Genomic DNA, 57,671 nt, shown 5'->3' on the forward strand with positions numbered 1-57,671 from the left:
GGGTCTGCGCCCGGTGCGGCGAGAGTGCGTGCATGGCGTCGCACGGCAGGCGGGAATTTGACGACAGGGCCTAGGCCGCTGGTTTCGATCCCCAGACGGTGAGCATGCCGGCTGACAGTGCGGCGCACTCCTCGGAGTCCAGGTACGCGACGGCTCCGTCGACGGCCGTGTCGTCGACCAGGCCGGTGGCGAGCATCGCCGCTCTGCTGCGCTGCCAGGTGTCCGCCCAGAAGCGGCTGATGGGGCTGCCCGGCAGCAGCGGCGGCACATGGATCTCGGCGGCGACTCGCGTCAGGCCCGCCGCGCGCAGCAAGTGCGGATAGGACGGGACCCAGGAGACATCCGTGCCGATCGTGTTCCGCAGGCCCTGCCACATCGCCGTCATCACGGTGGTGTACGGCGTGCCGGGCGCGCTGTCGCTCGTGAGATCGACCGCGTCGCTGAGTACCAGCACACCGCCGGGCGCCAGGTGTTCGGCCAGGGCCGCGATCAAGCGCTCGGGCTCGGGCAGGTGCATGAGTACGAAGCGGGCGTGGACGAGCTGGAACTGGCCGGTGGTGAAGTGCGGGTCGGTGATGTCGGCCTGCAGCACCGTGAGTCCGGATGTGGCCCGCTCCCTGAGGAAACGCACGTCGCGGTCCACGGCCAGCACGCTCTCCGCCCCCGCCTGCTCCAGCAGCTTGCGGGACACCGTGCCCGTGCCGGCCCCCACGTCCAGGCAGTGCCACCCCGGGCCGGCGCCGAGGGCGTGCAGCCGCGCCATGGTGATGTCGTCGTAGGTGAGGGCACCGAAGTCGATGCGCTCGGCCTCCCCCGCCTGCTCGGGCCGGAAGACGGCCTCGCCGTAGCCGCCACCGTCGGACGCGCCGCCGCGCGAAGGGGCGGTCATGTCGCCGCGGCTCGAGCGTCGATCTCCCGCCAGAAGGCGTCGACGCGTGAGTTGAAGGTGTCCGGGGACTCCTGGAACGGCTGGTGGGCCTCGCCTGCCATGACCTCGAAGCGGGCGCCGGGGACGGCGTCGGCCACCTCCTGGCCGAAGCGCGGCGGCGTGGTGATGTCCCGTTCACCGGCCAGCACGAGGGTAGGCGCGGTGATGGTGTGCAGCCGGTCGAGGGTGTCGTGCCCCATGAACGCCTCCAGTTGACGCTGGAACGCCTCGACGGACTGCGGGTGCGGGAAGGCCAGTGTCTCGTCGATGATCCGCTGTACCGTGCCCTCGTTGTGGGCCCGCGGGGTGTAGATCCACAGAAAGAACGCCTCCAGCATGGCGCGCTCGTCGGGTGCCCGGGTCGCCATCCAGTTCCAGGCGCGGGCCATGGTCGTGAAGTAGGCGTCCGGTCGGGCCCAGGTGCTGACGAGGACGAGGCTGCGCAGGACGTCCGGGTGACGCAGCGCCAGTTCCTGCGCGATCGCGCTGCCTCCCGAGAATCCGGCGACATGCGCTCTGCCGATGTCCAGTGCCCGGAGCAGGTCTGCCACGTCTTCGGCCATCATGGGCACGGTCAAGGGGTCGTCGGGCAAGCGCGTGCGTCCTGAGCCGCGGTTGTCGAAGGCAGTGATGCGGTACCGGTCCGACAGGCCGTCCAGCTGCGCCTGCCACGCCTCGACGGGGTCGCTCAGCCCGGCGATCAGCACGACGTCGGGGCCTTGACCGCGGCGTTCGGTCCAGATCGTGGTTCCGCCGGCTTCAACGTATTCACCCACGGCTACACCTCCTGGCCCATCGTCCCCCCTCCGCGCTTGTGATCGAAGGCAGCCGCGCCGAACGCACCTCGCGACGCTCTACGCCACCGGCCCGCCCCCGCCCCCGGGTGAGCCGTGTCTCACCACGGCATGGTTGCTATGCAACGAGGTGCATAGCAGGATCGTGTGCATGGCGCTCGAGCACGCGATCATCGTCTCCCTGCTGGAGAAGCCGGGCTCCGGCTATGAGCTGGCCCGGCGGTTCGAGCGGTCCATCGGGTACTTCTGGACGGCCACCCATCAGCAGATCTACCGCGTACTCAAGCGCATGGAGAGCGACGGCTGGGTCGACGTCCGGGACGTCCCGCAGTACGGGCGGCCGGACAAGAAGGAGTACTCCGTCGCCGGGCCCGGGCGGGACGCGCTCTCCGCGTGGCTGCACGAACCGACCGAACCCGAGAGTGTGCGCCACGACCTGGCGGTAAAGGTCCGCGGCGCGGCCTTCGACGACCCGGCCGCCCTGATCAGCGAGGTCGAGCGACACCGGCAGGCGCACGAAAATCGCCTGGCCCACTACCTCGCGGGCGAGACCCGAGACTTCGGGGAACTCCCGGCAAACGCCGCGCTCGACGCCGAACGGGAGCTCCAGCACGTCGTGCTGCGCGGTGGCATCGCCTACGAGCGGATGATGATCGCCTGGCTCGACGACGTCCTCGCCACCCTCGCCGGCTTCGACGCCGATGGCTCGACGGAACCGAACTGACCGGCCGAGCAGGCCCTCCGGGACGACCGTACCCGGACCCACCCTCACCCCTCCCAGCCGAAAGGCGGCACTCATGGCCGACGCGTTGCTCTTCAACCCGCGGACGTACGACCCCGCGCACTTCGACCCGGAGACCCGCAGGCTGCTGCGCGCCACCGTCGACTGGTTCGAGGAGCGGGGCAAGCGCCGGCTGATCGAGGACTACCGGACCCGCGCCTGGCTCGGCGACTTCCTCGCCTTCGCCGCCAAGGAGGGGCTCTTCGCGACCTTCCTCACCCCCGGCTCCGCCGCCGGAGAGGGCGAGGGCGACAAGCGCTGGGACACCGCCCGCATAGCCGCCCTCAACGAGATCCTCGGCTTCTACGGCCTCGACTACTGGTACGCCTGGCAGGTCACCATCCTCGGCCTCGGCCCCGTCTGGCAGAGCGACAACCCCGCCGCCCGGGCCCGCGCGGCCGAACTGCTGTCCCAGGGCGAGGTGTTCGCCTTCGGACTCTCCGAGAAGGCCCACGGCGCAGACATCTACTCCACCGACATGCTCCTGGAGCCCGACGGCAAGGGCGGCTTCCGGGCCACCGGCTCCAAGTACTACATCGGCAACGGCAACGCCGCCGGGCTCGTCTCCGTCTTCGGCCGCCGTACCGACGTCGAGGGCCCCGACGGCTACGTCTTCTTCGCCGCCGACAGCCGCCACCAGGCGTACCACCTGGTCAAGAACGTCGTCGACTCTTCGAAGTACGTCAGCGAGTTCCGCCTCGAGCACTACCCCGTGGCCGCCGAAGACGTCCTGCACACCGGCCGCGCCGCCTTCGACGCCGCCCTCAACACGGTCAACGTCGGCAAGTTCAACCTGTGCACCGCCTCGATCGGCATCTGCGAGCACGCGATGTACGAGGCCGTCACCCACGCGCAGAACCGCATCCTGTACGGCCGCCCGGTCACCGCCTTCCCGCACGTCCGGCGCGAGTTGACCGACGCCTACGTCCGGCTCGTCGGCATGAAGCTGTTCAGCGACCGCGCCGTCGACTACTTCCGCACCGCGGGCCCCGACGACCGCCGCTACCTCCTCTTCAACCCGATGACGAAGATGAAGGTGACCACCGAGGGCGAGAAGGTCATCGACCTGATGTGGGACGTCATCGCCGCGAAGGGCTTCGAGAAGGACAACTACTTCGCCCAGGCCGCCGTCGAGATCCGCGGCCTGCCGAAGCTGGAGGGCACCGTCCATGTCAACCTGGCGCTGATCCTCAAGTTCATGCGCAATCACCTCCTCGACCCGGCCGCGTACGAGCCCGTCCCGACCCGCCTGGACGCCGCCGACGACGACTTCCTCTTCCGGCAGGGGCCGGCCCGTGGCCTCGGCTCGGTGCGCTTCCACGACTGGCGGCCGGCCTTCGAGGCGTACGGCCACCTGTCCAACGTCGCCCGCTTCCGCGAACAGGCCGACGCGCTCTGCGAGTTCGTGCGTACGGCGGCTCCCGGCGAGGAGCAGAGCCGGGATCTCGACCTGCTCCTCGCCGTCGGTCAGCTCTTCGCGCTGGTCGTCCACGGCCAACTGGTCCTGGAGCAGGCAGCCCTGACGGGTCTCGACGAGGACGTGCTGGACGAGTTGTTCGCCATCCTCGTGCGGGACTTCTCCGCGCACGCCGTCGAGTTGCACGGCAAGGATTCCGCGACCGAGGAGCAGCAGCTCTGGGCGCTCGGCGCGGTCCGGCGCCCGGTGGTCGACGGAGGGCGTTCGCAGCGCGTCTGGCAGCGCGTCGAGGCCCTGTCGGGGGCGTACGAGATGATGCCCTGAGGCTCGACGCGACCTCGGACCGCCTCGGGTGACTGGGCGCGCCGGCACGACACTGCCGGCGCGCCCGCGCGCTCGGCGCCCACCCGGCCCCGCCACCGCGGGCACCTGTGCTGGTCCAGGCAATCGGAGCGGTACTCCCGGCGGCGCCGGCGGTCGCACTCAGCCCGTTTCCGCTGATCGGCTGCGTCCTCATCCTCGCGGGCCGGCACAGGCACCGCAACGGCCCGCTCTTCGCCGCCGGGTGGGTCGCCGGGCTCGCCCTCGTGGCCACCCTGATCGTGGTTCTCTTCGGCGGAGCCGACGACCCCCACAGCCCGTCGTCCGCGACGGCCGACTGGGGAGGGGTCTTCGCCGGCGCGGCCCTCATCGTGCTCGGCGTGCGCAAGTGGTACCGGCGCCCGCGCGACGCCGATTCGGACGGCATGACGGACACAACGCCCCGTTGGATGGCGCATCATCGCCGTCGCCGCATTCGTAGTCGTCGGCTCCTGCACCGTCCTCGGCGCCGTCGTCCTGCACCTCACCGGCGGACAGCGCGCAGTGTCGTTCCTGGACAGCACCAGGCGATTCATGGTCTCCAACAGCACCGTCAGCGCGACGAAACGTATCGTCTTGCCAAAGCCTCCGTCATGCCGTACCGTCCTCCGCATGGGTTCCCTGTGAAAAGACCGGCGCCGACGGCGTAGAGCACCGCTCCGCCATCGCCGCGCCCCGCCGTGCCCTCTCATCCACCCGATCCGGCCCGGGCCGAAGCCCGCGGTCAGGAGGGACCCACTCTTGCACTGCTCACAAGTCGCCCTTCACCACGTCACCAAGTGCTATCCCGGCCACACCGTCCTCGACCAGGTCTCGTTCGCCCTCAAGCCGGGCGAGAAGGCCGGGCTCATAGGTGACAACGGCTCCGGCAAGTCCACCCTGCTGCGGCTCATCGCGGGCCAGGAACGCCCGGACTGCGGCGAGTTGACCGTGACCGCGGCCGACGGCATCGGCTACCTGCCGCAGACGATCCCCCTGCCCCCGACCGCCACCGTCCAGGAGGCCGTGGACCTTGCCCTCGCGGATCTGCGCACTCTGGAGGCGGAGCTGCGCCGGGCCGAGCAGGCACTCGGGGACGGCGCGGACGCGTCGGCACTCGCCGCATACGCCGCCCTCCTCGAACGCTACGAAGCGCGCGAGGGCTACGACGCCGATCATCGCGTCGGCCTCGCCCTGCACCATCTCGGCCTGCCCGCACTTGCCCGCGACCGACGACTCGGCACCCTCTCCGGCGGCGAACGCTCCCGGCTGGCCCTGGCCGCCGTCCTCGCCGGCCGCCCTCAGCTGCTGCTCCTGGACGAGCCGACGAACGACCTGGACGACCAGGCAGTTCAGTGGCTGGAGGAGCAGCTGCGGGCCCACCGCGGCACAGTGCTCGCCGTCACCCACGACCGCGTCTTCCTGGAGCGCCTGACCTCCACAGTCCTGGAGGTCGAGGCGGGCAAGGTCACGCGGTACGGAGACGGCTACGCCGGCTATCGCACCGCCAAGGCCGCGGAACGCCGCAACCGGCTCCAGGAGTACCAGGAATGGCGCGCTGAACTCGCCCGCAACGAGCGGCTGGCGGCCGGTCACGCGGCCCGCCTCGACGGCATCCCGCGCAAGACCCCGCTGGCCAACTTCGGTCACGGCGGCTTCCGGGCCCGCGGCAGGGCGCACGGCGCGATGGCCCGTATCCGCAACGCGCGTGAGCGGGTCGGCCGGCTCACCGCGAACCCGGTGACGCCGCCACCGGAGCCGCTGACCTTCACCGCCCGCGTCGGCACGGCGGCGGACGGCACAGAGGTGTCGACGGCGCGGGTTCCCGCCGTACAGCTGTCGGATGTACGCGTAGGACACCGCCTTCACCTGGACTCCCTCACCCTGGGCGCTTCCGGCCGGCTGCTGGTCACCGGCCCCAACGGTGCGGGCAAGACCACGCTGCTGAAGCTGCTCGCGGGTGAGTTGCGGCCCGACGAGGGCTCGGTGCGGGTGCCGGGCCGCGTGGGCCATCTGCGCCAGGACGAGACGCCATGGCCGCCGGGCCTGACGGTGGCGGAGGCGTTCACGCTGGGCCGCGTGGGCTCCGCCGACGAACACGCCGACGCCCTGCTGGCCCTCGGCCTCTTCCGGCCGGCGGAACTCCGGCTCCGCATCGGGGAGCTGTCGTACGGTCAGCTCCGTCGCGTGGACCTGGCGCGGCTGGTCTGTGAACCCGCCGACCTCCTGCTGCTCGACGAGCCGACGAACCACCTCTCCCCCGCGCTGGTCGAAGAACTCCAGGCCGCGCTGGCCCACTACCCGGGCGCGATCGTCCTGGTCACGCATGATCGCGCATTGCGGACACAGTTCCGGGGCGAGCACCTGCACCTGCACCTGAACCCGCACCCGCACCCGCACCCGCACCTGTCGGACACGGCCCCGGCCGATCACCGTTGAGCGCCGTCGGTCACATCCGGTCCGCTGGGCACCGTTGATCCGCGTTCCGCACTGTCGAGCGATGTGATCACCCGATCGTGAGTTCCTCTGCTGTCGCGCCCGCTCTGCCCCGATGCTCGAGGCACGGCGCGTGACCGGCGCCGCTGGATGTCTGTGGGGTGGGGAGGACCATGACACGAGAATCGGGACGGCCGGCCGGCCTGGACCAGCAGGCGGTACTGCTCGTGGCCGGGCTGGCCGATGTGGCGGTGAGCACGCTGGGCTCGGCCGTGGGGACGCTGCGGGGGCTGCTGCGCCGCTCGGACTCCGCGGAGCTGGCAGCGCAGGCCGAGAGCGAGCTGCTGGCGCGTGGGCGCCTGGTGCTGGACCGGTACGCTGCCGTACCCCCGGCCCACCTGGAGATCCTCGCCCGGCACGCACTGGCGCGGAAGGGCGCCGATGACGTCTGACCGGTGGGAGCCTGCCGCGTTCAAGTCCCGCATCGACGAGGTGCTGCGGCAGTTCGTCGCCCAGGAGGCCGATCGGTTCGCCGAGATCGACCCGCTCCTGACGCCGGTGGCCGAGCAGGTGGAGGCGGCGGTCGCGGACGGCAAGCGGCTGCGGGCGGCCTTCTGTTACTGGGGCTGGCGTGCGGTGGGGCAGCCGGACAGTGACGCGTTGGTGCGGGCCGCGGCCTCGATGGAGCTGGTGCACGCCGCCGCCGTCGTGCACGACGATCTCATCGACGACAGCCCGCTGCGGCACGGGCGCCCCACAGCGCACATCGCGCTGCGGGGTGCCCTGCGGCGCCGTCCGCGCGCCGACGCCACTGCCAGGTCACTGGCGATGCTGGTCGGGGACCTGCTCATGGCACTGGCCGGGGAGTTGTTCGCCACCAGCGGTCTGCCCGCCGCATACCTCGCCCGGGCTCGCCCCCTGTGGTCGGTGATGGCCCGCGAGCTGATCGCGGGCGAGTGTCTGGAGATCCTGCGCACCGGGGCCGGTCCGGACACCGCCGCGTCCTTGAAGGTGATCCGCTACAAGACCGCCAAGTACACCGTCGAGCAACCGCTGCTGATCGGTGGCGCCCTGGCCGGGGCAGGCGCGCGGCTGCGCGAGGGCTACTGCGCCTACGGGCTGCCGCTGGGCGAGGCCTTTCAGCTGCGGGACGACCTGCTCGGGCTGTTCGGAGAGCCGGCACACACCGGCAAGGCCAACTCCGACGACGTGCGAGGTCACCGGCCCACGGCCCTGCTGGCGGAGACCTGGCGTCTCGCCGATGACGCAGACCGCGAACGCCTGCGCGCCCTGCTGGGCCGGCGCCGCCCCGACGCGCACGCGCTGGAAGCCGTACGCGATGTGATGCGCCGGCTGAAGGCACCCGATCGCATCGAGCACATGATCAGCGCACGCGTCCATGAGGCACTCGGCGCTCTGCACGAGCTGGCCGTGCCGGCGCATGCCGCGAGCGCCTTGACCGCGCTGGCGCAGTCCGCGGCGGACCGCAGGTCCTGAACCGGCGCCCCCCGTCGGCGCGAGCGCGCCGGCCCCGCCGTCGGCCCCCGCGCCGGTGGGCGACAGTCCCGAAGAAGCAAGGAGCCCCGCCATGACCTGCACCGAGGCGTCCATGGGCGCCCTACGGTCCGTCGGCGACGAACTGGCCGACGCCACCGTCGCCGCCCTTTTCGACAGCGGCCAGGTAGGCACGTTCAACACCCTGATGCGCTACGTCTCCACCGCCGGAGCCCCGCTGCCGGACGGGCTGCCCGATGTCGCCCGGGAGTATCTGGAGGCCACCCGCGTCCCGCCGTCCTGGGTGGACTGGGCGGAGATGGAGAAGGCCCGGCTGTTCTTCATCGACAACAACGTGCACATCTCCACCGCGCTCTCCTTCGCCTCCATGCCCGCCTGCTACCTCGTCCCCCACGTGGCGCAGCTGCTGTCGGCCACCCACGGACTGAAGTACCCCTCCAAACGCATGGCGGAGACGGGCCAGTTCACGGTCTACCTGATGCAGCCCGACGCCTTCGAGGCCGGCAGCCGCTTCATCCCGGCAGCCCAGAAGGTACGGCTCCTGCACGCCTCCATCCGCCATCACCTCGAGCGGGAGAACCGGTGGGACACCGCCGCGCTGGGCACGCCGATCTGCCAGGAGGACATGATCGGCGGGCAGATGTTCTTCTCCATGCTCGTCCTGGACAGCCTGCACCGTCTCGGCATCCACATGTCACAGGAAGGCGCCGAAGCGTACTACTACGCGTGGCGCGTCGTCGGCGCCATGCTCGGCGTCGACCAGGACGCCGTTCCCAAAACCCTGGAGGAGGCGCGCGCCTTCCTGGATCTGTACATGATTCGGCACATGGGGCCCTCCGAGGAGGGCACGCACCTCACCCGTCAGCTCATCGACCTCTACGAGGAGGTGGTGCCCGGCACCTTCTTCGATCCGATCGTCTCCGCCCTCATCCGCCACCTCATCGGCGACACCAGCGCCGACTGGCTCGGCGTGCCGCAGACCCGATGGGACACCGTCGTCAAGACCGTGCCCCATCTCCTCGGCATCCTCGAAACCATCGAAGACCGTTCCCCGTTCGGCGCCTGGGCCCTGGACCGCCTCGGCCACCTCACCACCGTCCTCGAACTGTCCTCCCTCACTCGCGGACGCGTCATGCACTACGCCATCCCCGAACAGCTCAAGCGGGAATACGGCGTCTCCGGTGACGTGCCGCGCAACCACCGATGGAATCCCCCGGCCGCCACGGTCTCCTGACACATCGCCTTTTGTCATACGGGGCGGTGGAGCCCTGCGTGTTTCGTAGCCATGCGGCATGCGGTGCGCGACCATACGGACGCCGACCGTGATGATTTCGAGCAGGTCGGCGCCATGGCCAGAAAGCAGAAGGATTCACGGCGACAGGAAGAAGGTCGGGCATGTCCGGCAGCGAAAGCGAGAACCCAGCAATCCCCTCCCCGACTCCCGCGGCAACTCGGCCCAGGACGAACCGGGACTGGTGGCCGAATCAGCTTGACCTTCAGATTCTCCATCAGCACTCGTCCCGTTCCAATCCGATGGACGAGGACTTCGACTATGCGAAGGAGTTCGCGACCCTCGACGTCGACGCGCTGAAGCAGGACGTCTTCGAGGTCATGACGACCTCCCAGGACTGGTGGCCTGCCGACTACGGTCACTACGGGCCGCTCTTCATCCGGATGAGCTGGCATGCCGCGGGCACGTACCGCATCGCGGACGGCCGCGGCGGGGGCGGCAGCGGGGCACAGCGCTTCGCCCCCCTCAACAGCTGGCCGGACAACGCGAGCCTGGACAAAGCACGCCGGCTTCTGTGGCCGGTCAAACTGAAGTACGGCCAGAAGATCTCCTGGGCCGATCTGCTGGTCTTCGCCGGCAACTGCGCCATGGAATCGATGGGGTTCAAGACATTCGGGTTCGGCTTCGGGCGTGAGGACATCTGGGAGCCCGAGGAGATTTTCTGGGGTCCCGAGGACACCTGGCTCGGAGATGAGCGGTACACCGGCGACCGGGAACTCACGGGCCCGTTCGGGGCCGTCCAGATGGGACTGATCTACGTCAATCCCGAGGGGCCCAACGGCACCCCGGATCCGATTGCCGCCGCCAGGGACATTCGCGAGACATTCGGACGCATGGCGATGAATGACGAGGAGACGGTCGCGCTCATCGTCGGTGGCCACACCTTCGGCAAGTGTCATGGTGCGGTCGACCCGTCGTACATCGGCCCGGAACCCGAGGCGGCCCCCATCGAGCAGCAAGGTCTCGGTTGGCGGAACACGTACGGCAGCGGCGCCGGGGGCGACGCGCTCACCAGTGGGCTCGAGGGCGCATGGACGTCCGAGCCGATCCGGTGGGACAACGGCTACCTGGACAACCTGTTCGGGTACGACTGGGAGCTGACGACGAGCCCCGCCGGCGCCAAGCAGTGGACTCCCAAGGATCCCTCGGCCCAGGGCACTGTGCCCGACGCTCATGATCCGTCGAAGCGGCACGCTCCCATGATGCTGACGACGGACCTCGCGCTGAAGCTGGATCCGGTGTACGGGCCGATCGCGAAGAGCTTCCACGAGAACCCGGAGAAACTGGCGGAAGGGTTCGCCAAAGCCTGGTACAAGCTGTTGCACCGTGACATGGGGCCCCTTTCGCGGTACCTGGGCCCGTGGGTCGCGGAGCCACAGCTGTGGCAGGACCCCGTACCCGCGGTCGATCACGAGCTGGTCGGGGACGCGGACATCGCCGCCCTGAAGAGCAGGATCCTCGGCTCGGGACTGTCCGTCTCCCAGCTGGCCTCGACCGCTTGGGCGTCCGCGGCGAGCTTCCGCGGTACCGACAAGCGCGGCGGCGCCAACGGCGCGAGGATCCGGCTCGCACCGCAGCGGGACTGGGAGGTCAATGCCGTCCCCGAAGTGACCGAGACGTTGCGGACCCTGGAACAGATCCACCAGGACTTCAACGCCTCACAGACGGGTGGCACGAGGGTGTCACTCGCCGACCTCATCGTCCTGGGCGGGTGTGCGGCCGTCGAGCAGGCCGCGAAGAACGCCGGGCACGACATCACGGTGCCGTTCGCACCGGGGCGCACGGATGCCTCGCAGGAGCAGACCGACGTGCAGTCGTTCGCCGTGCTCGAGCCCCGGGCGGACGGGTTCCGCAACTACCTCCGGGCGGGTGAGAAGTTGTCGCCGGAGACGCTCCTGCTGGACCGCGCCAACCTGCTGACGCTGACCGCTCCGGAGATGACGGTTCTGCTCGGGGGCATGCGCTCTCTGAACGCCGGCTTCAAGCAATCGCCGCACGGTGTCTTCACGAACCGGCCGGAGGCGCTGACCGGCGACTTCTTCGTCAATCTGCTCGACTCGGCCACGGAGTGGAAGGCTTCGGACTCGGACGAGAACGTCTTCGAAGGCCGGGATCGCGCCACGGGCAAGGTCAGGTGGACCGCCACCGCCGTCGATCTCATCTTCGGTTCGCACTCCCAGCTCCGGGCTGTCTCGGAGGTCTACGCGTCCAGGGACGCGGGAGGCAAGCTCGTCCGGGACTTCGTGGCCGCGTGGGTCAAGGTGATGAACCTCGACCGGTTCGACCTCTCCTGAGTCCGTCGCCACGGGCTCGGCCCATGCGAGGACGTTGTCGGCACGTCTGGTCCGACCCACGACCGGCCGGGCGGCGACGTCCTCGCCGGCGTCCGTGGCCGGCAACGTACTCGGCCCGGATCAACAGGGAATCCGCAGCCGGAAGAGCGCCCCTCCCCCGGACGCGTGCTCGGCCGTCAGCTCGGCCTCGTGAGCGAGGGCGATCTGGCGAGCCATGGCCAGTCCCAGGCCGGAGCCGGGCAGGGCACGGGCGGTGCGAGCGCGGTAGAAGCGGTCGAACACGTGGGGGAGGTCTTCGTCGGCGATGCCGGGCCCGTGATCGCGGATGGTCAGGTCCAGGGCGCCCGGGGCGGCGGTGAGGGTGATTTCGACGGGCCGGCCGGGCGGGCTGAACTTGGCGGCGTTGTCCAGCAGGCTCGACAGCAGCCGGGAGAGCCGGGCCGGCACACCGGCGACCGTGGCGGTGTGCACCTCGGGGTCGGCCGCGAGCTCGAAGGGCACGGCCGGCCAGTGGTCGCGGGCCGCGTCGACGGCGTGCCTCACCACATCCGCGAGACGTACGTCCTCGATCAGCGGGTCCGGTTCCTCGTCCCGGGCCAGTTCGATGAGGTCGTTGACCAGGCGGGTCACCTCGCGCAGCTGGCGGGCGAGGGCGGTCGCCGCCCGGTCGCGCTGGGCGTCGGTGAGGCGGGAGGCCCTGGTGAGCAGTTCGGTGTTGGTGCGCAGAGCGGTCAGCGGAGTGCGCAGTTCGTGGGAGGCGTCGGCGACCAGACGGCGTTGAGCGGTGACGGATTTCTCCAGCTCGTCGAGCATGGTGTTGAAGGAGGCCGCGAGGCGGGTGATCTCGTCGTCCTGGCCACGGCGTTCCGGTGGCAGCTCGATGCGGTGCCGGGCGTCGCGCGTGGCGGCGATGCGCTCGGCGGTGGCCGTGAGCCGGGTGACCGGTGCCAGGCCCGTGCGGGAGACCCAGGAGCCGAGCACTCCGGCCACCAGCACGCCTGCCCCGCCCATGACAGCGAGCAGTACGGCGGCCTGCCGGACCCCTCGGTCGACGGTGTCGGCACGTACGGCGACCTGGATGGCGCGGCCTTCGTCCAGCGGCGTGGTGAGCATCCTGGCGCTGTGGCCCGCCAGTCGCACCCCGCTGTAGTAGGGCCCGTGGGTGCCGGAGGCGACTTCGCGGGTGGTGTCGGTGACGGGCAGCAGGTACGGCTGCGCCGGGTCGTCGGCGGGCCGCGCGGGCACCAGCTGGGCGCAGGCCGGGGCGGCCAGGAAGCGGCACTGGCCCTGCACGACGCCGGGCGGCTCCAGCCGGTACTGCTGGGCGGCGAGCCGCGCCGACTGCGTCAGGTGCAGTTCGAGCTGGTGGACCAGTTGGTGACGGATGATCAGGAACGCCGCCGCGCACAGTCCTACGGCGACGGCCGCCACCGCCAGGGAAGCGGTCACGGTGAGGCGGGTGCGCAGGGGGCGGCGGCGCAGCCAGCGGGCGTGCCGGCGGCGGCCGTCTCGTCGCGGCTCGGGCCGCGAGCGGTGTCGTCGTGGTGCGGTCATGGCGGGTCGTGCGGTCATGGCAGGTCCTGCCGGTCGTCGTGGTGCGGTCACGGCAGGTCCAGCCGGTAGCCGACGCCGTGCACGGTGTGGACGAGTCGGGGCTCGCCACCCGCCTCGAGCTTGCGGCGCAGATAGCCGACGTAGACGGCGAGGGAGTTGGACTCGGGGCCGAAGTCGCGGCCCCAGACCCGTTCCAGGATCGTCTCGCGTGGCAGCACCTGCCCGGGGTGCCGCAGCAGCAGCTCCAGCAGGGCGAACTCGGTGCGGCTGAACTCGATCGAGCGCCCTGCCCGGCTGCCGGTCCGGGTTGCCGCGTCGACCACGAGGTCGGCGAAGCCCAGCTCCGTGCCCGCGTCCGGCTCGGCCGCGGCGGTACGGCGCAGCAGTGCCCTGATCCTTGCCACCAGCTCGTCCAGGGCGAACGGTTTCACCAGGTAGTCGTCGGCGCCTGCGTCCAGACCGTCCACCCGCTCACTCACGGAGCCGAGTGCCGTGAGCACCAGCACCGGCGTGCGGTCGCCGAGCGCCCGCAGCTGACGGCAGACCGCGAGACCGTCGATGCCGGGGAGCATGACGTCGAGCACCACGGCGTCGGGGTCCCAGTCGGCGATGGCGGTCAGCGCCGCCATGCCGTCCTCCGCGCCGCGCACCTGGTAGCCCTCGACGGCGAGCCCGTCCTCGACGGCGTACCGCACCTCCGGCTCGTCGTCGACCACCAGAACCCTCGGTGCGCTCAGGCACCCACCAGCACCACTCATGGCAGACAGCCTGCCAAAACTCGCTCTTAGGAACTTCTTAGGCGCGGTCAGCAGCGTGATCGCCATGAGGACACCGCACATATCCCAGGTCCGGCTGTCGGTGGTGATCGGCGCGGGCGGCACGGGTGGGCACATCTATCCCGGTCTGGCGCTCGCGGACGCGCTGCGGCGTGCCGTGCCCGACGCCGTGATCTCCTTCGTGGGCACCGAGCGCGGGCTGGAGACCCGGCTCATCCCCGAGGCCGGTTACCGCCTGCACACCGTCGACATGATCCCGTTCGATCCGTCGCTCGGCGCCAGACGCTTCCTGCTGCCCGCGGCGCTGCTCAAGTCCGGCACCCAGGCCAAGGCGGTGCTGCGCGCGCAGGGTGCGCAGGTCGCGGTCGGCATGGGCGGCTACCCGAGTGCCCCGGTGATCGTCGGGGCCCGGATGGGGGGGCTGCCGAGCGTCATCCATGAATCGAACGCGGTCCCCGGACGCGCCAACCGGTTCGCCGCACTGCTCACCGACCAGATCACCCTGGCCTTCGAGGAGAGCCGTGGGCACCTGACCGGCAGTCGGCACGCCGACGTCGTGGGCATGCCCATCGCCGCGGGCCTTGCGGCGCTGGACCGGACCGGCCGACGCGTCGAGGCCCGGCGGGCGCTTGGGGTTCCGGTCGAGGGCCGGCTGCTGATGGTGAACGGCGGCAGTCTGGGAGCAGCCCGGCTCACGGCCGCGGCCACGGGCCTCGCCCAGCGCTGGCGGCACCGGACCGATGTACACCTGCTGATCAAGACGGGTCCGGCCGCGCTGGACGAGACGCGCCGACAGCTCGCCCTGACCGGGGGCGACCGGGTGGCGACCGCCGTGCCCTATCTCGACCGTATGGACCTGGCGTACGCGGCGGCAGACCTGGCCGTCTGCCGGGCGGGGTCCGCGACCGTCGCCGAGCTGGCGACGACCCGTACTCCGGCCGTGCTGGTGCCCTACCCGTACGCGCCGGGTGACCATCAGACCCACAACGCCCGGGTTCTGACCGACGCGGGCGCCGGACTGCTGCTGCCCGACGCCGAGACGGACCCCGACCGCCTGGCCGCCCTCACCGAGCCACTGCTGGCCGAACCGTCCCGGCTGGCCGGCATGTCCGCCGCCGCGCCCCGCGGCCCGCACGCGCAGGCGGCCGACCTGCTGGCCGCCCATGTGCTGCGGCTGGCCGGCCGCCCCTCCCGCCATCCCATCCTTGCCACGCCGACCGAGACGGAGATCGCCCGATGACGACCACCCCCGCCCCCCTGCCCACGCCCGCCGGCTTCGACTGGGCCGGACGCACCGTGCTGGTCACCGGAGCCGAGGGTTTCATCGGCTCCACCCTCGTCGATCTCCTCGTCACCCGCGGTGCCCGTGTCCGCGCCTTCGTCCACTACAAGCCCTACGCCGAAAAGGGCCACCTCGCCTCCTACCTCGCCGGCCCGGACAGCCCCGTCGAGATGCTCGCCGGCGACGTCCGGGACGCGGGGCGGGTCATGGACGCGGTGGAGGGCTGCGACACCGTCTTCCATCTCGCCGCTCTGATCGGCATCCCCTACAGCTACGACTCCCCCGGCGCCTACGTCCAGACCAACATGGTCGGCACCGAGAACGTGGCCGAGGCCTGCCGCCGGCATCAGGTACGGCGCCTGGTGCACACCTCCACCAGCGAGGTCTACGGCACCGCACGCACCGCGCCGATCAGCGAGGACCATCCGCTGCAACCCCAGTCCCCCTACTCCGCGTCCAAGATCGGCGCGGACATGATGGCGCTGTCCCACTGGCACGCCTTCGAGCTGCCGGTGACGGTCGTACGCCCCTTCAACACCTACGGCCCCCGGCAGTCCGCCCGTGCGGTGATCCCCACCATCCTGTCCCAACTGCACACCGGGGCACGGCAGATCAGGCTCGGCTCGCTCACGCCCACCCGAGACTTCACCTACGTCACGGACACCGCCCACGGCTTCCTGGCCCTGGCCGCCTGCGACCGTGCCCTCGGCCACGCCGTCAACCTCGGTACCGGCCAGGAGATCTCCGTCGGCGACCTCGCCAAGGCGCTCATCAACGCCTCCGGCCGTGACGCCGAGATCGTCGTCGACCCGGGCCGGCTGCGGCCGACGGGCAGCGAGGTCCACCGTCTGCTCTCCGACAACTCCCGCGCCCGGGAGTGGGCCGGCTGGGAGCCGCGGGTCCCGCTCGACGAAGGACTGCGGCGCACCTCCGACTGGGTCGCCGACAACATCCATCTCTTCGCCGCCGACCGCTACCAGGTCTGATCCGGCGGCGGTTCGGCAGCACGCCGTCCGCACCGGCGGCCCACACGAGCGATGTGGGCCGCCGGCACCCGTAAGGTCGTTACGGTCATGAGATTGCGGGGCCGTGAAAAAAGTCCCGCATCGGCGTGGACACCTCAAGGGCCGACTCCTACCGTCGCCGACGGCGCGGCATCGTCGTACGCATCAAAGGAGTCGCATGTCCATACCAGCAGTCAGCCGTGCTTCCACTCTCGCCCTCACCATGGCGGCCACGCTGCTGGCCTCCCCAGGGTTCGCGCACGCGGACCCGATCCCGAAGGCTCCCGGTCACCGGCTCGTCGCCTCCTACTCGGGCGAGCCCGCCGAGCCCGCGCCGCTGCGCGGGGAGCAGCCGCCCCAGCATCCCCACATGGCGGCGAACGGCCACAGCGGCATGCACGCCGACGCCTGGGGCAGCGCCACATACCCGTGGAGCGGGCCCCTGGGCCGTGCGCCGGAGGTCAGCAGCGAGAGGATGGCGGCACTCGGCGGCGAGTGTGCCAACGTGACCTTCGACAGGGCAGGACGGATCGTCACGGTGTGCGGGACGTTCACCGGGTTCCTGGTCAAGCTGCTCGATCCCCGTACGCTCGCCACCTTGGCGCAGTACCGGCTGCCGCAGCGCCCGTCCACCGTGGAAGCGATCACCCGGCTGGACTTCTCCCGGATCTTCAAGGACACGTCCGGCGGCGCGTACTCGTACCTGGACGACGAGGACCGCCTGGTGCTGGCGGACTCGCGGCAGCACGTCATCCGTCTCGCCCACCGGCAACAGGCCGACGGCAGCTGGGAGTTCCGGGTCGTCGACGACTGGGACCTGACCGGCCACGTCCCGCACGACTGTGTCACCTGGACCAACCTTTACCCCAGCGGAGAGTGCGACCCCGTCACATCCGTGATGCCGGACTGGCAGGGGCGTATCTGGTGGGTCACGCGCCAAGGCCGCGTCGGCACCGTCGACCCGGCGAGCGGCACCATCCGTTCGATGCGCCTGCCCGGTGAGGAGATCCAGAACTCCTTCTCCGTTGCTGCCGATGGCGTGTCGATCGTCTCCGACCACGCCCTGTACGAATTCACCGCCGCGGCGGACGGAACACCGTCCGTGGTGTGGCGGCAGGAGTACGACAGAGGCACCGGCGGCAAGCCGGGTTCCGTCAACCAGGGTTCGGGCACCACCCCTGACATCTTCGGCCCTGGAGGGAAGTACGTCGCGATCACCGACAACGCCGACGACCGCATGAACGTACTCGTCTACCGGCGCGGCCCCGGTGTGCCGACGGGCGAGCGGGTCCTGTGCAGGGTTCCGGTCTTCGGCTCCGGCGCCTCCACGACCGACAACTCTCTGATCAGCTGGGAAAACAGCCTGGTCGTCGAGAACAACCACGGCTACGAGAACGTCGGATCGCTCCCCTTCGGACGAAGCGTCGTCGGCGGCGTCACCCGCATCGACGTCCGCCCCGACGGCAGCGGATGCCACACGGTGTGGGAGAGCAGCGAACGAGCCCCGTCCGTCGTGCCGAAGCTCTCCACCGCGAACGGCTTGATCTACCTGTACACCAAGGATCCGAACCCCCTCGGCGTCGCCGCCTGGTATCTGACGGCCGTGGACTTCCGTACGGGCGCCACCCGGTGGAAGCAGCTCGTCGGGACCGGCCTTCTCTACGACAACAACTGGGCACCGGTGACCATCGGTCCCGACGGCACCGCATACGTGGGCGTCTTCAACGGCCTCACCTCCGTCCACGACGGGGAACAGCGCCGGTAGCGAACGCCCCGGTCGCAACGCCCTGTGTGAACGCCGAAGCGATTGTGGATGGCGACATGGCTCTTGTAGCCCGCAGTGGACCCTGCTTTCCTGATTAGGAAAGTTTCCTATCAATCCCCCACATGAACGAGGCTCACCATGAGGGCATCACCTCCGTCGCCACGTCTGTCACCCCGGCGGGGTGCGGCAGCCGCCGTGCTCGGGAGCATCCTCCTGCTCCTCCTCAGCGTCATCCCGATCGGCTCCGCCCGAGCGGCCGGCACCGATCAGCGTGCCGCCGCCGCCACGCCGGTCTCGGTCAACGGACAACTCAGGGTCTGTGGCACCAAGCTGTGCAACAGCCGCGGGAACGCCATCCAGTTGCGGGGCATGAGCACCCACGGCACCCAGTGGTACCCGCACTGCCTGACCAGCGGTTCGCTCGACGCCCTGGCCCGCGACTGGAAGTCCGACGTCCTGCGCGTGTCGACCTACGTACAGGAAGGCGGCTACGAGACGAACCCCGAGCACTTCACCAACCTCGCGAACTCCCTCATACAGCAGGCGAGCGACCGCGGCATGTACGTGATCGTCGACTGGCACATGCTCACCCCGGGCGACCCCCACGCCAACCTGAGCAAGGCCCGTCAGTTCTTCACCGACATCGCCAACCGCAACAAGGGCCGGAACAACGTCCTCTACGAGATCGCGAACGAGCCCAGCGCAGTGAGCTGGTCGCGGATCAAGAGCTACGCGGAGCAGATCATCCCGACGATCCGCGCCGTGGACTCCGACGCACCTGTGCTGGTCGGCACGCGCGCGTGGTCCTCGTTCGGAGTCTCCGAGGGCGCCGACGAATCGGAAGTGGTGAACAATCCCGTCCGGGCGTCCAACATCATGTACACCTTCCACTTCTACGCGTACTCGCACCGCGACGAGTACCTGGCGACCCTTTCCCGCGCCGCCGACAAGCTCCCGGTGTTCGTCACCGAGTTCGGCACCCAGAACTACGCCGGTGAGGGCAGCAACGACTTCGCCATGTCGCAGCGCTACCTCGACCTCATGGCCGCCAAGAAGATCAGCTGGGTGAACTGGAACTTCTCCGACGACAACCGCTCCGGAGCCGTCTTCAAGACCGGGACGTGCGACAGGTCCGGCCCGTGGTCCGGCACCTCGCCGCTGAAGCCCGCCGGGGTCTGGATTCGCGAGCGCGTCATGTCGCCGGACAACTGGTGATGAGCGAACGCCGTTGAGTGTGCTCGGATCAGGTGGCCTGTGTGTCTCACACAGGCCACCTGATCCGGACCTCACACGGTGAAGGGGCCTCGCCGCCCCCCGCGGCCCGGGCCTGGGCGTAGGCTTCGGTCGGCACGGGCACAACGGGGGCGGAACATATGGACTCTGGGGAAGCGCAGCGATGGGCGTCGTCGCTCGACACGGTCGTGGTGTACGCGAAGGGTGCGCTCTGCACCCGGGTGGCGCGGGGCACCGTACCGGCGGACGGCAGGGTGCGGGTGACGGGGCTGCCCCGGTCGATGGACACGGGCTCACTGCGCGCAAAAGTCGTCGGTGAGCGTGGCATCCGCGTCAGCGAAGTGCGCGTGGAGGTGGATGCCGAACTCCCCGCCACCGACGCGACCGACGGCCTGAGGCAGGAGATGGAGAGGCTGCGCGACGTCTGTGGCGCGGCACGGGAGCGCCGGGACCGGCAGCTGGCCCTCATCTCCGAAGTGACGGCGCTGCGCCCCGTTCCGCCGACCCGCAAGCGCGAGGACCCGCCTCGCCGTACGCCCGCCGACGCGTGGCTGCGACTCGCCGAGTTCGTCGACGAGCGACTGCGGGGCCTGCACCTCCGGCTCGTCGAGCTGGAGGAGGACCTGCGCCGCGTCGAGCACGAACTCTCCGTGGCCACGGACCGCTGGGTGCGCGCCTCCACCGACGTACGGTCCGAGCATGTCGCCACCACGGTCGTCGCGGTCGTGACGCTCGCCGGAACCGAAACCGGAACCGGAACGGGGGACGGGACCGGAAACGACGGGACCGGAAACGAAGCCGCGACCGGAGACGTGGGACTGGAGCTCGAGTACGGGGTGCCGGGGGCCGTATGGGTTCCCGCCTACCGCCTCACGCACCGTCAGGGCGAGGACAGCGGCAGTCTGGTGCTTCGTGCCTCGATCGCACAGCGCACCGGAGAGGACTGGACCGGGGTCCGCATCGGCCTGGCCACCGCGGATCTACGGCGCCGCACCGATCTGCCCTCTCTGCAGTCGATCAGAATCGGACGGCGGCAGTCCACCCCCTCACCCTCCGGCTGGCGGCAGCCGCCCGCAGGGCTCGCCGATCTCTTCTCCGGCTACGACGCGGCAGGTCCCCGTCCCGGCTCGGCCGCAGGGCCGGTGCCCGTGGCCGCGGCAGATCCCGTCCCCGCATCGCCGGGACCGCAGGGGTATGGGATGCCCGCCGCGCCTGGCACCCCGCCACCGCCGGGGTACGGCACGCCGCCCGCCATGCAAGGTCCCGTCGTCCCTCCGCCGCCTCCGGCGCCGCAGCAATACGGGCTACCGCCCGCCGCACCCGCTGAGCCCACTGGTTTCGCAGGTGCTCCGCCCTCAGCGTTCGACACCGTCGGAGCAGCCCCGGCGGCCCCTGCAGCTCCGAGGAGGCCGTCGGGACGACCGGGCGGTGGGCCCCGGTCCGCCGCCCGGCGTGGTGCTGCTCCCGCCGTCAGTGCCTCGGAGGCTGCGGTCCAGTCAGACGCGTCGCGAGCGCCGACATCGGCGTCACCGGCGTCATCACCCGTGGCGGTCGGGCCGCCGCAGCCCAGCGCCGCGGAGCTGGACTACGCCGCACTCATGCTGTCCGGCACCGAGGAGAACGACGACCGCCGGGGCAGGCTCTTCACCCACACGCCCTGCGACGCGGTGGCTGACGAGTACCGCCGCCGCGCCGACACGGTGTACACGCTGCCGTTGCCGGGACACGCCGTGCGGCCCCGCGAGTCGGCGGGCTCCTTCGACCACCGCTACGACGCCGTCGCCCGCGCCGACATCCCCTCCGACGGCACCTGGCACACCGTCACCGTCACCGACATCCCTGTCGGCCTGCGCACCGAGTACCTGTGCGTGCCGTCCGTGGAGCAGACGGTCTACGCCACGCTCGTGCTCTCCAACGCCACCGACCAGGCCCTGCTCGCCGGGCCGGTCGAAGTCACCAGCGGCGACGACTTCCTGACGACGGCCGCTCTGCCCACGCTCGCTCCCGGCGGCGTCCGCCGGATGGGGCTGGGACCGGCCGAGGGCATCCGGGTCATCCGCCGCACGAATCTGCGCGAGTCGACATCGGGGCTGCGCAACAACACGACCGTGCTCGCCCACCAGGTCCATGTGGAACTGGCCAACCGGCTGGCCCACGCCGTCACCGTCGAGGTCCACGAACAGGTTCCGGTCACGAACGAACCGGACGTCCGGATCGAGGAACGGGCCGACTGGGCAACGCCCGAGCAGGACGGGGGCCCCGACCGGCACGCCCCGGGGACCCGCCTCTGGCGAGTGGACCTGCCCGCCGGCGCCGACGCCACCCTCGACGGCGGCTACGACATCCGCCTGCCGGCCGCCAAGGCCCTGGTCGGCGGCAACCGCAGGAGCTGACATCATGCGCACGGACACCCGGCCGATCCCCCTGCCCGTCACCGCCGTCACCTGCCTGGAGGACCGCGCCCATATCGAGCGGACCGCCGAACTCGGCCTGCACGCAGGTGTCCAGCGACTGCGCCTCGGGCCGATCAGCGCACTCGCGGTCGACCGCACGCTCCACGCGGAACTCACGGGCGGCCACCGGGCGACCGTCCTCGACGTGCAGATCGTCCGCACCTGGACACCGCGGGCGCCGCTGCCCACCCCCGACGACTCCGCCCTGCGCACGCGGATACGCGACCTCGAAGAGGAGCAGATCACCCTCGGCCACACACGCGACCGGCTGCGCGCCCGGCTCGACCTCCTGGGCCGGCTCGCCGCCGATCTGCTGCGGGACATCGCCGAGGGAACCGGCTACGGCGAGACCGACGAGGTCCGCTGGACCCGCGAACTGGACCGGATCGACGCCGAGCGCGACTCGTACGCCGAGCAACTCCGCACCGCCGAAGGGCGCTCGACCGCCCTCGCCAGGGAGCTGATGGAGGTCCAGCAGGCCATCGACCTCTCCGAGGAGCAGGCCGCCGAACTGGTCGGCCACGTCGAACTGACCGTACAGGCCGAAGTCGCCGGGCCCGCCCGGCTGCGCCTGACGCACGTCACCTCGTGCGCTCTGTGGCGGCCCGCCTACCGGGCCGTACTCGACGGGAACTCACTGACGCTGGAGACCGACGCCATGGTGTGGCAGCGCACGGGCGAGGACTGGTCGGAGGTACGCCTCACCTTGTCGACAGCACGCTCGGCACTGGCCACCGACCCGCCGCGGCTGGCGGAGGACCGTCTCACCCTCAGGGATCGCTCCGCGGATGAGCGCCGGACAGTCGACGTCGAGTTGCGGGAAGAGGACACGGCGGGCCTCGGGCCGGCCCCGGTACTCGGCCTTCCCGGCGTGGACGACGGCGGCCGGACGCAGGTGCTGCACTCCCCCGCACCCGTCACCGTGCCCGCGGACGGCCGCGCCCACCGGGTGCCGCTGACCGCCGTCACCGCCTCCGCGAGCAGTGAGTACTCCTCCTCGCCCGAACTGTCGCCGCTGGTGACCCGAGTGGTGCGGTTCGACAACACCTCCGGCCACGCGCTGCTGGCCGGGCCGGTGGACCTCGTCCTCGGCAGCGGATTCACCGGGCGCGGCACGCTGAGCTTCACCGCGCCGGGTGCCCCCGTCGAGCTCGCCTTCGGCAGTCACGACGACTTCCGGGTGGTCCGGCAAGCCGAAGAGTCCCGTGACACCGCGACGTTGACCCAGCGAACCGTGATCACCCGCACGGTCAGGCTGCACGTGTCCCGCTTCTCCGCGCCCGGAGAGCGGGGCGAGCAGGTCGTCACGCTCCGGGAGCGCATCCCGGTCTCCGAGGTGTCGGCGGTAGAGGTGCGTCTGCGCAAGGATGCCTGCGCCCCGGAGCCCGACGCGGTCGACGCCGACGGCATCGCACGCTGGGACCTGCGGCTCATGCCGGGCGGGCACCGCACGATCACCCTGGTCTACGAGATCTCCGCGAGCGGCAGGGTCGCGGGGCTCTGAACGACCGCGGGCTATGTACGACCGCGGGGCTGCGAACGACCGTGACGCCGCAAACGCCCACGGGGCTATGAACGACCGCAGAACCGGCAACGACCCTGCCTACCCGGGACTGTCCTGACCTGGACGGCAGCCAGGCTGACGGTGAGTCACGAGGCGAGTCCGCACATCCGCTCCGAGGGCGCCCGCGATTCAGCGATGTGTGCCGTGTCACGCATTCCCGTGCACGTCTGAGTTGTCTGCATCACAGCGTAAATGTCCATTTAGCGCCAGGCTCGGAACGTACCCGCACTCCCGAAGTGGGGCCCACCCGCATCCTCTTGGGCGCGAGGTCCCACGTGGCCCATGACACAGCACTTGTGGCCCTCCCCGTTCCCCCTCCGCACGCGACTGCCCTCCCTCGTTCCACCGTTCCCCCATGGAAGGTGCCTCACCATGGCCGCTTACCTCTCGCCCCCTGCCGTGATACACGGCGAGCACGCCGTGAAGACCAGCCAGATCGTCGAGGAGGTGAGCGGCCGGCACCCGAACGCGGCGTGGTCGCCGCGGATCGACGCCATCGCGGCCAGTACGGGCATCGAGTCCCGAGGCTGGATGCTGCCGCTGGAGACCGCCGTCGCGCCCGGCAGCGGCAGCGGCCTCGATTCCGTCGGCATCGAGCCGGCCCAACAGGCGCTCATACGCGACGGGTTCACTCAGCAGGACGTGGACCGCGTGCTCGCAGCCCTCGGGACGATACCGGCGCCGCAGACCGTGCAGGAGCGCACGGCGCCCGCCTGGGAGGCCGTGCAGGCCTACGGGGAGCGTGCGGCGCGCGGGGCACTGCAGATCGCCGGGCTGGACGCCTCGGACGTCGACTGCTTGATCACCAGTCACTCCACCACCCCGGCGCTGCCGGGCCTGGACATGGCCCTGGCCAACAAGCTTCCGCTCCGCGACGATGTGATGCTGCTGCCGGCCACGCAGTGGGCGTGTATCGCGGGGACCCGCTCCCTGGCGCTCGCGGCCGACCTCGTGGCCGCGGACCCCGACCGGGTCGTCCTGATCGTCATCTCGGAGGCGCTGAGCACGACATATCAGCCCGCGGACGACACCCTCGAGTCTCTGATCGTCCGGTTGCTGTTCGCGGACACGGCGGTCGCCGCGGTGGTCACGGGTCGTCCGAGGCCGGAGTCGGTGCTGCGGCTGGACGCCGCCTGGCACCACACCCTGCCGGGCACCCAGGACCTGCACCGGCTGGAGACGCGGGCGGACGGCACCCACTTCGTCATGGACCGGCGCGGGCCGCGCGCGGTGCAGGAGACGGTCACGGCCATGTGGGACTGGCTGCGTGACCGCTACCAGGACGACCCCGACTCCTGGCACCCCGACGTGCTGCTCGCCCACCCCGGCGGGACCCGGGTTCTGGAGTACATGGAGCAGACGATGCCCGACGCGTGGCCGTCGGGGCTGCTGGACTACAGCCGGGACAGCTACACCAGCGGCAACCGCGGCGGCGCGGCCGTGTTCGACATCCTGCGGCGGGCGCATGACGCCGGACAGCAGAAGCCCGGGAACCGCGCCGTCCTGTACGCGGCGGCACCCGGTCTCACCGCCACCGCACTGGAAGGACAGTGGCTTTAGATCAAGGCCGCGCCACCCACTGCACCCGCTCCACCCGTACGGCAGGAGCCGGCCGTCGCCGCGCTCGCGAACGCCGCCGTGTCCTCGACGCGGCGGCGCGTCACCTGGCTACTTCCGCCCAGACGACCTTCCCGGTGTCCGTCCACCGCACCCCCCACCGGGTGGTGAGCCTGTGCACGATGCTCAGGCCTCGGCCACCGTCGTCGAGCAGATCGCCCCGCCTCAGGCGTGGCCTGCCGTTGCCGGAGTCACCCACCTCGCACAGCAGGCCGTTGCCGGCCCTGATCAGCCGTACCGTGATGGGACCGGCAGCGAAGCGGACCGCGTTCGTGACCAGCTCGCTGACCAGCAGCACCACCTTGTCCCGGGTGTCGTCCCTGGTGCGCCACTGACTCAGCAGCGCGAAGACCTGCGCCCTCGCGCGAGCGGGGGCGTCGTGGCGGGCGGGCAGCCGTATGGTCGCCGTGTCGCCCTTGCGGTAGCCGATCATCCGCGCGAGCAGCAGGGTCACGTCGTCGCGCTGGTGCACAGGGGCCAGCGCGGAGACGACGTGCCGCGCGGCCTGCTGGAGGGTGTCCCAGGGGTGCACGGTGGCCACGGCGTCCGCCAGCCTGTCGATGCCCTCGTCGATCGACAGGGCGGGATTCTCGACCAGGCCGTCGGTGTAGAAGGCGAGCAAGGAGCCGGGAGGCGCGAGGAAAGTGTGAACGTCGAACGGCTCCCGCAGCGCGAACTCGGTCCCGAGACCGGGGTGAGGGGGCAGCGCGAGCGGGCCCGTGTGCCCGTCCGGGGTGACCAGGACCGGAGGGAGGTGGCCGGCGCTGGACAGCGCCACCTGGTGGCTCACCGGGTCGTAGAGGGCGATGCAGCAGGTCGAGCCGAGGGCGCTGTATCCGGCCGTCAGCCCGGACTCCGCGTCGTCCAGCAGCGTCACGGTCTCGTCCAGGTGCTCCAGCACCTCGTCCGGCGCCAGCCCCGCCGACAGCAGCGCGCGTGCCTCCATACTCAGCTGGCCCATGGTCGCCGCGGCTCCCAGGCCGTGCCCGACCACGTCGCCGACCACCATCGCGGTACGGCCGTCCGGCAGCGGAAAGCTGTTCACCCAGTCACCGCCGACGCCCGCGCTGTCGGGTGTGGCGGGCTGGTAGACGCTGGCGATCTCGATGGTGTCGCCGCCCGACCGCGGGAGCAGCCGGCGCTGGAGGGCCAGGACCTGCGTGTGCTCTCGCTGGTGCTGACGAGCCAGGTCGACATGGTGGGCGGTCCTGGCCACCAGTTCCTGCAAGTCGAACAGCTCGCTGTCGCGGAACGGACGGTCCGCCCGCCGCCAGACCTCCGCCACGCCCAGGACGACGGGCGGCTCGGCGTCCAGGACGAGTGGTATGCACGCCACACCCGCCGACCGGTCGACGGGCACCAGGGCACGTACGACTCGTGGGCTGTCGAGTACGCGCTCCACCGCCTCCCGGTCGGGTATGACGATGGTCTGCGGAGCGTCGTTGCGCAGGACCGCCTGAGCCAGCAGGCGACTGGCGTCGATGGGGAGATCGTCGCCCGGTGTCACATAGCCCTCGGGCCACGCCCGGTCCGGCACCAGGGCCGCCCGCCGCAGTCGGATGCGCCTTTGCACCTGCCCGGCGACTCCCTCGCCCGTCCACACGGCGAAGTCGAGGTCGACGGCGGCCACGTCTCCCCAGGCCAGCAGGGACTCCGCCAGCGACTGCGCGGTCTCGCCGATGTCCAGCGAGGTGCCGATCGCGGTCTCGGCGGCGTACAGGTGCAGCCTCCGGGCCATGGCGATCACCGAGACGGTCAGACCCTCCTCCGGCGCCGCGGCGGGCAGGATGCTCAGCGAGACCACCAGCTCCGAGCCGTCCCGGCGGCGCAGCCGCTGGATGCGGGCGACGTGGGCCTCACCCGTCTCCACCACCTGCCGCAACCGTCGTGTGACCGTCGGTACGTCCCACGGAGGCAGAAGGTCGGCGAACGGCCTCCCGGCCACGGCGTCCAGGCCCGCGAACACAGGGGCGTCCAGATTGCAGCGGGTGATCATCAATTGCCGGTCCAGGTTGACCGCGCCGAGGATCTGCTCCTGAGAGCCGGCTGCCGGGCCGGCGGGTACGGGACGGTGTGTGGTGCGGTCGCCCCCCGCATCAGCGGGACCGGCGGCCTCTGCCGCCCCACCGCGCGGGATGTAGCGCCCCAGGGCTCGGCTGACCAGCTCGAACGCCGAGGAGGACGAACGGGAGGGTGTGGAGTCCATACGACTCTCTCAACAATCCCCGGCGCAGCACCGGGGCCGTACTCGGACCAGTGCGACGGGGCCCCGAGTTCCCTGACCGCACACCTCATTGAATAACAACGGGGGCCGCTTCGCCCACCAGTGAAATTGCGCGGCGACCATGGACAGGGAGGCAGCCGTGACTGGTGAGGGCTTTACTCCGCCGTACTCCCCTTCCATCGCAAGCTGCCACCTGCCACCTTGATCGGCCGGACCGGTCCTACGGCAGGTAGCGCATTTCTGGAAGGGCTCGCGCCGGCCCGTCGAGCAGGGGGCTGTGGCGGCGGCGCAGATGCTGGTCGAAGAAGGCGAGCGGGTATGCCTGCTGGATCTTCACCGCTCTGGCCGGGTCGAGGGTGCCGACCCATGCCTTCAGCTGTTCGTCGCTCATGCCGACCAGCGGGGCGATCTGCGGCATGAGCACCTGAGTGTCGCCGTAGGACTGATGGGTCGCGCCTTCGGCCTGGACATTGAGCCGCCAGCCCTTCAGATGGGACCAGAACACGGCCACGTTCGGGTCGTCGGCGCGGGTGAACTCGGAGGTCATCATCATGAACGGCCGGTGCAGATCAGTGGTGATCGTGGGCCACGTCGGTCCTGGCCGCATCGGGCCGTCCAGGCTCACCCCCGCCCGCACGCGTCGGTCCGTCAGCATGACGCAGGCGGTGGCCGTGCCGCCCTTGGACCAGCCCACCATGCCGATGCGTGACGCGTCGAGGGCCCCGCACAGCCCGTCGGGCAGTGGGCGGCGCTCGGCATCGGGATTGTGCCCGGCGGCGAGCTGTTCGACGCAGTCGAGGACGAAACGGAGATCCGCGGCGTAGTCCTCCGCGAACATCGCGTGCTCACTCCCTTCGAGCGGGGTGACGACCCGGCCGTCGGGCAAGCGGCTGAACGCGTCGCCGAGGTGGTCCACCGTCACCACGACGTAGCCGTGGCTGGCGAGCTCCTGCACGATGCCGGTGTGGTCGGAACGGTGGCTGCCTGCGCCGTGCGAGTACACCACCACCGGTAGGCCCCGGCCCGCGCGGTGCACGGGGGCACCCTCATGGCCGGCCGTCGACGGCGCCACGGCGACATCGGGCGGGAAGCCCGCGGAGGCGAGCAAGGCCCGCAGCACCTCGGCGTGCATCCAGGGCATGCGGGGGTACCGAACGGCAACGCCGCGGGCGGGGTACCAGACGCCGGCCATCAGACGGCGGTGCCGGCCCGGCCCGGGACCGTGATCGGGGCGGGAGGTGTCGACGAGGTGGAGCTCCGCCGTCCCCACCGGGTGGGGGCCGGTGGGCTCCGGCAACGTCAACCGCCCCGACACCCTGCCGGTCGGGACCGGCCCGCTGCCCCGGGCGGCCGACCCCGACGCGGCCCGAGCGGGGCTCGCGGCGACGATCGGAACAGCGGCCCCGGCCGCGAGCGCGGCTCCCAGCATCCGCCGTCTCGTCAGCCCGGCTTCACTCGTGAGCGGCATGGTCGTCATAGGCCCTCCCCAGGGTGTCCTTGATCCTCGGATGCATGCCTCACGCGGCCCGATCTGACGGCCCGTGAGCACGGACGAAACGCTGTCACCTGCCCCACTGCGGCGGCATCCGCCCACAGGTTGGTCACCGGGCTCGCATGAGCCCCCGGATTTACATCCGTGGGATGACCCACGGGTACGGGGTCGGCTCAGGAACACGTTCGGCGCGCAGAACCACTCCGACGACGACCGTTCCACCACGGGGGACCCGAAATGAGCAGTGACCAGGCGCGGTTGGCTGCGCACTTCGACGACATGAGCACCGCCGACCAGCACGAGACGGCATTCAGGCTGGAATCGTTCACCGCTTGGCTCAAGGCCATCAAGGCTCTGGCCGACCTCGTGCCGTACGCGAAGAAGTTGTGGAAGTGGCTCAGGAGGCGCTTCTGACCTTCTGCGAGGTCGGGTGCTCGGGGGTGGTCAGCCCCGTCAACCCCGTCGGGCAATGGCCTCGAGTTCCCGCTTCAGGCGGGCGATCGCGCTGTCCGGTGTCTCTCGCTGGGCCATCACGTCGTGGACCACGGCCTGGACCGCCAGATTCACCTGGTCGTAGCGCGGGGACTTGGGGCGTGGCTTCGCGGCCAGCACGGCCTCGCGCAAGGTCGGCAGATAGGGGTACTGGCGGATGAGCGCGGGGTCGCTGTAGAGGTCGGCCCGCACGGGAGGCAGGCCGCCGTCCGCCAGCACCTGCCGTTGGACTCGATCACTGGTCAGGTAGGCCAGCAGATCATTCGCCGAGGCATGGTGACGGGAGTTCGCGTTGATCGCGAGATTGGAGCCGCCCAGGATCCCGGCCGCGTGGTCCCGCGTGCCGGGCAGTGGCACCACCCCGAACTTGCCTGCGACCGCGGAGTCCGCACCATTGGCCAGTGCGTGTACATAGGGCCAGTTGCGAAGGAAAAGCAGCCGGCCTTCCTGGAAAGCCTTGCGGGATTCCTCTTCCTTGTATGTGAGTGCCTCCTTGGGGATCCAGCCCTCTCGCACTCCGTCGGCAAGGAACTCCAGGGCCCGACGGGCGGCGGGCGAGTCCACCGTCACCCGTTTTCCTTCGTCGACCAGGATGGAACCGCCTTGGGACTGCACTGCCTCGGCGGCGTTCACGGTCAGGCCCTCGTAGGGCAGAAATTGCCCTGCATATCCGTCCAGCCCGTATTTCGGTGCCAAGGTCTTGGCCAGGCGTTCCAGTTCGGCCCAGGTGCGGGGTGGCTTCTCCCCCTCCTTTTCCAAGATGTCCTTGCGGTAATAGAACAGGCCGGCATTGGTCACATACGGCAGTGCGTACAGGTGCCCGTCGAAGGTCGCGGTTTCCACGACGGGAGGGAGGAAGGTCTTGATGGGGAAGCGGTCGGCATTGAGGGGAGAGATCCAGCCCTCGGCGGCAAATTCCGAGGTCCATGCCACGTCGATGTTGAGGACGTCGTAGCGGTCACTGCCGGATCGCAGGCTGGTGGACATCTGCGCCCGGACCTCGTCAGCGGCTTCGGGCAGTTCGACGAGGGTGACTTTCTCCGCGGGGTGGGCCCGGTTCCAGTCCTTCAGGACCCCGTCCAGATATCCGGTGAGGTCCCCGCCGGTGACGAGTGTCATCGGTCCCCTGCCGCCGGTCTGCCGAGGTTCTGCCCCCGTGGCCGTGTAGCCGACGTAGCCGGCGCCGATCAGGGCAGCCACCAGCAGCCCCCGGCCCGCGGCACGGGTCCACCGCATGACTCCTCCTGGTGCAACGATCAGCAATTGCACCTTACTCGATCTGTCTAACGGTTAAGTATTCAGGGGATACTGGACCTCGCGCAGAAGTTCGGAAACCTTCAGCGCGCCGGCAGGGCGCGCCACCCAATAGACCTTACGTCGGGGAAAGGAGGCGGGCGAGATTGCGTCTGGCTCTCCTGGCCCTCCTGGCCAATGGACCGGCCCACGGCTACCAGCTCAAGCGGGCGCTGGAAGAGCTGCTCGGCGCGGCATATCCCCAGCCGAATATCGGGCAGATCTACGTGACCTTGGGCAGGCTGGAGAAGTCTGGTCTGATCGAGGGTGAGGATGTCGCTCAGGAGGCGCGTCCCAACAAACGGACGTACCAGCTGACACCAGCGGGGCGTGAGGCGGTGGTCGCGTGGTTCGAGGAACCCACCGACGAACCTCGGGTCCGGGGTGATTTCTTCATGAAGATTGCCCTGGCTCCGGAATCAGGGGCGGCCGATCAGATCGCGTTGATCAACAAGCAGCGCCGCCACTATCTGAACGCCATGCGTGATCTGTCGAAGCTGGCCGCGGCCGAGAATCAGGAAAATCGGGTGGCACAGCTGTTGATCGAAGGCGCGATGCTGCACCTTCAGGCGGACCTCGACTGGTTGGAGCGTTGTCAGGAGGAGCTGGAATGAAGCGCCAGGCGCCTTCCGGATCCGGCGGGACCGACCCCGCCGCGGACGGAGAGCAAGCCACGGAAACCGAGCCGCTCCTGCGCGCCGAGAACCTGGTCAAGACCCACCAAGCCGTGGGGGCCGCCGTCAAGGCCGTGCGCGGGGTGGACCTGAGTGTCGGGCGCGGGGAGTTCGTGGCCATCACCGGCCCTTCCGGGGCCGGCAAATCCACGCTGCTCCACCTCCTCGGCGGTCTCGACCGTCCCGACGACGGCCGGATCTGGATCGAGGGACGGCGGACCGACACCTACAGCGAGGCCCGCTGGGCGCTGCTGCGCCGCCGTAGCATCGGGATCGTCTTCCAGTTCTTCAACCTCGTCTCCCAACTGACCGTGGCGGACAACGTCGAGCTGCCGGCGCTGCTGGCCGGGTACAGCCCCTTGCAGGCGCGAAAGGCACGCGCGGAACTTCTGTCCGACCTGGGCCTGGAGGGCAAGGAGAACAGCACGCCCGGTGAGCTGTCCGGTGGTGAACAACAACGCGTCGCCCTCGCCCGTGCCCTGGTCAACCATCCCGCTCTGCTGCTCGCCGACGAGCCGGCCGGCAGCCTGGACAGCAAGGGCACCCGCGAGGTGCTGCGGCTGCTCTCCCGCTTCCACGGGCGGGGCCAGACCATCGTGCTCGTCTCCCATGACGCCCGGATGGCGAGCGCTGCCGACCGGGTCATCAGCCTCTTCGACGGCCGGATCACCGACGACGCCACGCTGAGCCGTGAGGGACCGCGGCCCCGTGGGGTCTCCGGCACGCTGGAACTCGGGGGCTGATCGATGCGTGCCATGGTGCGCTGGGTGCGGGCCGATCTCCGCGGCCACCGCGGAGAGGCGTTCTTCCTGCTGCTGGCGACCGCCGGGATCATCGTTTCCCTGCTGCTCGCCGGGGCCCTTCTCAGCTACGCGGCCAACCCCTGGCAGCGGATCTTCACGCAGTCCTCCGGCGCGCACGTATGGATTCAGACCAAGTCCGGCGCCGACCCCAGGACCCTCGGCCGGCTCGACGGGGTGCAGGCCGTGTCCGGGCCGTTCCTCACCGCGCCCGCCACCGCCGGCGTCGCCGGAAGCACGGCAGCGGTACAGGTGCGAGCCGTCGGTGACGAGCCACCGGCGGTGGCCCGGCCGCTGGTCACAGCCGGCCGCTGGCTGCCTTCCGGTGCCGGGGACGAGGTCGTACTGGAGAGTTCGCTGGCTCGTGCCCTCTGGGCCGAGCCGGGGGACGAGGTGAGCGTGCGCGTCAAGGGCGAAGCCGCACACTCACTGCGTCTCGCCGGCGTCGCCGACATCGCGGAGCCACAGTACGAGCCGGGCGAAGTCCCCGGCGTCGCGTGGGTATCCACGTCCACGTTTCACGTGTTGGCACCGGACGAGCCGCACGAGCAGGTCATCGGGCTACGGCTGACCGACCCCCAGGACACCGACTACGTGATCCAGCGCGCGGTCACGGAGCTCGGCGCCGACCAGATCGCCGGCATCTCCACCTGGCAGGACGCGCGGGCCAAGGCGCAGGGCGGCGACCGGCTCCTCGGGCTGCTGCTGGGCGTTTTCGGCGTGGGCGCACTGCTGGCGGCAGCGCTCGCCGGGGCGGGCGCGGTCGGCACCAGGATCCGCAGCTCGCTCCGGGACATCTCGGTGCTGAAGGCGGTCGGTTTCACTCCGGCGCAGCTGATCCAGATGTTCCTGGTCGAGTACCTCGCTCTGGCCGTGCTGGGCATCGTCGCCGGTGCGCTGCTGACCGAGCTGCTCGGAGCCCGTCTGCCCGGCCGTGCGGGGGAGGCCGTGCAGCTGTGGCAGGCGCTGCCCGGACATGTCTGGGTACCCACCGGTGTGGTCGCCGGCGCCATCGTCCTGATCACCGCCACGATCGCGTCGGTGGCCTGGCGGGCGGGCCGCGTACCGCCGGTGCCGGTGGCCCGGGCCGCCGTCCCCTCCAGCCGGAGGATGTCCGGAACCGTACGGCGCGCGCTCGGCCTTCACCTGCCTCCCGCCCTCGTTCTCGGCTGGCGCGGCGCTTTCCAGTTCCCCCTGCGCGCATGTGCGGCGGTGGGGCGTCTGGCTGTTCCTCTCCTGCTGATCACCATTGCGCTCGGCACCTGGACGACGCTCGACCGGTTCGAGAACGACCCCCAGGACGTCGGGATCGTCGCAGCGCTGACGGCCCGCGGCGACGGTATCGACGACTCCTCGCTACGGCGTCTGCTCACCGCGGATCCGGCAGTGGCAGGCGTCTACGCGGGTGCCGACGTCGCGGCGCTGGTACCGGGGCAGACCGGCACGATCACACTCCGGGGCGTGGGCACCGCGGGCGCTCCTTATCCGTTCGCCGTGGCCGAGGGCCGGGCGCCCGACGGCCCCGACGAGGCCATCGCGGGGCAGGGGCTGCTCGACCTGCTCGGTGTGGAGGTCGGGGACTGGGTCCGCATGACCGTCGGAGGCAGCCCCCAGGTCCTGCACATCGTCGGTCGCGGCATCGAGCCCGAGGACAGTGGACGGGTCATCTCCACCTCCCTGAACACCTTGCAGGAAGGCGATCCCGCACTGCGGCCCGACTTCTACGCCCTCGTCCTCGAGCCGGGCGCCGACCCGTCGGCCGTCAGGGACCGGATCAGCGAGGACGCGGGCGGACGGCTGGACATCCGGGAGAGCGCGAACCCGGTCGGCGAACTCACGTCGGTGCAGCCGGTGATCGCCGGCCTGGTCGCGGTGCTGGCGCTTATCGGCCTGGCCGAGCTGTCGACGACCATCGCCGCCGGTGTGCGGGACCGTCGCCGTGACCTTCTGGCGCTCAAGGCCATCGGGCTGACGCCGCGGCAGATCGTGGCGGTGATCGTGGCCGGCACCGGCTTCATCGCCGTGGCTGCCGCGGTGGTCGGCACCTGTCTGGGAGTTCTGGCTTCCCAGTGGCTCATCAACCTGCAAGGGGCGTCCAGCGGCATCGGCTCGGGCATCGCCCAGCAACCGCCGGCCATCACTTTGGTGCTCTTGGCGGCGGCTGCGGTGATCGGTGCGGTGGCCGTATCGGTCCTGCCCGCGGTGCGCGCTGTCCGACACCGGCTCGCGGACACCCTCAGTGACACGATGTGACCCTTTTGTCCGACGTCAGGATTCGCGGGTGCCGACGGACTCGGAAGTCGGCGTCGCCGAACGGCCTTGCGGAGCCGTCGCGGTCAGGAGCAGGGGCAGGAGCAGGGCGTCATATCAGGCCCTCGCGCAGTGCGTAGGCCACGGCCTGGGAGCGGTTCTTGAGCTGGTAGCGGCTGGTGATGTCGTGCAGCGCGCTCTTGACGGTGCGCTCGGAGTAGCTGAGCTCGCGCGCGATCTCGCGTGTGCCGTAGCCCTCGGAGACCAGTTGCAGCACGCGTATTTCCCGTTCCGACAGACGTGTCTGCCGCCCCTGGACCGCCGGAGGAGCCTGTCTTTGCAGCCGGCCCACATGTTCGAGTAGCCGGCCCAGCAGAGCCGCAGGAAGGGAGCCTTGCCCGGCCGTCGCACCGACGATGAGCTGAACCAGCCGGCACGCGGTGGCCTCGGCGCGCGGGAGGACCGCGCACACTCCCCATGCAGCCGCCTCCAACAGCCTTTCCTCGGCCAGTTCATCGGTGACCAGAACCACGCGAGAGCACCCACGGCTGCTCACCGCCCGCAGCGCGCGCACCGTGGCGTCCGAGAACGCTTCGACCGCTTCCACAGCCACCGTGCGTGCGGTGATGCCGTCCTTGCCGACGAGAGTCACCTCCGGCCGGCGCTCGAGCGCCACGTTCAGGCCGGCTGCGGTGAGGGGGTCGTCGGCATGGACGAACACCGGTATCCGCGTGGTCACAGACGCACCTGCTTCTCTTGTTCCTCACCAGAGCTCGGCCACGCACAGGGCAACGACGCCGACGCCGACGAAGACGCCACCCAGCTTGTGCTCGCTACGCGTAACCCCGCAGCCTTCACCCGGGACCGGCTTCTCGGCTCTATGCAGCCGGAGGGATGCTCCTGGCCGCGGCCACCCTGCCGACTCGGAGGCCGGCCCGGCTTCGCCAGCTGTCCGGTTCGGCGCATACGTCCATCCACTCCGTCAGATGGTCGACGATGTCGAGTCCGCGACCGCGCTCTTCCTCGAGGTCATCGCACCGAGGGCGGGACACCCGGGCGGCAGGACCGGTGTCGGTTACGTCGATACACAGAAACTCAGCCGACAGGCTCACGTTCACCGTCATCTCGGCGCCGCCGTGCTGAGCCGCGTTACCGGCCAGCTCGCTGACGATCAGGCCTGCGGTATCCCGGTCCGGCTCGACGACTCCCCAGCTCGCCAGGAGGGCGAGGATGAAATGCCGGACGGTGCGCACCCGGCACGCCTCCGCCGGCAGGGCCATCGTCGCCCGTCGGCAGGTGTCCGGCTCGTGGGGGTCAGCAACCGCCGTGGATGGTGCCGCCGTGCGGCTCGGCAGGGGACGGAACCTGCGTGGTGCGGCGACACCGGCTTGTGTGGGATTCATGTCATGCCTCGCTGACTTCTTCAGCCACCGGACGGGTATGCCATGCGCCTGTGACAGCGCGCGCTGCTCGGCGATACCGGGCACAAGTTGCTGGAAGGGCTCCCCGCGCCGGGCCCCGAGGGGCCGGCGGTCTCAGTCTCGTGCGGGAGCTTCATGCATACATGTTATGTATCACGCGGTTTCGCAGTCAATGCATCTGCGCAGCAAAACTCACAGGTAACCCGCATCGATGCATGGAGAGATCACCGCGGGGTGAGGTCAACATGTAGGTAAGCAGCACGGGAGCCGGAGAGCACCGCAGGTCGGCGGCACGGCGGCGCAGGCCGCATGGGGTCCTGCCACTCGTGCGGTCAGAGGTCGCCGAGGGCCCGTACGGAACCGGATTCAGTCCCGGTATGCCTTGGTAGCCGCTTCCTCCAGCTCCGCAGCGGCACTCTCGGGGTCGGACGGGTCACGCAGAAAGCTCTGCAGAATCCGCCATTGACTGGCGCCGTCGGTACCGCCGAAGGATGCCGGGGCCTGGTCCGACATGTCGAAGCGCACCCGGTCCTCAGCATTGACCAGCGCGTCGGCCATGGCACGAGTGGTCAGGTTGTCATAGGTGTGAATGTCAAGCTGCCGGTTCGGGGAAAGGAATCCACCGAGCTCCGCCCACACAGCAGCCGCCTCCGGAGTGGCAAGATATTCGACCAGCTTCATTCCGGCGGCGGAGTTCTTTCCGTCCTTGAGGACCACCGCTGCGTCACCCCCGCTGATGATGGGGAAAATACCGCCCTTGCCGACGGGGAAGGAGAAGAAGCTCACGTCCTGGCCGATCGTCGCACCGAACCGGTCCTTGGCGACGCCGGCGACGAAGTCACCCTCGAAGACCATGCCGGCTTCCGGCTCCGTTCCGAAGACCTTCTCCACCGAGCCGGGGAAGTCGGTATTCAGGGCACCTTCCCTGCCTCCGGCGATCAGGTGGTCTTCCTTGAAGAGCTTGCCGAGGGAAGTGAGCGCGTCGACGACGGATGCGTCGGTCCATTTCAGCTCATGGGCGGCCAGGGCGTCGTATTTCTCGGGTCCCGCTTGAGAGAGGTAGACGTTTTCGAACCAGTCCGTGAGCGTCCAACCGTCCCGCCCGGCGACAGCGAACGCCGCGAGCCCGGATTCAGAAATGCCCTGCCCGGTGGACAGCATTTCTTCAAAGGTCGCGGGCCGCCCGACATTCGCCTTGGCGAAAACGCTGGGCTTGTACCAGACGGCCGATTTATGGGCAACCTTGTAGTACACGCCGTACAGGGTGCCGTTCACACTGCCGTACTCTCGCCACACGTTCGCGTAGTTTGCCTCCACGGCCTCCCGCGCCGAGACAGAAAGCGGCTGGAGCCAACCTTTGCGTTCGAACTGCCCGAGGACGCCGAGCTGCGGAAGCAGGGCCACGTCCGGTGCGTCCCCGTCTTCGATCATGCCGCCCACGGCAGTGGACACGTTGTTTCCCGTGGACACGAAGGTCACCTTCGCCCCGGTCCTGTCGCTGAAGGCGTCGAGTACCTTCTGGAAGTTCTTCTGCTCACTTCCGGTCCAGGCGCCGGCCACGGTGAGCCGCATTCCGCTCAGCTCTTTGCCGCCGCCGTCGTCCTCGGCAAGTCCGGAGCAGGCAACGCCGGATACCAGAATGAGGGCGATACAGCCGGCGAGCGGGGTGTCTTGTCGACGCATTTTCGTTGATGTCCTTCTCGGGGCGGCCCGGGGCAGTCTCACCGAGTGAGTGATGCTGCCGAGGCATGCGAAGGCTCGGATATCGGCCAGAGGAATGCAGGCATGCTAGGGAGGGCTTCCCGAGGTCTCAACGAGCCGGCGCGAAGCGTGCACCTTCGGGCAGACAGCGCCGCCCGAGGCACACCTGCTACGGCGTCGCGGGGCTCGCCGACCGCCACCACGCGGCGGAGGCATCACGCAAGGTGTTGGTGCCGCAGTGCACCTCCCCCATACCGAGGTGGTACGTGTACCAGTCGTCGATGTACGACACCTTCAGGCCGGCCCGCGCATAGGCCGCCGTGACGGCTTGGGTGAAGATGTCCTTGCCGCCGATGACAGGACCCCACTGGCGGGGTGCGAGGTATCGGTCACGGCTGAGCAGGATGCCGTTGACCGCGCCGGGCACGTACGCGCTCGTCGTGACGGTCGCCCGCGCGGCCGCCGCGGAGCCGTGCGTGTCCCCGGCCAGCCTGCGCTGCTGGCCGTTCTTCTTCACCCCGTCCGGCAGGGGCGTCCCGCCACCCATACGCGTCAGCCGCGGCACATGTACGTCCTCCCCGCTGTCCGTACGGGCCATCGAGCCTCGGGTGTACAGGGCGGGCACTCGCACGATCTCTTGTTCGGTCACCCCGGTCGCACCCTTGAGGACCTCCAGGTTGGCCGCGATCCGCTGAGCTGCCATGGCGTTGTCGGCCGCCAGGTGTCGCGAGGCGAGGGCCTGGTCGATGGTCTCCTCCAGCGGCGGGGAGCCCCCGAGGCCCGGGACGGAGAACATCCTGGTGCCGCCGTGCCCCGCGCTCTGGGCGTCGCGCAGCAGTTGCAGTCCCGCGTCGGGATCCGCCACGCCGATCCGCCAGCCGCGCGGGGTGTCGGCGGGCAGGAACTGGACGAACTCGTCGACGTGCCCGACCTCCAGCCAGGAGGTGTCCAGCAGCAACGGGTCCTGCAAGCCCTGGGACTTCAGCAGCGTCCGCATCGTCGCCGAGGGCCGCTTTCCGCTGTCCTTGCGCCACCCCATGATGATCCGTCCGGCCGGGAACGAGTCCTCGCCCCGGGTGTACGGCGGAATGGTCTCGAGATTGCCCATGGAGTTCAGCGACCAGTCCGCCGGTGCCGACCGGTCGAATGCCTGCACCACTGCGACGTCCCGGCCCCGCAGTTTCTCGAACAGCTCCCGTCCGGCCGCACGGCCCGGTTGCGCCGAGCGCAGCATCACGCGGATCACTCGTGGGCGCCCGTCCGTTCCGGTCATGCTGACGTAAGCCGGCTCGACGAAGTCCTGCGCCCAGGCGTCCCCGTACTTGTCGAACGCCACCAGCGGCCGGGTGATGCCGGCCTTCTCCGCTTCCCGCTTCAGATCGGTGACGAACTTGCCCTGCAACCCGCTCCAGTCTTCGTTGCTGTTCAGCTTGGTGACCATCACCTGCTGGGCGTTCTGAAGATGGTGGTGGGTGAGGAGGGGAGCGACGCGCAGGGTGACCGAGTCGGAGGTGGTCCGGTCGCGCGCCGCCACGGTCAGGCGGATGACCGTCCTGCCGTCCCATGTCCGGGTGTCCCGGATCACGTCGGTGGCCTCGACCCCGAACTCCACACCGGAGCGCAACTCGGCGGCCGACAAGGTGATCTGAGGTGTGATCGGGATCCAGTCGCCCGCGCGCTTGACGAAGACGCGCGTGTACGCGGCTCCCGCGGTGACCTTGACGCTGCCCTTGGCGCCCCTTGGCAGACGCCGTATCGGTACCGAGCGGACACGGGCGAGGTCGGCGGCGTCGGCCGAACCGTTGACTTTTGTGTCCGAGGCGTCGTTGCACGCGGCCAACTCGGCGTCGGACAACGGTCTTCCACCGGGTCCGGTGACCGGGCAGCGCTTGGTGTCGTCGTCGATGTTGGGCAGAAGGACCGCGCCATGGCTCAAGGACCAGGTGTCCTCATCGGTCGCGTCGGAGCCTGCGGTGACATCGACTCGCCCGTCGCGGTTCACATCGGCACGCAGATCGGCGCGCGCGATCGGCGGAGCAGCCGAGGCGGGCGGGGACGGCGCGGCGAGGACGGTGCCGACCGCGGCGAGCACCAAGGCCACGGGCCCGGCGGGGTTCGTACGTATACGGCGGTGCGTACGCACAGCGTGCTCCTCTCACTCAGGCGTATGTGCACCGTGCAAGAGAGGAAAGAAGCGGTTGCGCGTTCACCGAGCTGAAAGAAATTCATGCCTGAGCGTGAGGTGGCCGCGCCGTGCAGACCATGGGCCCGCAGCTTCAACAGCCGCTCTCCTGCTGGCGCAACCCGCTTCGGAGTCCTCGCGTCCCACTTCAGGACGGACGATGCCGATCACCCGGGAGAGCACGTGGCGAGGAAGAGCCGGACGACGGACGTGGAACAGGACAAGGACCGCGAGAAGTGGATGGCACGCTTCCAGGTACGGCTTGCCATGCAGCCGGGGGTGGACAGGGCAGTCGTGCTCCAAGCTGTCAAGGAAGTCACGGCGCACTGCGCGCAGACGGGCGAGCACCCGCGCGCCGCGTTCGGCGACCCGGACGCCTATGCCGTGCAGGCCGCGGCCCGGCTGGTGCCGGAGGACCGAGCAGCGCGCGACAGGCGGCACAACACCGCCATGGACGCGCTCGGCTCCGTAGGCGACGCGGCCGGAAGAATCGCCGGCCTGTGATGGTGGAAGCAGCGTGACCGTCGGAGTCTTTCAGTGGTGCGCGGAGCATCGGGTCGCAGGATGGTGCCTCGGTGGCGGAGGTTGCCGCGGTGAGCGAGCCGGTCGGCCTGCGAGTCGCGCCCCGTCGGTCAGACGGCGGCTGCCGCCCGCCGGATCGCGGTCAGCGTGCGTGCGACGTCGTCGTCGGTGGTGGACCAGTTGCTGACCGAGATTCGCATGACGCGACGGCCCTGCCAGGTGGATCCGCTGATCCAGGCAGTTCCCTCCTCCAGAAGCCGGCTCATGACCCGGTCGGTGCGCGCGTCGTCACCGAAGGTGGCGCAAACCTGGGTGAAGACAACGTCGTTGAGGACGCTCGCCCCCTCGATCGCGGCGATGCCGGCGGCGAATTCCCCGGCATGCCGGCACAAGCCGTCGACAAGGTCGGCGACCCCGTCGCGCCCCAGGGAGCGTAGGGCGGCCCACACGGGGAAGGCACGGCCGCGTCGCGAGAGTTCGGGCACCGTGTCGGCCGGATCGCCGCGCTCATCGTGGATGAGGTAAGCGCCCTTGCGGCTCATCGCCGCCCGGAGCGCCCCCGCGTCGCGTACCACAGCCAGGCCGCAGTCGTAGGGGACGTTCAGGGTTTTGTGGGCATCGGTGGCCCACGAGTCGGCGTCGGGGCACCCCGTGGTCCAGTGAGCGAGTCGGGGAGATGCCGCCGCCCACAGCCCGAAGGCGCCATCGACGTGCACCCAAGCAGAGGCCTCACGGGCGGCACCGACGGCTTGCGGGAAGGGGTCGAAGCCGCCGGAGTGCAGGTTCCCGGCCTGTAGGACCACGATCGTCGGTGCCGGCGCCTCGGTGGTCAGCGTGTGGCGTAGATCGTCCGCCCGGATGCGTCCCTGATCGTCTGTCGCCACCAGTTCGGGCTCTCCCAGACCGAGTTGGCTCAGGGCCAGGTCGATGGCGATGTGCCGCTCGGCGCCGGCGATCACGCGCACGGCGGGGGCTCCGGTCAGTCCGTCCCGGGCCACGTTCCAGCCGACGTTGCCGAGCACGGCGTCGCGCGCCGCGGCCAGACAGGCGAAGTTGGCCATGGTGGCGCCGGTTGTGAAGCCGACGCCGGAAGCCGGGGGCAGGTCGAGCAGATCGAGCAGCCACGCGCCGGCGATGTCCTCTGCCGCCGCACAGGCGGGCGAGACGGCCCGCATCACACAGTTCTGGTCCCAGGCGCTGACCAGCCAGTCGGCGGCGAGGGCGGCGGGGAGGCTGCCCCCGACGACGAAGCCGTAGAAGCGGCCTCCAGGGAAGGCGGTCAGACCGGGCTCGCAGGCCGTGGCGAGCAGGTCGACGACATCGGCGGGAGAGGTGGGGCCGTCGGGCAGACCGGGGCCCAGAGCGCGGACGATCTCCTCGGCCGGGGCGCGGGCGGGTACGGGTCGGTCGGAGAGCCCGGCCAGCCAGCGCACCGCGTGTTCGTACGCCCTGTGGAGCGCCATTTCCCGCGCGTCCATACCCAGACTATGAAACCGGCGTCCCCGGCACGCAACCCGGCACCGAGCGCCGGCCGTCGTCGGATCGATGAGGGTCGGGCCACCACGCCGCCGACGCGCCCTGCCGCCCTGAGGGCCGCCTGACACCGCGACGCCGGCGATCCGGTGGCGCTACGAGTGGGTTCCGAGCGTGGTCATACGCCGAACCGGGGACAGCGCGATCGGGATCCACACACCGGCAAGGCAGGCGGCCGAGGCACCCAGGGCCCATCGGATGCCACAGGTGGTGGCCACGGCACCCGCTGTTGCGGACCCGAGCGCGACAGCGCCGGTGAAGAGCACGCGCATGGTGCCGTTGACCCGTGCCATGAGGCCGGCGGGGGTGACGTGCTGCCGGAAGGTCGTCATCAGGACGGAGTCGAAGCCGACTTTGAGCATGATCAGCGCCCACCCGACCGCTGCGAGGGGGGCGGGCACGGGTCGGCCGAGCAGAGGGATGGCGAAGGCCAGGGGTGCGACCGCGATCCCGACGAGCAGGACGGCTCGGCCCGCACCAAGCTTGTCGGCCAGCCGTACGGCTGTCATGGCGCCGATCAAGCCACCGACACCGCCGGCCCCGAGGAACATTCCGAGAGACCCCTCACTCCAGCCGAGTTCAGTCAGGGTGAGCACCGGGAGCAGGATCATCACGCCGGCGGAGCCGATGTTGACCATGGCACCGGAGATCGCCACGGTACGGAGGACGGGCTGGCGGGCGACGAACATGACGCCCTCGCCGATCTCGTGCAGGAGGCGCCGTCGGGGGCCGGAACCGGCCGGACGCTCGTGCGTGGTCAGCGTGGACAGCCATCCCGCGGACCACAGGTATCCCGCAGCCACGATGAGCAGCACCATGGGTGCCGTCAGCAGCCCGGCCGCCCAACCGGCCAAGGGCGGGCCCGCGATGACCGCGGTCTGGGTGATCGTGGCCAACCGCGCATTGGTGTGGCCGAGCAAGGCGCCGGGAGCCAGGTCCTTGACGAAGCTCTGGGTGCCCAGGTCGAAGAACACTGTCGCCACACCCTGAACCAGCACGACCGCCAGCAGGTGGGTCATCGTCAGACGCCCGAACCACGCGGCAATCGGCACGGTCATGAGCGCAGCCGCCCGCACCAGGTCCGCGCCGATCATGACCGGACGGCGCCGCACCCGGTCCAGCCAGGCGCCGACGGGCAATCCGAGGATCACGAAGGGCAGTGTCATCGCGGTCCGCAAGAGCGATGTCCCTCCCGCCCCCGCGTTCAGAACGGTGACCGCCGTCAACGGAACGGCCACCTGCCCCATCTGGGCACCCCACAACGCGACTCCGGAGGCCGTGAGATACCGAGCTCGGCCCCGCGGATCGGTCGCCGGTCCCGTAGCGGTTGCTACTGCTGTCTCTGTCATGGCAGGCAGCCTCCGGGACGCGGCTCCCGGCCTCAATGGATTCACGCTAGAGTGAATCCTCGTGGCGTCGACGCTCACCTTGTCCTTGAGTACGGCCGATCTGAGCCAGTTGCGCTGGGCCGTCTCGCCGGCCTGGGAGCTGTTGGCGTCCATCAGGACTCTGACCCGGCCGGCGAGCCACGTGATCCACATGCCATGGCTGTCCGACCACCGCCATGACCCGCTCCTCACCGGACCTGGGATTCCCTCAGCGCGCGACATCACCGCCGGCCCGATGAACTTGCTTCCAGGGTTCCTCGCGCCCACTCCGCTGTCGCCCCTGACCGCGCTCGACGACGAACTCGACGAGGTGCGCCGCACCCCCGCCCATGTCGTCCGCCGCGACCTGGCCGCAGCGTTCGGCGAGGATCTGCCGGCCAGCCTGGCACCGATGCTCCGCGCTCCCCGACGGGAACTGCAAGCGATCGTGGGTGACTTGCGTCGGTACTGGCAGCGCACCCTGGCCCCGGCCTGGCCGAAGATCCGAGCCCTGCTGGAGTCCGACATTCACTACCGGGCGCGCTCGCTGACCGAGCGCGGACCGGCGGCGATGTTCGCGGACTTCCACCCCGATCTGACCTTCGACCAGGCCACCGGAACCCTGCAGATCACCAGCCGACAGGCAGGACTTCTCGATCCGCATCGCTCGCTCGAAGGACGCGGTTTGGTCCTGGTGCCGTCGGCGTTCGCGTGGCCGAGGCTCTACTTCAAGACGTCAGCGCCTTGGATCCCCGTGATCCGCTATCCCGTCCGTGGCATCGGCTCCCTCTGGGAAACACCCGCCGACACCACCGACTTGGCGCCCGTGTTCGGCTCCACCCGCGCCATGCTCCTCAATCTCCTCGAAACCCCGGCCAGTACGTTGGAACTTGCCGCACGGACCGGACTGGCTCCTGGCGGTGTATCCGCACACCTGCACAAGCTCGCCCAAGCCGGCCTCATCGCACCCCACCGAACAGGCCGCGTCGTGCTCTATGCCCGAACTGCCCGAGGTGAAGGCCTGTACCGCTGAGGCCGGCCGACCTGGCGATTCCCGAGTCGCAGCGGGAACTCGATGCCCTTGCAGCGACGCACTACCAGATGCCTCCGCCCCCGCAGCTTCAACGCCCCAGCCATGCCCACGAGATGGGGCCGCTCAGCGCCTCGCGCCACACGCCTTACGGTCGCTCACACGCAGCCAGCCTCTCCGCGTTGCCATGCTGGCCCGAGTACCCCGCTCCGATCGTCGTGACCGCGCCCGGCGGAAGGGTGACGCACGGTCCGGTTGCCCCGTCCAGATAGACGACCCTCACGCTGACCGTGTCCGCACAGTGGTTGGCAGCGGTGACATACCGCCAGCTCTCGTGCATCTCCACGCACGCCGGGGCGGGCCCGAGCGTCCCGTCCTGTGCGACCGCGGATGCGGGCGGGCTGAACGGAAGGCATAAAGCTGTGACGGCCACGGCGGATATAGCGGCTCGTTTCATCCAAGTATGCATAGTTTGCACTCCTCACCGTTTCAAGCGAACTGTGTTTGTAGTGAAGGGAATTGAAGCCAGATACGCCTTCAAGTCTTCACAAGCTGAAGACTTCTGTGGAGCCTGGCGAAGTACAAGTCGATGAAGTGCTCTTTCGGACAGCCCGCCCGTTGCGGACCCGAATCCCTCCGACCGGTGCGGATGCCGTCCTGGGGACGTCCGTAGGCCAGATGACAGTTCAACCATTCAGTGGTCCCGGGCTCTGGACACGGCAACCGGGCAGGCCAGAGGCCACCGACACCACCTGACGGGCCGCGCGTTGCAAGCGTTGTGAGGGTGACCGACGCCATAGCTGGCCTGAAGTGAACGCCCCCACTACGCTGCTGCTCGACAGCTCAACAGGGGGCACGGAGTTGCAGGCACCGATACCGCAGCACGGCGACGTGAATGACCGGCTGGTGGCGACCGTCACGGTGACACGGGACCTGGACGCCGTTCGGGCGTGCCTGGAAGCCGACGCCGATCCGAACACTCCGGCGCCCGACGGCCTCCCGCTGCTCTGCACCGCCGTGGCCCGATTCGACCACGAGAGCGTCGAGGCGCTGACGGACGGCGGCGCGAACCCCGACCTCGAGCTGCCGGACGGTACGACCCCGCTGCTGCGGGCCGTTGACCTCGGTTCCCCGGCCCTGGTCGATGCTGCACTCGGTAAGGATCCCGCGCTGCGGCTCTCCAAGGCCGAGCAGCAGCGCCTGCTCGACTGCGCCCGGCACTGGTGCGAGGCCGGCGAGGCCGACGAACTACGCAACCGCACGCGGGGTTCCGGCCCGGTCACCCGGCGCCGGATAACGGACGCCGAGTTCACCGACGTCGAGGAGGTCTCCCTGGGCGGGCTCACTGTCCGAGCCGGCCACAGCGCGATCCTCACCTCGCTGGAGCGGACGTTCGGTGTCCTGCCGCCGGTGGCGGAGCTGGTGGCACGAGCCATCCCGTACCCGGAGGAGACCCACGTCAACTGGTTCGCCCCCAGCTACGTCCTCGCCCACCGCCGGAGCGCACAGGCATGGTCCGACCTGGCTGCGCTGCGCCACCACGCCGATCCCGTCCACCGCCGATTCCTCGCCGGTGTCCTGTGGCACCGGATTCTCCTGGCGGGTACCCGCCCTCGCCAGGACACCGACAGGGACGTCGAGTTCCTGGCGCAGTGGGCGCTCGACGAGTCGGACGGCCACGTGCTCGCCAAGGTTCTGGATGCCTACACGGGCTGGGACCACGCCGGGCAGGAAGCCATCGGCCTCCGGTACGCCGGCCACCCGGACCCGCGTGTACGCCGCGAGGTGCCGTACTGCCTCCTACAGTGGCGAACTTCGCCGAACGAGACGGTCACCCGTACCCTGTTCGCCCTGGCACGCGACCCCGATGCCGCGGTACGAGCCGCCGTCGCCCGGGTCCTCGCCGGCCCGCACGAGCTGTCACCCCCGACTCGGGACTGCCTGCTCACCCTGATCCGCGACACCGACCACGGCGTCCGGGCCGCTGCCGCTGAAGCACTCTCCGGCTGCCACGACCGGACGCCCGCTGTCATGGACGCCTTCGCCGCCCTGCTCGACGAGGACAGTCAAATCCTACGGCTGGAGGCTGCCTATGCCTTCGCCCGCCGCGACGACCCTCGCACCGAGCAGGCCTACGAACGTGTCGGCCCCCTCGGCCCCGGCTTCGAACATGATCACCGCGTGTCCGCCCACTGGTACTACCGCCGGAGCGGCCGGGCCGACCAGACCTGAGGGGCTGGGCCGAGGCCGGCGTGGTCTGGTCCGGCCTGGCAGGAGGAGTCGTTGGCGGCGCAGCGCTGCCGCGGTCGTCCCTCCGCGGAGAGCGCGCTGCGGCTCGTCCCGTCCTCTCACCTCAATCACCGCACACACTGACCGCCACACGCGAACTGGGCCATGACACTCTTCGACCGCGCACTCATTGAAGCTCCCACCGCCGTCTACGCGCGCCTGCGCGATGCCGCCGCGGTCCACCACACGTCCACCCCGGACAATGAGCCGGTGTGGGTGATCACCCGCTACCGCGAGGCCCGCGCCGCGCTGGCGGATGGACGGCTGTCGCTGGACAAGGCGAACGCGAGAGTGGGCGGCGCGTATCAGTCGTCCATGCCGCCCGAGCTCGACGCGCATCTGCTCAACATGGACCCGCCCGACCACACCCGGCTGCGCCGCCTCATCTCCAGAGCCTTCACGCCGCGACGGATCGAAGCACTGCGCGACCGGATACAGGCCATGGCGGACGCCCTCGTCGTCACGCAGACAGGGCTTACGCAGACAGGGCATACGCAAACAGGGCCCACGCAGACAGCGCCACACATCGACCTCATGCAAGCCCTGGCCCTCCCACTTCCCATGGGCGTCATCTGCGAATTGCTCGGCATTCCGGCGGGCAACCACCATGACTTCAGGGCCTGGACCGACACCCTGCTCTCCCCTGCGCCCGGCTCGGCGGGCGACTCACGCGCCGCGATGCGCCAGATGCACGAGTTCCTGACCGGCGTCATCCAGGACAAGCGCGACCATCCGGCCGATGATCTTTTGTCCGTTCTCACCCACGCCCGAGACGACGGTGAGTTCCTCACCGAGCAGGAACTACTGTCCCTCGCCTTCCTCACCCTCTTCGCCGGCTACGACAACGCCGTCCACCTCATCGGCAACGCCGTGCTCGGGCTGCTTCTGCACCCGCAGCTCATGGACCAGGTCCGGCGACGCTCCATGCCCATCAGAGCGGTGATCGAAGAAACGCTGCGCTGGAACCCGCCCTTCCCGCTGGGCGTGCGCCGGTTCGCCCTGGAGGACGTCGCCGTCGGGGACACCGTCATCCCGGCCGGTGGCCGCGTCTGGATCTCCATCGCCTCGGCGAACCGGGACGAACGCGAGTTCCCCGCGCCCGGCGATTTCGTCGCGGGCCGCCCAACTGCCCATCTGGCCTTCGGCCACGGGATCCACTACTGCCTCGGCGCCCCACTTGCGCGTCTGGAGGCGGAGATCGCCATCGGCTCCCTGCTCGACCACTTCCCCACCCTCGAGCTCGCCGTGCCGGTCGAGGAACTGTCCTGGTGGCCCTCCTTCAACAAACGCGGACTGCGCAGCCTGCCCGTACGGACGCGCCCGCTCGAGTCGGGCCTCGGCTGAAGTCCGCCCCTACTGCGAGGAGTCGTAGGGCTGGAGCAGTTGGTCGACGGGGGCGTGGTCGTCGGTCAGTACTTGAGCATCGCCGGTCCAGGAGGTGACGTCGTCACCGGTGGCGATCTTCCAACCGGTCTGCCTGGCGTCCAGTGTCTCCTGGGTCGCTCGTAGGTCGACCGGACGGTGGGAGGCGAGTACCACCAGGTTGCCGCCCTCGGGGGTGGCGGTAGGGTCGAGGCCGATGTCGGTGGGGTCTGCGATCACGGCCACGTGCTTGAAAATCGCGCTGAGCGTGGCCACTTCGGCACGCGCGAAGGCCATGTCACCGTGATCGATGAGGTTCGCGACGTACAGCCCGTCCTCGTCCAGCACCCGCCGTACATCGGTCATCGCTTCGACCGTGGTGAGGTGCCACGGCACGCTCACGCCACCGAAGGCGTCACCGACGACCAGGTCGCGGCTGCCTGCCCCAAGTCGCCGCAGGCCCAGCCTGCCGTCCTCGGCGCGTACCGCGATCCCCGCTTCCGCTCTGAGACCGAGTCGCTCGCGGTTGATGCGTACGACCCCTTTGTCGATCTCGGACACGGCGCTGCGCGTCCCGGGCCGGGTGACCGCGAGATAGCGGGGAACGGTGAGCCCGCCGCCGCCGAGGTGATGGGCCTTGAGTGGCTGGCCTTCGGGGAAGGCGGCATCGACCACCGACGCGATGGCGCGCACGTACTTGAACTTCAGGAAGGTGGGGTCGTCGATGTCCACGTAGGAGTGGTTGAGTCCGTCGAGAACAAGGGTGCGACCGCCGTTTCTGTCGGGGTCCGCGACGACTCGTGCGCAGTGGTACTTGGTCTCCGTGTCGCAGCCACCGGGCGCGACCGTGGTGGCGAGGCCGCCGACCAGGATCACCAGGGCGAGGGCAGGGGTGCCGCTCCACCCTCGGGTTCGCCACTCGATCAGCGCCGAGCCGACCACCAGCAGCGTTCCGAGGCCGATCAGTATGCCGCTCACCGGCAGCCGCGACACGAGAACGAAGCCGGTGAGGACCGTGCCGACGATGGCGCCGACCGTGCCGACGCCGGACAGCCGACCGACCACCGTTCCGGTTTCGGCGAGGCTGGTCAGACGCAGCTTCGTCACGATCGGCGTCACCGCGGAGAGCAGCGCGCCGGGTACGAGGATGGTCAGCGAGGCGATCAGCAGAAGCGTCGCCGGCGCCCACTGGGCTGTCGTGCGCAGCACCACCGGGGTGAGCGCGACGACCGCTCCCGACAGTCCGAGCGCCGGCCCGAGCAGTCGGCGCGGATTGACCTGGTCGGCGATACGCCCACCGAACCAGGAGCCGAGGGCGATCGCGGTGAGGGCGATGCCGATCACCATCGTGCTGGTCTCGAGGGTGAGGCCGAGGTAGGGGGCCAGCAGCCGCAGAGCGACGATCTCGACCACCAGGACGGCGGCCGAGGATCCGAACACGAGGACGGCCGCCGTACGGGCGCCCAGGCCATCCGCGCGAGGGGTGCCCTGAGCGGCAGGCGACGAAGACAATCCGGTCACGGACGACATCCTTGCATGCCGTTCATCGACCAAAATCCAGATGTGCCAGTCGATTTCGCCCGGCGGGGCCGACGACAGATTGGAACCGCTGGTGCAGGACGCCGGGGTTCGCTGGATGTCCGCCGCACTGCGGCCGGGATGGCGTGCGAAGTCGCCCCCGATCCATCCCCGTCACGGTGAACGCATGGTCGTCACGTATCGAGCCCGTCCTCAGGATGACCGAACAAACGGCTCGCATTCGCGTTGAGCCGCGCGAAGCCCTCGACCATCTGTGCGGCCACTCGCCACTCGTATCTCTGCTCCCCCGGCTGGAACTCCCAGCGGTGAAAGGCGAGTCCGGTGAATTCCTCGCTCACCGCCGCCCCCGGCTGCCGGCGCCGCAGAAAGAACCAGAGTCGGGTTCTGACACTCCACCGGCCGTCGGGCAGCGCGACGGGCTCATCGATCTGCTGCACCTCATGGGACTCGTCGAAGAACTCCGAGCGGGCCTCGATGAATTCGCGCAGGCCATCGCTCCCCTGCCAGACATGGCCGTCGACGAACCCGGTGCGGAAATCAGCGGTCAGGATCTCCTCCCGCATCACCTCGGCCGGGGCATGGCCCTGCAAGGCGACGAAGTACCGCTCGATGGTGTCCATCATCACCGGTGTCAGGAAGGGCTCCGGCACGACAGCCTCCGGGCGTCATTCACCAGGTCACTTTCATCGTCGTGGCGTCCGACCGGGCCCGCAACCCGGTACGGACGGGTACGAACGGGCGAGACGGCACACGCCGCGCCGTCTGTGTGCCGGTTTCGCACCTCCCGCCCGGTCCGGCCCAGGACTCTGTCCGGAGATCTTCAAGCGCGTCGCGTACAACCGCGGACGGGTCTTGATGGTCTGGCATATGCCATCACCGCGCCCCGCGGATCATGGCACTCCCAATGGCCCGGGACACCGCGCGGTGTCCCCGCATGCACTGGAGAACGCCGCATGCCCACACGCGTACGCATCGCCATGGCCACGGCCGCGGCGGCCGGACTGACCAGCCACCTGCTGACGGTCGGCGCCGGAACCGCCACCGCCGCAGGTTCCGGGCTGCAAGGCGACTTCAACGGCGACGGCTACCGTGACATCGCCGTCTCCGCTCCGCTCGCCCATGTCGGTGGCAAGGCCGGGGCCGGTCAGATCGCCGTCATGTACGGCTCGGCGAGCGGTCTCAAGGCCACCAGTCGCACCCTCCTCAGCCAGAACTCCACCGGCATCCCGGGCACCGCCGAGACGAACGACATGTTCGGGGCCGCCACGGCGGCCGGAGACTTCAACGGCGACGGCTACGCCGACCTCGCCGTCGGCACGCCCGGCGAGGATGTCGGCAGCGACAGCGACGGCGGCGCCGTCACCATCGTCTGGGGCAAGGCCGCCGGTCTGGCGGGCGGCACCACCGTCGCCGACCCGAACGTCTCGGGTCACGACAAGTTCGGGCAGTCGCTGGCCACCGGCGACTTCGACCCGGACGGCAGGACGGACCTCGCGGTGGGCGGTACCTCCGACAAGGTCTGGATCTTCAGGGGCGGCTTCACCACCTCCGGCGGCAACGCCGGCAAGTACTACGCCACGCCGAACATCCTCAAGGCGAGCAACGCCGGGGCCTTCGAGCTGACCACCGGTGACTTCAACGGCAGCGGCGGCGACGATCTGATCGTGGGCGGCTTCGACGCCGACACCAGCTACCGAACCAACGTCCTCATCTACGCCTCGCCGACCGGCACCAAGCTGGACAGCGGTTCCCAGGAGGACCTGGCGCCCGGCATCATCACCGGCACCGGAGACCTCAACGGAGACGGCAAGGACGACGTCGTCATGGGCGCGCCCTGGGACGACGGCATTTCCGGAGCCGTCAAGGGCGGCAAGATCAGCATCATCTACGGCAACAACTACAGCTCGTACAAGATCAACTCCATTGGTCAGGACACCGCCGGCGTCCCCAGCGTCGCCGAGACCGGGGACCGCTTCGGCCACGAGGTGTCCGTCGGTGACATCAACGGCGACGGGTACGCCGACATCGCGGTCGGAGCGCCCGCCGAAAACCTCACCACGACCGGCACCTCGGTCATCGACACCGGGGCGGTCACCGTTCTGTACGGATCCGCTTCCGGCGCCACCGGCACCGGCAGCCAGTACCTCCACCAGGACACGAGCGGTGTGCCCGGCGGCAATGAGAAGTCCGACTACTTCGGCGGCGAGGTCTTCCTCACCGACGTCAACGGCGACGACAAGGCCGACCTGACCATCGGCGCGAACGGGGAGAACGACTGGAACGGCACCGCCGTCAGCCTTCTCTCCAACGGCACCGTCATCGGCACCGCGGGCGCCGCCTCCTTCGGCCCGTCCACGGTCGGTGTCTCCACCAGCGGCCACCCGGAGTTCGGCAGCATCATCACCGGCTGACCGAGCGCCTGCCGGGTCGTGACGGGATAGGCGGCGGAGGGGATTCCGTTCGGTGAAGAGGTGATCGTGGCCGCGCCGGGGACAGAGAGGACGATGCCGACGCGGCCAGTGATCACTTGTCGCCGGTCCTCTTCACCTCATCACGCACGGCGCGAAGAGAGCGAATGGCAGCGATCACCTTCTGTGAGAGTGCCGGTACCTGGTCAAAGAGGTGCCCGAGGACAGCGACACCCCCCGCGACCGAGGCCACGGCGATACTCACCCAACCCGCAAGTTCCATTGAGCGCCTTCCAGAGATCGATACGGAGCCGCCGGGAGGGCTTCCCGGTCCCCCGTGGGATGCAGCCCTTCGCACCGGCCGTCCGCCAACGATCTCGAGAGGCAACTACCTGGATCTACGCGTCACTTGAGAGTACCGGACAAACGTAAAGGCAAGGAGAGTCTTCTCCTTGCCACTCTCAACCTATAGCTCACCGTGGGGCTTGCCGCAAGACCCGGGGCGTGGCGCAGAATCGGCGGTCGCTGCCACAGCCCGCGGAGTTGCGGCAGGCCGCCAGGGCGAAACACGCCCGGCGAGAGGTGCGACGGAGTTGGAGGCGCCGGTGCTTCGATCGGCCACAGCGGTGCAACGGAGCACGGCTGCCTCGGAGGTGGGGCGATGATCAACCAGTACGTCGTGGACCTGGAAGAGGTTGACGAAACACAGGTCGCGGTCGTCGGCGGCAAGGGTGCGCACCTGGGCGCGCTGTCGCGGATCGAAGGCATCAGTGTGCCGGGAGGCTTTTGCGTCACGACGGCCGCATTCCGGCGGATCATGGCGCTGGCGCCGTCGATCGACGATCGGCTCGATCGGTTGTCGCGCGTGGACCCGGACGACCTGAAGGCGATCCGCACAGTCAGCGCGCAGATCCGCCGGACCATCGAGGCGATCGCCGTCCCGGACGATCTCGCGGTGGCGATCACCCGCGCGCTCGCCCAGCTCGGCGAGAAGGCCGTCTGTGCCGTCCGGTCCAGCGCGACGGCCGAGGACCTGCCGACGGCCTCCTTCGCCGGTCAGCAGGACACCTACTTGAACGTCGTGGGTTCGGCCGCGATCCTCCAGCACGTCAGCCGGTGCTGGGCCTCGCTGTTCACCGAGCGGGCCGTGACGTACCGGCTGCGCAACGGCATCGACCACCGTACGGTCCACATGGCCGTGGTCGTGCAGCGGATGGTCTTCCCGTATGCGGCCGGCATCCTGTTCACCGCCGACCCCGTCACGGGCAACCGGAAGGTCGCCACCGTGGACGCCGGGTTCGGCCTCGGCGAGGCCATGGTCTCCGGCTTGGTGAACGCAGATGTCTTCAAGGTGCGGCACGGTGAGGTCGTCGCGAGGACGATCGCCGCCAAACAGCGTGCCGTTCACCCCCTGCCGACCGGCGGTACGCAGGAAGTGGCGATCGACCCCGAGCGGCAGGAGCAACCGGCGCTGACGGATGCGCAGGTCGTACGGCTCGTGCGGCTCGGGCGGCGGATCGAAGCCCACTTCGGCCGGCCTCAGGACATCGAATGGTGCCTGGCCGATGATGAATTCCAGATCGTGCAGAGCCGCCCGATCACGACGCTGTTCCCGATCCCCGAGACCGACGACCAGGAGAATCATGTCTACGTCTCCGTCGGTCACGGGCAGATGATGACCGACCCCATGAAGCCCTTGGGGCTCTCCATGTGGCAGCTGACGGCCATGGTGCCGATGCACGAGGCCGGGGGGAGGCTGTTCGTCGACGTCACCCGGCGCCTGGCCTCCCCCACGAGCCGCGCCGGCCTGCTGGACGTCCTGGGGCGAGGCGATCCGTTGACCAGGGACGCGCTGGAGACCGTCCTCGACCGCGGCGACTTCATCCCCTCGCTGCCGGACGCGGAGCCCGGCGTACCGCCGACCGCCCGCGCGTCCACAGCCGCCCCCGCCCCGATCGAGACGGATCCGGCCGTCGTCACGGGGCTGATCGAGCGCAGCCAGGAGTCCGTCGCCGTTCTGGAGCGCGGCATCCGGACGAAGACCGGCCCGGCGTTGTTCGACTTCCTGCTGGAGGCCTTCGAGGAGCACAAGCGATTCCTCGGTGATCCGCTGAGCATGCAGGCGATCATGGCGGGGATGGACGCCACGTGGTGGCTCAACGACAAGCTCCAGGAGTGGTTGGGCGAGAAGAACGCCGCTGACACGCTCACGCTGTCCGCCCCCGACAACATCACCTCGGAGATGGGACTGGCACTGCTCGAGGTCGCCGATGTGATCCGCCCTTGTCCGGAGGTGGTGGCTTTCCTGCGGGGCGTCGAGGACGAGGGGTTCCTGGACGAGTTGCCGAAACTCCCGGGCGGGTCCGAAGCGCGCGATGCCATCGAGGCGTATCTCGACCGGTACGGCATGCGCTGCGTCGGCGAGATCGACATCACGAGGCCACGCTGGCGTGAGCGACCCAGCACGCTCGTGCCCGTGATCCTCGACAATGTCAAGAACTTCGAGCCGGGTGCCGCCGAGCGCCGCTTCGAGCAAGGGCTGCGAAAGGCACAGAAGAAGGAAGAGGACGTCCTGGCACGCCTGCGGGCCCTTCCGGACGGGGAGCGGAAGGCCGACGAGGCCAAGCGGATGATCGACCGGGTCAGGACCTTCATCGGGTACCGCGAGTACCCGAAGTACGGGATCATCAGCCGCTACTTCGTCTACAAGCAGGCCCTGCTCGGGGAGGCGGAACGCCTCGTGCAGGCCGGCGTGATGCGTGAGCGCGAGGACATCTTCTACCTCACGTTCCAGGAACTCCACGAGGTCGTGCGCTCGTACGAGGTGGACCACGAGCTCATCGAGCGGCGCAAGGAGGCGTTTTGCTCGTACCACGCGCTCACACCGCCCAGGGTGCTCACCTCGGACGGTGAGGCCGTCACCGGCGCGTACCGGCGCGACGACGTCCCGGCCGGCGCCCTGGTGGGTCTGCCGGTGTCCGCCGGGACCGTCGAGGGGAGGGCCCGGGTCGTCCTGGACATGGCGGAGGCCGATCTCGAAGCGGGCGACATTCTGGTCACGCCCTTCACGGACCCCAGTTGGTCACCGTTGTTCGTCGGCATCGCGGGTCTGGTGACGGAGGTGGGGGGCCTGATGACCCATGGCGCGGTGATCGCCCGGGAGTACGGTCTGCCGGCCGTTGTGGGCGTGGAACAGGCCACCCGGTTGATCCGGGACGGTCAGCGAATCCGTGTGCACGGAACCGACGGGTTCGTCGAGATGCTTCCTTGACGTCATGTCACATGCGCGGTGCCGTGACGCGTCGGCGGTCTTACGATCCGTACCCGCGTCACGGTCCCCGTCGTGCTGCGGCGGCGGAAGGGCCCGGCAAGGCTATGCGGCTCGGGTGAGTTCGGCGCGGCCGAACAAGAGCGCGTAACCGGAGGGGAGTTCGCGCAGGATGCGGGTGAGGAGGTCGGCGCCGGCCAGGTCCGCGACAGCGCTGAGGACGGAGCCGGTGTCCCAGCGGGTGGTGGCCGGGGTGGCGCCGCTGCGGGCGGCGAGGTCCTTCACGAAGGCCCACCCGGTGAGCGGACGGGTGTCGGGGATCTGTTCGGTGAGGATGCGTGCGGCTTCGAAGGGGAGGCGGGCAGCCAGTTCGACGCGTTCGTCGCCGGTCAGCTGGCGTCCGAGTCCTGCCAGGACCAGGCGGACGGCTTCTGCTGCTCTCTCACGGGTGGGGTAGGCGCCTTCGTAGCGGACCTTCTCCAGCATCTGCTCGTACGTCGTCGCGGGCGTGTGCCGGAGGGGTGGACGCCGGTCGGCCATCACTGTGGTGGTTGCCTTTCCTTCGTCGGTTGCATGTCGTGTGTCGTTGTTCAGCCGGGAGCCGGGAGCCTGCGGCTGTGGGCCGTCCCGCCGGGTATGTCGGCGGGGCCGCCGCCGACTGGGCGCTCACCTCGCCTATGAGGGGAGCGCCCAGCAGGGGGGAGCACCACGCGGGGCGGGCCGCGGTGTGGGCGGCGGAGCGGCTGTGCCTGTCCTCCGCCGTTGAGCAGCCCCGCGTCGCGTGGCTCAGCCGGAGATCTGCTTGCGGTCGGATCCCCCGCCGATGGTGATCTTGCGCGGCTTGGCGCGCTCGGCGATCGGGATGCGCAGGGTGAGCACCCCGGCCTCGTAGTCGGCCTTGATGTGCTCGGTGTCCAGCGTGTCGGCGAGCACGATCTGGCGGGAGAAGGCCCCCAGCGGACGCTCCGACAGTTCCATCTGCACGTTGTCCGTCTTCGCCATGGGCCGGCGCTCGGCCTTGACGGTCAGCATGTTGCGTTCGACGTCGATGTCGATCGCCTCCGGGCTGACGCCGGGGAGGTCGAAGGCCACCACGTACTCATCCCCCTCGCGGTACGCGTCCATCGCCATCGTGGCCGGCCGCGACCAGGTCCCCGGGCCCATCAGCTGCTGCGCCAGTCGGTCGAGGTCACGGAAGGGGTCGGTGCGCATCAACATCGCGAAACACCTCCAGCAGGTTCGGGCAGTTGCTGCCAATGCGCTTCACTGAAACTGTTGTAGCATGTCATCCATTGGATGACAAACCCGGTGTCGTCCGGTCGACGACATCACGAGGAAGGTGCCCATGACAGCGTCCGATCAGCCGGCCGCCTCTTCCGGCGCCGACGCCCAGAGCCCGGCTTCGTTTCTCGCCGCCGCGGCGGCCCTGCACACCATGGACGACGCGCTGCGCACGGCTCAGCGGCACGCCCCCGGTGCCCTGGATGCCGAGACCGGTCCGGAGCAGGCCCTGGCTTCTCTGCTGCTGCTCCGCCAGATTCGCGAGCAGCTCGCCGGCTGGGAAACCGGCCTGATCGAAACGGCCCGCCACGCGGGGGCCAGCTGGGCCGACCTGGCCCATCCCCTCGGCGTCGCCAGCCGCCAGGCCGCCGAACGCCGATACCTGCGCAACCGGCCCGGCCCGGCCGGAACCACCGCCGAACAACGCGTCCAGGCCACCCGGGAACGCCGCGCCGCTGAGCGCACCACCGCCACCTGGGCCCGCCATCACGCCGCCGACCTGCGCAGCATCGCCGGCCAGATCACCGCCCTCACCGACCTCCCCACCAGCGCCCGCGCCCCGCTCGATCAACTCCACGCGGCTCTCGCCCACGATGACCCCACCGCGCTCATCCACCCCCTCAACGCCACCCGCCCCCATCTGGAGGCCACCCACCCCGACCTCGCCGCCCGCCTCGATGCCCTCGCCGAGGCGGCCGGTAAATACCGCGAGTCGTGATGAGTCCTGCCAGGTCTGGCGGTCGTACTGTCAAAGCCGGTACCGAGGAGGACTTCTGATGCGCAGTGTGACCTACTCGATGGGCGTCTCACTCGATGGCTACATCGTCGGGCCGGACGGCAACTTCGACTGGACGGCGCCCGACGACGAGGTTTTTCGCTTCTGGATCGACGACATCCGACAGGTGGGCGTTCACCTGCTGGGGCGACGGTTGTACGAGACGATGCTGTACTGGGAGACCGCCGACCAGGATCCATCGCTCGACGACGCGATGCTCGAATGGACCGGCCTGTGGAAGCCGCTCCCGAAGGTCGTGTTCTCCAGGACTCTGTCGGAGGTGCAGGGCAATGCCCGTCTGGCCTCCGGGGGCGTGGCTGAGGAGATCGAGCGGTTGCGAGCCGAGCCGGGCGAGGGCGAGATCGCGATCGGCGGCGCGACCCTCGCCGCCGAGGCCGCCGCGTCGGGTCTGATCGACGAGTACCGGGCCATGGTCCACCCGGTGCTGGTCGGCGGTGGCATTCCGTTCTTCCCCCGGGACGAGCGCCGGGTGGATCTCGAACTCGTCGAGACCCGCACCTTCAGCTCGAAATTCGTGTACGTGCGCTACCGCGTGACGCGCTAGGCGTACAGCCCCGGAGGGGCAGGGTCCGCAGGCCCGGCCCCTCCGGGCCTCCGAGCAGGCGACGGGACAGCCTTGCCCGCGCCGCCCCCCTACTTGGCGAGGATGAGCTCGGCCCTCGGCGTATCGGGGGCGGATGCGACGGTGGCGACGACGGGTGCGG

46 protein-coding genes (1 of these 46 running past the window's edge) are annotated in these 57,671 nt (G+C 69.9%); 27 read left to right on the plus strand and 19 right to left on the minus strand.

From position 1 onward, the window contains the following. Positions 1–70 precede the first annotated feature (70 nt). Together ACHBTE_RS29700 and ACHBTE_RS29705 are read right to left on the minus strand one after the other, a co-directional pair. Entirely contained in the window at positions 71–889 is an 819-nt protein-coding gene (locus ACHBTE_RS29700) for a class I SAM-dependent methyltransferase (RefSeq protein ID WP_394727645.1), read from the minus strand. Continuing rightward, the gene (locus ACHBTE_RS29705) at positions 886–1,704 is read right to left on the minus strand and encodes an alpha/beta fold hydrolase (RefSeq protein WP_394727647.1); all 819 of its coding nucleotides are present in this window, start codon (positions 1,702–1,704) and stop codon (positions 886–888) included. Before ACHBTE_RS29705 ends, ACHBTE_RS29700 begins: the two co-directional genes overlap by 4 nt. Before the next feature lie 169 nt (positions 1,705–1,873). Here ACHBTE_RS29705 and ACHBTE_RS29710 point away from each other — a divergent pair, with 169 nt between their 5' ends. From ACHBTE_RS29710 to katG, 8 genes are all read left to right on the plus strand, one after another. Next, positions 1,874–2,446: a PadR family transcriptional regulator gene (locus ACHBTE_RS29710; protein WP_394727649.1), complete on the plus strand. Its 573-nt coding sequence runs from the start codon at positions 1,874–1,876 to the stop codon at positions 2,444–2,446. 73 nt (positions 2,447–2,519) lie between these two features. Continuing rightward, positions 2,520–4,244 (plus strand): acyl-CoA dehydrogenase family protein, encoded by a 1,725-nt coding sequence (locus ACHBTE_RS29715; protein ID WP_394727651.1) that lies wholly within the window; start codon positions 2,520–2,522, stop codon positions 4,242–4,244. Positions 4,245–4,351: 107 nt separating this feature from the next. Further along, on the plus strand, positions 4,352–4,930 hold the full coding sequence (locus tag ACHBTE_RS29720) for a GAP family protein (RefSeq protein WP_394727653.1): 579 nt from the start codon (positions 4,352–4,354) through the stop codon (positions 4,928–4,930). Between the two features lie 91 nt (positions 4,931–5,021). Then, entirely contained in the window at positions 5,022–6,698 is a 1,677-nt protein-coding gene (locus ACHBTE_RS29725) for a TlrC/CarA/OleB/SrmB family ABC-F type ribosomal protection protein (protein WP_394727655.1), read from the plus strand. A gap of 170 nt (positions 6,699–6,868) precedes the next feature. Then, positions 6,869–7,147, plus strand: coding sequence for a polyprenyl synthetase (locus ACHBTE_RS29730; protein WP_394727657.1), 279 nt, complete (start codon positions 6,869–6,871; stop codon positions 7,145–7,147). Then, complete coding sequence (locus ACHBTE_RS29735; protein WP_394727659.1) at positions 7,137–8,192, plus strand: polyprenyl synthetase family protein; 1,056 nt, start codon at positions 7,137–7,139, stop codon at positions 8,190–8,192. The genes ACHBTE_RS29730 and ACHBTE_RS29735 overlap by 11 nt, the downstream gene beginning before the upstream one ends. A gap of 91 nt (positions 8,193–8,283) precedes the next feature. Next, a complete protein-coding gene (locus ACHBTE_RS29740) occupies positions 8,284–9,444 on the plus strand; it encodes an oxygenase MpaB family protein (RefSeq protein ID WP_394727661.1) in 1,161 nt (386 codons plus the stop codon). 161 nt (positions 9,445–9,605) lie between these two features. Further along, on the plus strand, positions 9,606–11,795 hold the full coding sequence (katG, locus tag ACHBTE_RS29745) for a catalase/peroxidase HPI (protein ID WP_394727663.1): 2,190 nt from the start codon (positions 9,606–9,608) through the stop codon (positions 11,793–11,795). A 120-nt stretch (positions 11,796–11,915) separates the two neighbouring features. Here the strand turns inward: katG and ACHBTE_RS29750 are convergent, their stop codons facing one another. Then, entirely contained in the window at positions 11,916–13,349 is a 1,434-nt protein-coding gene (locus ACHBTE_RS29750; protein ID WP_394727809.1) for a sensor histidine kinase, read from the minus strand. Positions 13,350–13,396: 47 nt separating this feature from the next. Next, complete coding sequence (locus ACHBTE_RS29755) at positions 13,397–14,107, minus strand: response regulator transcription factor (RefSeq protein ID WP_394727665.1); 711 nt, start codon at positions 14,105–14,107, stop codon at positions 13,397–13,399. Positions 14,108–14,171: 64 nt separating this feature from the next. Between ACHBTE_RS29755 and ACHBTE_RS29760 the strand changes: the two genes are divergently transcribed. From ACHBTE_RS29760 to ACHBTE_RS29790, 7 genes are all read left to right on the plus strand, one after another. Beyond that, positions 14,172–15,365, plus strand: a complete 1,194-nt coding sequence (locus tag ACHBTE_RS29760) for a UDP-N-acetylglucosamine--N-acetylmuramyl-(pentapeptide) pyrophosphoryl-undecaprenol N-acetylglucosamine transferase (RefSeq protein ID WP_394727667.1) — start codon at positions 14,172–14,174, stop codon at positions 15,363–15,365. After that, positions 15,362–16,393, plus strand: coding sequence for a GDP-mannose 4,6-dehydratase (locus ACHBTE_RS29765; protein WP_394727669.1), 1,032 nt, complete (start codon positions 15,362–15,364; stop codon positions 16,391–16,393). Before ACHBTE_RS29760 ends, ACHBTE_RS29765 begins: the two co-directional genes overlap by 4 nt. Positions 16,394–16,589: 196 nt before the next feature. After that, positions 16,590–18,176 carry a hypothetical protein gene (locus ACHBTE_RS29770; RefSeq protein WP_394727671.1) on the plus strand — a complete coding sequence of 529 codons (1,587 nt, stop codon included), beginning with the start codon at positions 16,590–16,592 and terminating at the stop codon, positions 18,174–18,176. A 138-nt stretch (positions 18,177–18,314) separates the two neighbouring features. Next, positions 18,315–19,391, plus strand: coding sequence for a glycoside hydrolase family 5 protein (locus tag ACHBTE_RS29775; protein WP_394727673.1), 1,077 nt, complete (start codon positions 18,315–18,317; stop codon positions 19,389–19,391). Positions 19,392–19,549: 158 nt separating this feature from the next. Next, positions 19,550–21,802 (plus strand): DUF4139 domain-containing protein, encoded by a 2,253-nt coding sequence (locus ACHBTE_RS29780; RefSeq protein WP_394727675.1) that lies wholly within the window; start codon positions 19,550–19,552, stop codon positions 21,800–21,802. A 4-nt stretch (positions 21,803–21,806) separates the two neighbouring features. Beyond that, complete coding sequence (locus tag ACHBTE_RS29785; protein ID WP_394727677.1) at positions 21,807–23,366, plus strand: mucoidy inhibitor MuiA family protein; 1,560 nt, start codon at positions 21,807–21,809, stop codon at positions 23,364–23,366. A gap of 432 nt (positions 23,367–23,798) precedes the next feature. Continuing rightward, entirely contained in the window at positions 23,799–24,986 is a 1,188-nt protein-coding gene (locus ACHBTE_RS29790; protein ID WP_394727679.1) for a type III polyketide synthase, read from the plus strand. A gap of 100 nt (positions 24,987–25,086) precedes the next feature. Here the strand turns inward: ACHBTE_RS29790 and ACHBTE_RS29795 are convergent, their stop codons facing one another. Beyond that, on the minus strand, positions 25,087–27,249 hold the full coding sequence (locus ACHBTE_RS29795; protein WP_394727681.1) for a SpoIIE family protein phosphatase: 2,163 nt from the start codon (positions 27,247–27,249) through the stop codon (positions 25,087–25,089). A gap of 238 nt (positions 27,250–27,487) precedes the next feature. Further along, on the minus strand, positions 27,488–28,744 hold the full coding sequence (locus ACHBTE_RS29800) for an alpha/beta hydrolase family protein (RefSeq protein ID WP_394727683.1): 1,257 nt from the start codon (positions 28,742–28,744) through the stop codon (positions 27,488–27,490). 252 nt (positions 28,745–28,996) lie between these two features. Here ACHBTE_RS29800 and ACHBTE_RS29805 point away from each other — a divergent pair, with 252 nt between their 5' ends. Then, complete coding sequence (locus tag ACHBTE_RS29805; RefSeq protein WP_394727685.1) at positions 28,997–29,173, plus strand: hypothetical protein; 177 nt, start codon at positions 28,997–28,999, stop codon at positions 29,171–29,173. Positions 29,174–29,212: 39 nt separating this feature from the next. Here ACHBTE_RS29805 and ACHBTE_RS29810 read toward each other — a convergent pair whose 3' ends face one another. Then, the gene (locus tag ACHBTE_RS29810; protein ID WP_394727687.1) at positions 29,213–30,487 is read right to left on the minus strand and encodes an ABC transporter substrate-binding protein; all 1,275 of its coding nucleotides are present in this window, start codon (positions 30,485–30,487) and stop codon (positions 29,213–29,215) included. A gap of 164 nt (positions 30,488–30,651) precedes the next feature. Between ACHBTE_RS29810 and ACHBTE_RS29815 the strand changes: the two genes are divergently transcribed. Genes ACHBTE_RS29815 through ACHBTE_RS29825 form a run of 3 tightly spaced genes read left to right on the plus strand, consistent with a single transcriptional unit; the run spans position 30,652 to position 34,271 of the window. After that, positions 30,652–31,158, plus strand: coding sequence for a PadR family transcriptional regulator (locus ACHBTE_RS29815; RefSeq protein ID WP_394727689.1), 507 nt, complete (start codon positions 30,652–30,654; stop codon positions 31,156–31,158). Further along, on the plus strand, positions 31,155–31,961 hold the full coding sequence (locus ACHBTE_RS29820) for an ABC transporter ATP-binding protein (protein ID WP_394727691.1): 807 nt from the start codon (positions 31,155–31,157) through the stop codon (positions 31,959–31,961). The genes ACHBTE_RS29815 and ACHBTE_RS29820 overlap by 4 nt, the downstream gene beginning before the upstream one ends. A 3-nt stretch (positions 31,962–31,964) precedes the next feature. Further along, positions 31,965–34,271 carry an ABC transporter permease gene (locus tag ACHBTE_RS29825; RefSeq protein WP_394727693.1) on the plus strand — a complete coding sequence of 769 codons (2,307 nt, stop codon included), beginning with the start codon at positions 31,965–31,967 and terminating at the stop codon, positions 34,269–34,271. 109 nt (positions 34,272–34,380) lie between these two features. Here the strand turns inward: ACHBTE_RS29825 and ACHBTE_RS29830 are convergent, their stop codons facing one another. The 4 genes from ACHBTE_RS29830 to ACHBTE_RS29845 all read right to left on the minus strand — a co-directional run bounded on the left by ACHBTE_RS29830 (position 34,381) and on the right by ACHBTE_RS29845 (position 39,533). Further along, entirely contained in the window at positions 34,381–35,007 is a 627-nt protein-coding gene (locus tag ACHBTE_RS29830; protein WP_394727695.1) for a response regulator transcription factor, read from the minus strand. Between the two features lie 139 nt (positions 35,008–35,146). Continuing rightward, positions 35,147–35,671, minus strand: a complete 525-nt coding sequence (locus ACHBTE_RS29835; protein WP_394727811.1) for an ATP-binding protein — start codon at positions 35,669–35,671, stop codon at positions 35,147–35,149. A 384-nt stretch (positions 35,672–36,055) separates the two neighbouring features. Continuing rightward, positions 36,056–37,372: an ABC transporter substrate-binding protein gene (locus ACHBTE_RS29840; protein WP_394727697.1), complete on the minus strand. Its 1,317-nt coding sequence runs from the start codon at positions 37,370–37,372 to the stop codon at positions 36,056–36,058. Between the two features lie 187 nt (positions 37,373–37,559). Beyond that, a complete protein-coding gene (locus tag ACHBTE_RS29845) occupies positions 37,560–39,533 on the minus strand; it encodes a protein-arginine deiminase domain-containing protein (protein ID WP_394727699.1) in 1,974 nt (657 codons plus the stop codon). 222 nt (positions 39,534–39,755) lie between these two features. Here ACHBTE_RS29845 and ACHBTE_RS29850 point away from each other — a divergent pair, with 222 nt between their 5' ends. Beyond that, positions 39,756–40,076, plus strand: coding sequence for a hypothetical protein (locus ACHBTE_RS29850; RefSeq protein ID WP_394727701.1), 321 nt, complete (start codon positions 39,756–39,758; stop codon positions 40,074–40,076). Between the two features lie 128 nt (positions 40,077–40,204). Here the strand turns inward: ACHBTE_RS29850 and ACHBTE_RS29855 are convergent, their stop codons facing one another. Together ACHBTE_RS29855 and ACHBTE_RS29860 are read right to left on the minus strand one after the other, a co-directional pair. Then, complete coding sequence (locus tag ACHBTE_RS29855) at positions 40,205–41,572, minus strand: pyridoxal phosphate-dependent decarboxylase family protein (RefSeq protein WP_394727703.1); 1,368 nt, start codon at positions 41,570–41,572, stop codon at positions 40,205–40,207. Between the two features lie 150 nt (positions 41,573–41,722). After that, a complete protein-coding gene (locus ACHBTE_RS29860) occupies positions 41,723–43,129 on the minus strand; it encodes an MFS transporter (protein ID WP_394727705.1) in 1,407 nt (468 codons plus the stop codon). On the opposite strand from ACHBTE_RS29860, the gene ACHBTE_RS29865 reads away from it, so the two are divergent. Beyond that, positions 43,038–44,027 carry a DUF5937 family protein gene (locus ACHBTE_RS29865; protein ID WP_394727707.1) on the plus strand — a complete coding sequence of 330 codons (990 nt, stop codon included), beginning with the start codon at positions 43,038–43,040 and terminating at the stop codon, positions 44,025–44,027. The genes ACHBTE_RS29860 and ACHBTE_RS29865 overlap by 92 nt on opposite strands. 145 nt (positions 44,028–44,172) lie before the next feature. Here the strand turns inward: ACHBTE_RS29865 and ACHBTE_RS29870 are convergent, their stop codons facing one another. Further along, positions 44,173–44,493 carry an alpha-amylase gene (locus tag ACHBTE_RS29870; RefSeq protein WP_394727709.1) on the minus strand — a complete coding sequence of 107 codons (321 nt, stop codon included), beginning with the start codon at positions 44,491–44,493 and terminating at the stop codon, positions 44,173–44,175. Between the two features lie 341 nt (positions 44,494–44,834). Here ACHBTE_RS29870 and ACHBTE_RS29875 point away from each other — a divergent pair, with 341 nt between their 5' ends. Then, on the plus strand, positions 44,835–46,256 hold the full coding sequence (locus tag ACHBTE_RS29875; RefSeq protein ID WP_394727711.1) for a HEAT repeat domain-containing protein: 1,422 nt from the start codon (positions 44,835–44,837) through the stop codon (positions 46,254–46,256). A 162-nt stretch (positions 46,257–46,418) separates the two neighbouring features. Further along, positions 46,419–47,657 (plus strand): cytochrome P450, encoded by a 1,239-nt coding sequence (locus ACHBTE_RS29880; protein WP_394727713.1) that lies wholly within the window; start codon positions 46,419–46,421, stop codon positions 47,655–47,657. Between the two features lie 9 nt (positions 47,658–47,666). On the opposite strand, the gene ACHBTE_RS29885 is transcribed toward ACHBTE_RS29880, so the two are convergent. Continuing rightward, entirely contained in the window at positions 47,667–49,196 is a 1,530-nt protein-coding gene (locus tag ACHBTE_RS29885; protein WP_394727715.1) for a fused MFS/spermidine synthase, read from the minus strand. A gap of 191 nt (positions 49,197–49,387) precedes the next feature. Continuing rightward, on the minus strand, positions 49,388–49,864 hold the full coding sequence (locus ACHBTE_RS29890; protein ID WP_394727717.1) for a hypothetical protein: 477 nt from the start codon (positions 49,862–49,864) through the stop codon (positions 49,388–49,390). A 303-nt stretch (positions 49,865–50,167) separates the two neighbouring features. Between ACHBTE_RS29890 and ACHBTE_RS29895 the strand changes: the two genes are divergently transcribed. Both ACHBTE_RS29895 and rph read left to right on the plus strand, forming a co-directional pair. Next, positions 50,168–51,625, plus strand: coding sequence for an FG-GAP-like repeat-containing protein (locus tag ACHBTE_RS29895; protein ID WP_394727719.1), 1,458 nt, complete (start codon positions 50,168–50,170; stop codon positions 51,623–51,625). A gap of 658 nt (positions 51,626–52,283) precedes the next feature. Further along, the gene (gene rph, locus ACHBTE_RS29900; RefSeq protein WP_394727721.1) at positions 52,284–54,893 is read left to right on the plus strand and encodes a rifamycin-inactivating phosphotransferase; all 2,610 of its coding nucleotides are present in this window, start codon (positions 52,284–52,286) and stop codon (positions 54,891–54,893) included. A 102-nt stretch (positions 54,894–54,995) separates the two neighbouring features. On the opposite strand, the gene ACHBTE_RS29905 is transcribed toward rph, so the two are convergent. After that, positions 54,996–55,430, minus strand: coding sequence for a DUF2267 domain-containing protein (locus tag ACHBTE_RS29905; RefSeq protein WP_394727723.1), 435 nt, complete (start codon positions 55,428–55,430; stop codon positions 54,996–54,998). Between the two features lie 246 nt (positions 55,431–55,676). After that, positions 55,677–56,108 (minus strand): Hsp20/alpha crystallin family protein, encoded by a 432-nt coding sequence (locus ACHBTE_RS29910; protein ID WP_394727725.1) that lies wholly within the window; start codon positions 56,106–56,108, stop codon positions 55,677–55,679. Between the two features lie 127 nt (positions 56,109–56,235). Here ACHBTE_RS29910 and ACHBTE_RS29915 point away from each other — a divergent pair, with 127 nt between their 5' ends. Both ACHBTE_RS29915 and ACHBTE_RS29920 read left to right on the plus strand, forming a co-directional pair. Then, positions 56,236–56,889, plus strand: coding sequence for a type III effector protein (locus ACHBTE_RS29915; RefSeq protein WP_394727727.1), 654 nt, complete (start codon positions 56,236–56,238; stop codon positions 56,887–56,889). 58 nt (positions 56,890–56,947) lie between these two features. Beyond that, positions 56,948–57,511 (plus strand): dihydrofolate reductase family protein, encoded by a 564-nt coding sequence (locus ACHBTE_RS29920; protein ID WP_394727729.1) that lies wholly within the window; start codon positions 56,948–56,950, stop codon positions 57,509–57,511. A gap of 89 nt (positions 57,512–57,600) precedes the next feature. Here ACHBTE_RS29920 and ACHBTE_RS29925 read toward each other — a convergent pair whose 3' ends face one another. Next, positions 57,601–57,671: the 3' end of a hypothetical protein gene (locus ACHBTE_RS29925; protein ID WP_394727731.1), read on the minus strand. It continues 94 nt past the right edge of the window; 71 of the gene's 165 nt are visible here — the last part of the coding sequence; its start codon lies off the right edge, out of view — the gene reads right to left on this strand; its stop codon occupies positions 57,601–57,603.

It is taken from the genome of Streptomyces sp. M41 (assembly GCF_043673425.1).
In the GTDB taxonomy this organism is placed as follows: domain Bacteria; phylum Actinomycetota; class Actinomycetes; order Streptomycetales; family Streptomycetaceae; genus Streptomyces.

Excerpts from the sequence above, each read along its gene's own strand:
- ACHBTE_RS29825 (WP_394727693.1), top strand. The coding sequence starts at position 31,965 with ATGCGTGCCATGGTGCGCTGGGTGCGGGCCGATCTCCGCGGCCACCGC.
- ACHBTE_RS29740 (WP_394727661.1), top strand. The coding sequence starts at position 8,284 with ATGACCTGCACCGAGGCGTCCATGGGCGCCCTACGGTCCGTCGGCGAC.
- ACHBTE_RS29750 (WP_394727809.1), bottom strand. The coding sequence starts at position 13,349 with ATGACCGCACCACGACGACACCGCTCGCGGCCCGAGCCGCGACGAGAC.
- ACHBTE_RS29710 (WP_394727649.1), top strand. The coding sequence starts at position 1,874 with ATGGCGCTCGAGCACGCGATCATCGTCTCCCTGCTGGAGAAGCCGGGC.
- ACHBTE_RS29810 (WP_394727687.1), bottom strand. The coding sequence starts at position 30,487 with ATGCGGTGGACCCGTGCCGCGGGCCGGGGGCTGCTGGTGGCTGCCCTG.
- ACHBTE_RS29790 (WP_394727679.1), top strand. The coding sequence starts at position 23,799 with ATGGCCGCTTACCTCTCGCCCCCTGCCGTGATACACGGCGAGCACGCC.
- ACHBTE_RS29775 (WP_394727673.1), top strand. The coding sequence starts at position 18,315 with ATGAGGGCATCACCTCCGTCGCCACGTCTGTCACCCCGGCGGGGTGCG.
- ACHBTE_RS29765 (WP_394727669.1), top strand. The coding sequence starts at position 15,362 with ATGACGACCACCCCCGCCCCCCTGCCCACGCCCGCCGGCTTCGACTGG.
- ACHBTE_RS29840 (WP_394727697.1), bottom strand. The coding sequence starts at position 37,372 with ATGCGTCGACAAGACACCCCGCTCGCCGGCTGTATCGCCCTCATTCTG.
- ACHBTE_RS29820 (WP_394727691.1), top strand. The coding sequence starts at position 31,155 with ATGAAGCGCCAGGCGCCTTCCGGATCCGGCGGGACCGACCCCGCCGCG.
- ACHBTE_RS29895 (WP_394727719.1), top strand. The coding sequence starts at position 50,168 with ATGCCCACACGCGTACGCATCGCCATGGCCACGGCCGCGGCGGCCGGA.
- ACHBTE_RS29755 (WP_394727665.1), bottom strand. The coding sequence starts at position 14,107 with ATGAGTGGTGCTGGTGGGTGCCTGAGCGCACCGAGGGTTCTGGTGGTC.
- ACHBTE_RS29905 (WP_394727723.1), bottom strand. The coding sequence starts at position 55,430 with ATGGCCGACCGGCGTCCACCCCTCCGGCACACGCCCGCGACGACGTAC.
- ACHBTE_RS29715 (WP_394727651.1), top strand. The coding sequence starts at position 2,520 with ATGGCCGACGCGTTGCTCTTCAACCCGCGGACGTACGACCCCGCGCAC.
- ACHBTE_RS29880 (WP_394727713.1), top strand. The coding sequence starts at position 46,419 with ATGACACTCTTCGACCGCGCACTCATTGAAGCTCCCACCGCCGTCTAC.
- ACHBTE_RS29785 (WP_394727677.1), top strand. The coding sequence starts at position 21,807 with ATGCGCACGGACACCCGGCCGATCCCCCTGCCCGTCACCGCCGTCACC.
- ACHBTE_RS29700 (WP_394727645.1), bottom strand. The coding sequence starts at position 889 with ATGACCGCCCCTTCGCGCGGCGGCGCGTCCGACGGTGGCGGCTACGGC.
- ACHBTE_RS29910 (WP_394727725.1), bottom strand. The coding sequence starts at position 56,108 with ATGTTGATGCGCACCGACCCCTTCCGTGACCTCGACCGACTGGCGCAG.
- ACHBTE_RS29730 (WP_394727657.1), top strand. The coding sequence starts at position 6,869 with ATGACACGAGAATCGGGACGGCCGGCCGGCCTGGACCAGCAGGCGGTA.
- ACHBTE_RS29835 (WP_394727811.1), bottom strand. The coding sequence starts at position 35,671 with ATGAATCCCACACAAGCCGGTGTCGCCGCACCACGCAGGTTCCGTCCC.
- ACHBTE_RS29870 (WP_394727709.1), bottom strand. The coding sequence starts at position 44,493 with ATGCATACTTGGATGAAACGAGCCGCTATATCCGCCGTGGCCGTCACA.
- ACHBTE_RS29770 (WP_394727671.1), top strand. The coding sequence starts at position 16,590 with ATGTCCATACCAGCAGTCAGCCGTGCTTCCACTCTCGCCCTCACCATG.
- ACHBTE_RS29735 (WP_394727659.1), top strand. The coding sequence starts at position 7,137 with ATGACGTCTGACCGGTGGGAGCCTGCCGCGTTCAAGTCCCGCATCGAC.
- ACHBTE_RS29805 (WP_394727685.1), top strand. The coding sequence starts at position 28,997 with ATGAGCAGTGACCAGGCGCGGTTGGCTGCGCACTTCGACGACATGAGC.
- ACHBTE_RS29760 (WP_394727667.1), top strand. The coding sequence starts at position 14,172 with ATGAGGACACCGCACATATCCCAGGTCCGGCTGTCGGTGGTGATCGGC.
- ACHBTE_RS29915 (WP_394727727.1), top strand. The coding sequence starts at position 56,236 with ATGACAGCGTCCGATCAGCCGGCCGCCTCTTCCGGCGCCGACGCCCAG.
- ACHBTE_RS29795 (WP_394727681.1), bottom strand. The coding sequence starts at position 27,249 with ATGGACTCCACACCCTCCCGTTCGTCCTCCTCGGCGTTCGAGCTGGTC.
- ACHBTE_RS29920 (WP_394727729.1), top strand. The coding sequence starts at position 56,948 with ATGCGCAGTGTGACCTACTCGATGGGCGTCTCACTCGATGGCTACATC.
- ACHBTE_RS29855 (WP_394727703.1), bottom strand. The coding sequence starts at position 41,572 with ATGGACGCGCGGGAAATGGCGCTCCACAGGGCGTACGAACACGCGGTG.
- ACHBTE_RS29780 (WP_394727675.1), top strand. The coding sequence starts at position 19,550 with ATGGACTCTGGGGAAGCGCAGCGATGGGCGTCGTCGCTCGACACGGTC.
- rph (WP_394727721.1), top strand. The coding sequence starts at position 52,284 with ATGATCAACCAGTACGTCGTGGACCTGGAAGAGGTTGACGAAACACAG.
- katG (WP_394727663.1), top strand. The coding sequence starts at position 9,606 with ATGTCCGGCAGCGAAAGCGAGAACCCAGCAATCCCCTCCCCGACTCCC.
- ACHBTE_RS29800 (WP_394727683.1), bottom strand. The coding sequence starts at position 28,744 with ATGACGACCATGCCGCTCACGAGTGAAGCCGGGCTGACGAGACGGCGG.
- ACHBTE_RS29860 (WP_394727705.1), bottom strand. The coding sequence starts at position 43,129 with ATGGACGCCAACAGCTCCCAGGCCGGCGAGACGGCCCAGCGCAACTGG.